At 68.4% G+C, this 56,828-nt stretch carries 50 protein-coding genes and 1 pseudogene (1 of these 51 running past the window's edge); 22 read left to right on the top strand and 29 right to left on the bottom strand.

Annotated features, from left to right (window positions below):
• On the bottom strand, positions 1-484 hold the 5' portion of the coding sequence (locus tag ABGA98_RS12465) for a fumarylacetoacetate hydrolase family protein (protein ID WP_347618396.1). The gene continues 362 nt to the left of window position 1, outside the view; only the first 484 of its 846 coding nucleotides appear in the window; the start codon lies at positions 482-484; its stop codon lies beyond the left edge, outside the window.
• A gap of 364 nt (positions 485-848) precedes the next feature.
• Between ABGA98_RS12465 and ABGA98_RS12460 the strand changes: the two genes are divergently transcribed.
• A complete protein-coding gene (locus ABGA98_RS12460; protein ID WP_347618395.1) occupies positions 849-2,033 on the top strand; it encodes a cytochrome P450 in 1,185 nt (394 codons plus the stop codon).
• A 66-nt stretch (positions 2,034-2,099) separates the two neighbouring features.
• Here the strand turns inward: ABGA98_RS12460 and ABGA98_RS12455 are convergent, their stop codons facing one another.
• The 4 genes from ABGA98_RS12455 to ABGA98_RS12440 all read right to left on the bottom strand — a co-directional run bounded on the left by ABGA98_RS12455 (position 2,100) and on the right by ABGA98_RS12440 (position 5,317).
• On the bottom strand, positions 2,100-2,981 hold the full coding sequence (locus tag ABGA98_RS12455; protein WP_347618394.1) for a hypothetical protein: 882 nt from the start codon (positions 2,979-2,981) through the stop codon (positions 2,100-2,102).
• Positions 2,982-3,448: 467 nt separating this feature from the next.
• Positions 3,449-3,859: a DUF2000 family protein gene (locus ABGA98_RS12450; protein ID WP_347618393.1), complete on the bottom strand. Its 411-nt coding sequence runs from the start codon at positions 3,857-3,859 to the stop codon at positions 3,449-3,451.
• 53 nt (positions 3,860-3,912) lie between these two features.
• Positions 3,913-4,746, bottom strand: a complete 834-nt coding sequence (locus ABGA98_RS12445; RefSeq protein ID WP_347618392.1) for an SRPBCC domain-containing protein — start codon at positions 4,744-4,746, stop codon at positions 3,913-3,915.
• Complete coding sequence (locus ABGA98_RS12440; protein ID WP_347618391.1) at positions 4,739-5,317, bottom strand: helix-turn-helix domain-containing protein; 579 nt, start codon at positions 5,315-5,317, stop codon at positions 4,739-4,741. The genes ABGA98_RS12445 and ABGA98_RS12440 overlap by 8 nt, the downstream gene beginning before the upstream one ends.
• 60 nt (positions 5,318-5,377) lie before the next feature.
• Between ABGA98_RS12440 and ABGA98_RS12435 the strand changes: the two genes are divergently transcribed.
• Complete coding sequence (locus tag ABGA98_RS12435) at positions 5,378-6,268, top strand: AraC family transcriptional regulator (RefSeq protein ID WP_347618390.1); 891 nt, start codon at positions 5,378-5,380, stop codon at positions 6,266-6,268.
• Between the two features lie 203 nt (positions 6,269-6,471).
• On the opposite strand, the gene ABGA98_RS12430 is transcribed toward ABGA98_RS12435, so the two are convergent.
• A complete protein-coding gene (locus ABGA98_RS12430) occupies positions 6,472-7,503 on the bottom strand; it encodes a GDP-mannose 4,6-dehydratase (RefSeq protein WP_347618389.1) in 1,032 nt (343 codons plus the stop codon).
• A 247-nt stretch (positions 7,504-7,750) separates the two neighbouring features.
• Between ABGA98_RS12430 and ABGA98_RS12425 the strand changes: the two genes are divergently transcribed.
• From ABGA98_RS12425 to ABGA98_RS12405, 5 genes are all read left to right on the top strand, one after another.
• Complete coding sequence (locus tag ABGA98_RS12425; RefSeq protein ID WP_347618388.1) at positions 7,751-8,995, top strand: glycosyltransferase family 4 protein; 1,245 nt, start codon at positions 7,751-7,753, stop codon at positions 8,993-8,995.
• Positions 8,996-9,025: 30 nt separating this feature from the next.
• Positions 9,026-9,736: a methyltransferase domain-containing protein gene (locus ABGA98_RS12420; RefSeq protein ID WP_347618387.1), complete on the top strand. Its 711-nt coding sequence runs from the start codon at positions 9,026-9,028 to the stop codon at positions 9,734-9,736.
• The gene (locus tag ABGA98_RS12415; RefSeq protein WP_347618386.1) at positions 9,733-10,815 is read left to right on the top strand and encodes a prenyltransferase; all 1,083 of its coding nucleotides are present in this window, start codon (positions 9,733-9,735) and stop codon (positions 10,813-10,815) included. The genes ABGA98_RS12420 and ABGA98_RS12415 overlap by 4 nt, the downstream gene beginning before the upstream one ends.
• A 131-nt stretch (positions 10,816-10,946) precedes the next feature.
• On the top strand, positions 10,947-11,942 hold the full coding sequence (locus ABGA98_RS12410) for a DUF1702 family protein (protein ID WP_347618385.1): 996 nt from the start codon (positions 10,947-10,949) through the stop codon (positions 11,940-11,942).
• A 111-nt stretch (positions 11,943-12,053) separates the two neighbouring features.
• On the top strand, positions 12,054-13,373 hold the full coding sequence (locus tag ABGA98_RS12405) for an MFS transporter (RefSeq protein ID WP_347618384.1): 1,320 nt from the start codon (positions 12,054-12,056) through the stop codon (positions 13,371-13,373).
• On the opposite strand, the gene ABGA98_RS12400 is transcribed toward ABGA98_RS12405, so the two are convergent.
• Positions 13,370-13,999: a class I SAM-dependent methyltransferase gene (locus ABGA98_RS12400; protein ID WP_347618858.1), complete on the bottom strand. Its 630-nt coding sequence runs from the start codon at positions 13,997-13,999 to the stop codon at positions 13,370-13,372. The genes ABGA98_RS12405 and ABGA98_RS12400 overlap by 4 nt on opposite strands.
• An 86-nt stretch (positions 14,000-14,085) precedes the next feature.
• Here ABGA98_RS12400 and ABGA98_RS12395 point away from each other — a divergent pair, with 86 nt between their 5' ends.
• Genes ABGA98_RS12395 through ABGA98_RS12385 form a run of 3 tightly spaced genes read left to right on the top strand, consistent with a single transcriptional unit; the run spans position 14,086 to position 15,875 of the window.
• Positions 14,086-14,538: a pyridoxamine 5'-phosphate oxidase family protein gene (locus ABGA98_RS12395; RefSeq protein ID WP_347618383.1), complete on the top strand. Its 453-nt coding sequence runs from the start codon at positions 14,086-14,088 to the stop codon at positions 14,536-14,538.
• A complete protein-coding gene (locus ABGA98_RS12390) occupies positions 14,535-14,726 on the top strand; it encodes a ferredoxin (RefSeq protein ID WP_347618382.1) in 192 nt (63 codons plus the stop codon). The genes ABGA98_RS12395 and ABGA98_RS12390 overlap by 4 nt, the downstream gene beginning before the upstream one ends.
• Positions 14,727-14,786: 60 nt before the next feature.
• Positions 14,787-15,875 (top strand): Zn-dependent alcohol dehydrogenase, encoded by a 1,089-nt coding sequence (locus ABGA98_RS12385; protein ID WP_347618381.1) that lies wholly within the window; start codon positions 14,787-14,789, stop codon positions 15,873-15,875.
• A 98-nt stretch (positions 15,876-15,973) separates the two neighbouring features.
• Here the strand turns inward: ABGA98_RS12385 and ABGA98_RS12380 are convergent, their stop codons facing one another.
• From ABGA98_RS12380 to ABGA98_RS12345, 8 genes are all read right to left on the bottom strand, one after another.
• Positions 15,974-16,975, bottom strand: coding sequence for a sugar phosphate isomerase/epimerase family protein (locus ABGA98_RS12380; RefSeq protein WP_347618380.1), 1,002 nt, complete (start codon positions 16,973-16,975; stop codon positions 15,974-15,976).
• 3 nt (positions 16,976-16,978) lie between these two features.
• Positions 16,979-18,130, bottom strand: coding sequence for a Gfo/Idh/MocA family oxidoreductase (locus tag ABGA98_RS12375; RefSeq protein ID WP_347618379.1), 1,152 nt, complete (start codon positions 18,128-18,130; stop codon positions 16,979-16,981).
• 11 nt (positions 18,131-18,141) lie between these two features.
• The gene (locus tag ABGA98_RS12370; protein ID WP_347618378.1) at positions 18,142-19,188 is read right to left on the bottom strand and encodes an ABC transporter substrate-binding protein; all 1,047 of its coding nucleotides are present in this window, start codon (positions 19,186-19,188) and stop codon (positions 18,142-18,144) included.
• Positions 19,185-20,216 carry an ABC transporter permease gene (locus ABGA98_RS12365; protein WP_347618377.1) on the bottom strand — a complete coding sequence of 344 codons (1,032 nt, stop codon included), beginning with the start codon at positions 20,214-20,216 and terminating at the stop codon, positions 19,185-19,187. The genes ABGA98_RS12370 and ABGA98_RS12365 overlap by 4 nt, the downstream gene beginning before the upstream one ends.
• Positions 20,216-21,700, bottom strand: a complete 1,485-nt coding sequence (locus ABGA98_RS12360) for a sugar ABC transporter ATP-binding protein (RefSeq protein WP_347618376.1) — start codon at positions 21,698-21,700, stop codon at positions 20,216-20,218. Before ABGA98_RS12360 ends, ABGA98_RS12365 begins: the two co-directional genes overlap by 1 nt.
• A gap of 36 nt (positions 21,701-21,736) precedes the next feature.
• Positions 21,737-22,894, bottom strand: coding sequence for an ROK family transcriptional regulator (locus ABGA98_RS12355; RefSeq protein WP_347618375.1), 1,158 nt, complete (start codon positions 22,892-22,894; stop codon positions 21,737-21,739).
• A gap of 201 nt (positions 22,895-23,095) precedes the next feature.
• Positions 23,096-23,968, bottom strand: coding sequence for an SDR family NAD(P)-dependent oxidoreductase (locus tag ABGA98_RS12350; protein ID WP_347618374.1), 873 nt, complete (start codon positions 23,966-23,968; stop codon positions 23,096-23,098).
• 137 nt (positions 23,969-24,105) lie between these two features.
• Positions 24,106-25,164: an MBL fold metallo-hydrolase gene (locus tag ABGA98_RS12345; RefSeq protein ID WP_347618373.1), complete on the bottom strand. Its 1,059-nt coding sequence runs from the start codon at positions 25,162-25,164 to the stop codon at positions 24,106-24,108.
• 55 nt (positions 25,165-25,219) lie between these two features.
• On the opposite strand from ABGA98_RS12345, the gene ABGA98_RS12340 reads away from it, so the two are divergent.
• Positions 25,220-26,065 (top strand): glutathione S-transferase C-terminal domain-containing protein, encoded by an 846-nt coding sequence (locus tag ABGA98_RS12340; RefSeq protein ID WP_347618372.1) that lies wholly within the window; start codon positions 25,220-25,222, stop codon positions 26,063-26,065.
• On the opposite strand, the gene ABGA98_RS12335 is transcribed toward ABGA98_RS12340, so the two are convergent.
• The 3 genes from ABGA98_RS12335 to ABGA98_RS12325 are packed head-to-tail and all read right to left on the bottom strand — an operon-like array spanning position 26,013 to position 27,867.
• Complete coding sequence (locus tag ABGA98_RS12335; protein WP_347618371.1) at positions 26,013-27,086, bottom strand: hypothetical protein; 1,074 nt, start codon at positions 27,084-27,086, stop codon at positions 26,013-26,015. The genes ABGA98_RS12340 and ABGA98_RS12335 overlap by 53 nt on opposite strands.
• Positions 27,038-27,295 carry a hypothetical protein gene (locus tag ABGA98_RS12330; RefSeq protein ID WP_347618370.1) on the bottom strand — a complete coding sequence of 86 codons (258 nt, stop codon included), beginning with the start codon at positions 27,293-27,295 and terminating at the stop codon, positions 27,038-27,040. Before ABGA98_RS12330 ends, ABGA98_RS12335 begins: the two co-directional genes overlap by 49 nt.
• Positions 27,292-27,867, bottom strand: a complete 576-nt coding sequence (locus tag ABGA98_RS12325; protein WP_347618369.1) for a helix-turn-helix domain-containing protein — start codon at positions 27,865-27,867, stop codon at positions 27,292-27,294. The genes ABGA98_RS12330 and ABGA98_RS12325 overlap by 4 nt, the downstream gene beginning before the upstream one ends.
• A 74-nt stretch (positions 27,868-27,941) precedes the next feature.
• Between ABGA98_RS12325 and ABGA98_RS12320 the strand changes: the two genes are divergently transcribed.
• The 5 genes from ABGA98_RS12320 to ABGA98_RS12300 all read left to right on the top strand — a co-directional run bounded on the left by ABGA98_RS12320 (position 27,942) and on the right by ABGA98_RS12300 (position 34,345).
• The gene (locus ABGA98_RS12320; protein WP_347618368.1) at positions 27,942-28,586 is read left to right on the top strand and encodes a phenylalanine--tRNA ligase beta subunit-related protein; all 645 of its coding nucleotides are present in this window, start codon (positions 27,942-27,944) and stop codon (positions 28,584-28,586) included.
• Between the two features lie 204 nt (positions 28,587-28,790).
• Positions 28,791-32,429 (top strand): multifunctional oxoglutarate decarboxylase/oxoglutarate dehydrogenase thiamine pyrophosphate-binding subunit/dihydrolipoyllysine-residue succinyltransferase subunit, encoded by a 3,639-nt coding sequence (locus tag ABGA98_RS12315; RefSeq protein ID WP_347618367.1) that lies wholly within the window; start codon positions 28,791-28,793, stop codon positions 32,427-32,429.
• A gap of 101 nt (positions 32,430-32,530) precedes the next feature.
• Entirely contained in the window at positions 32,531-32,707 is a 177-nt protein-coding gene (locus tag ABGA98_RS12310) for a DUF6104 family protein (RefSeq protein WP_091104129.1), read from the top strand.
• A gap of 97 nt (positions 32,708-32,804) precedes the next feature.
• Entirely contained in the window at positions 32,805-33,608 is an 804-nt protein-coding gene (locus tag ABGA98_RS12305; RefSeq protein ID WP_347618366.1) for a DUF4097 family beta strand repeat-containing protein, read from the top strand.
• Positions 33,605-34,345 (top strand): PadR family transcriptional regulator, encoded by a 741-nt coding sequence (locus ABGA98_RS12300; protein ID WP_347618365.1) that lies wholly within the window; start codon positions 33,605-33,607, stop codon positions 34,343-34,345. Before ABGA98_RS12305 ends, ABGA98_RS12300 begins: the two co-directional genes overlap by 4 nt.
• Before the next feature lie 124 nt (positions 34,346-34,469).
• Here the strand turns inward: ABGA98_RS12300 and ABGA98_RS12295 are convergent, their stop codons facing one another.
• From ABGA98_RS12295 to ABGA98_RS12270, 6 genes are all read right to left on the bottom strand, one after another.
• Positions 34,470-35,327, bottom strand: coding sequence for an oxygenase MpaB family protein (locus ABGA98_RS12295; protein ID WP_347618364.1), 858 nt, complete (start codon positions 35,325-35,327; stop codon positions 34,470-34,472).
• A 75-nt stretch (positions 35,328-35,402) separates the two neighbouring features.
• A complete protein-coding gene (locus ABGA98_RS12290; RefSeq protein ID WP_347618363.1) occupies positions 35,403-36,359 on the bottom strand; it encodes a zinc-binding dehydrogenase in 957 nt (318 codons plus the stop codon).
• 38 nt (positions 36,360-36,397) lie between these two features.
• On the bottom strand, positions 36,398-37,318 hold the full coding sequence (locus ABGA98_RS12285; RefSeq protein ID WP_347618362.1) for a hypothetical protein: 921 nt from the start codon (positions 37,316-37,318) through the stop codon (positions 36,398-36,400).
• Between the two features lie 45 nt (positions 37,319-37,363).
• Positions 37,364-37,792 carry a type II toxin-antitoxin system VapC family toxin gene (locus ABGA98_RS12280; protein ID WP_347618361.1) on the bottom strand — a complete coding sequence of 143 codons (429 nt, stop codon included), beginning with the start codon at positions 37,790-37,792 and terminating at the stop codon, positions 37,364-37,366.
• On the bottom strand, positions 37,779-38,057 hold the full coding sequence (locus tag ABGA98_RS12275) for a hypothetical protein (RefSeq protein ID WP_132513837.1): 279 nt from the start codon (positions 38,055-38,057) through the stop codon (positions 37,779-37,781). The genes ABGA98_RS12280 and ABGA98_RS12275 overlap by 14 nt, the downstream gene beginning before the upstream one ends.
• 99 nt (positions 38,058-38,156) lie before the next feature.
• Complete coding sequence (locus tag ABGA98_RS12270; protein ID WP_347618360.1) at positions 38,157-39,608, bottom strand: acetyl-CoA synthetase; 1,452 nt, start codon at positions 39,606-39,608, stop codon at positions 38,157-38,159.
• A gap of 284 nt (positions 39,609-39,892) precedes the next feature.
• On the opposite strand from ABGA98_RS12270, the gene ABGA98_RS12265 reads away from it, so the two are divergent.
• From ABGA98_RS12265 to ABGA98_RS12255, 3 genes are all read left to right on the top strand, one after another.
• Positions 39,893-41,017 (top strand): serine protease, encoded by a 1,125-nt coding sequence (locus ABGA98_RS12265; RefSeq protein WP_347618359.1) that lies wholly within the window; start codon positions 39,893-39,895, stop codon positions 41,015-41,017.
• Positions 41,018-41,358: 341 nt separating this feature from the next.
• Positions 41,359-42,456, top strand: coding sequence for a trypsin-like serine protease (locus ABGA98_RS12260; protein WP_347618358.1), 1,098 nt, complete (start codon positions 41,359-41,361; stop codon positions 42,454-42,456).
• A gap of 285 nt (positions 42,457-42,741) precedes the next feature.
• Positions 42,742-43,515 carry a hypothetical protein gene (locus ABGA98_RS12255; RefSeq protein ID WP_347618357.1) on the top strand — a complete coding sequence of 258 codons (774 nt, stop codon included), beginning with the start codon at positions 42,742-42,744 and terminating at the stop codon, positions 43,513-43,515.
• 125 nt (positions 43,516-43,640) lie between these two features.
• Here ABGA98_RS12255 and ABGA98_RS12250 read toward each other — a convergent pair whose 3' ends face one another.
• The gene (locus ABGA98_RS12250; protein WP_347618356.1) at positions 43,641-45,431 is read right to left on the bottom strand and encodes a sugar transferase; all 1,791 of its coding nucleotides are present in this window, start codon (positions 45,429-45,431) and stop codon (positions 43,641-43,643) included.
• A 608-nt stretch (positions 45,432-46,039) separates the two neighbouring features.
• Positions 46,040-46,258, bottom strand: coding sequence for a hypothetical protein (locus ABGA98_RS12245; RefSeq protein WP_347618355.1), 219 nt, complete (start codon positions 46,256-46,258; stop codon positions 46,040-46,042).
• Between the two features lie 98 nt (positions 46,259-46,356).
• Here ABGA98_RS12245 and ABGA98_RS12240 point away from each other — a divergent pair, with 98 nt between their 5' ends.
• Positions 46,357-46,593, top strand: coding sequence for a GntR family transcriptional regulator (locus ABGA98_RS12240; RefSeq protein WP_347618857.1), 237 nt, complete (start codon positions 46,357-46,359; stop codon positions 46,591-46,593).
• Positions 46,594-46,618: 25 nt separating this feature from the next.
• Here the strand turns inward: ABGA98_RS12240 and ABGA98_RS12235 are convergent, their stop codons facing one another.
• On the bottom strand, positions 46,619-47,695 hold the full coding sequence (locus ABGA98_RS12235) for a DUF418 domain-containing protein (protein ID WP_347618354.1): 1,077 nt from the start codon (positions 47,693-47,695) through the stop codon (positions 46,619-46,621).
• A 148-nt stretch (positions 47,696-47,843) separates the two neighbouring features.
• On the opposite strand from ABGA98_RS12235, the gene ABGA98_RS12230 reads away from it, so the two are divergent.
• Together ABGA98_RS12230 and ABGA98_RS12225 are read left to right on the top strand one after the other, a co-directional pair.
• Positions 47,844-48,323: a hypothetical protein gene (locus ABGA98_RS12230; protein ID WP_347618353.1), complete on the top strand. Its 480-nt coding sequence runs from the start codon at positions 47,844-47,846 to the stop codon at positions 48,321-48,323.
• Between the two features lie 58 nt (positions 48,324-48,381).
• Positions 48,382-48,544 (top strand): annotated as a pseudogene (locus tag ABGA98_RS12225) (IS5/IS1182 family transposase); the annotation flags it as partial.
• Positions 48,545-48,625: 81 nt separating this feature from the next.
• Here the strand turns inward: ABGA98_RS12225 and ABGA98_RS12220 are convergent.
• Both ABGA98_RS12220 and ABGA98_RS12215 read right to left on the bottom strand, forming a co-directional pair.
• Positions 48,626-49,114 (bottom strand): hypothetical protein, encoded by a 489-nt coding sequence (locus ABGA98_RS12220; RefSeq protein ID WP_347618352.1) that lies wholly within the window; start codon positions 49,112-49,114, stop codon positions 48,626-48,628.
• Entirely contained in the window at positions 49,111-56,091 is a 6,981-nt protein-coding gene (locus tag ABGA98_RS12215; protein ID WP_347618351.1) for an RHS repeat-associated core domain-containing protein, read from the bottom strand. Before ABGA98_RS12215 ends, ABGA98_RS12220 begins: the two co-directional genes overlap by 4 nt.
• Between the last annotated feature and the right edge of the window lie 737 nt (positions 56,092-56,828).

Raw genomic sequence — 56,828 nt, 5'->3', positions numbered from 1 at the left:
ACTCGCGCTCGGAGACGTCGTTGGAGATCGCGTAGCCGGCGATCACCCCCCGGGCCTCCTCCGCGCTGCCCAGATAGCGGGCCTCCCGGCCGATGACGATGGCCAGCTCCACCTCCCAGTCGGTCTTCACGCTCCCCCGCGGGATCAGCACCTCGTCATCAGGTCCGATCATGGTGCTGGAGGCCTTCATGAACACGACGGGCTCCGCCGGCACCTCGGCGCCGGACTCGGCGGCGTGGTCGCTGTAGTTCAGGCCGATGCAGACGATCTTGCCGGGGCGCGCGAGAGGGGCGCCGATCCGCAGCCCTTCGGCGTCGACGACGGGCAGATCGCCGCGTTCGAGGGCCTCGCGGACGCGCGCCACTCCCCCGGAGGCGAGGAAGGCGCCGTCGATCTCGGGCTCCCCGATGTCGCGCAACTTCCCGGCGTCATCCAGCACCACCGGCCGCTCCTGGCCGGCAGGTCCTACTCGCAGCAGCTTCACACCGCATCCTTCATCTATACATCGGATGTCTCAACCCCTGATGCTCGTGCGAGCGTCTGAGCATGTCAAGGGGCACCGACCCGGATACATCCGATACGTGACTTGTGGAAGATTCCTAGGGCAGGGTCATGGGCTATGAAACGTGATACCGCTCCGATGGCTACGTTCACATAGCCAGAATTTCACCACCCCAAACATCGGAGGTAAAACGTGCACCATGGAGAGAGACGGCGCGAGCACCCATCGAGCCTGCCAGGAACGATCTAAGCTTCGGCGGACAGGCCTCCTTGACGGCCGTACAGTGACGTAATAGAACACGTTTCAGTACCGCGTAACCAAGCGCTTGATCAAGAGGGTGATCCGGGTGCACATCGACCTCGTCGACAGGGACGTTTACGCGACCGCCGGACCTCCGCACGACCAGCTGGCCTGGCTGCGCGCGAACTCGCCGATCCACTGGCACGACGGTGATCCCGGCTTCTGGGCCGTCACCACGTACGACGAGGTCGTCCACGTCTCACGGCACTCCGATCTCTTCTCCTCCTATCGGAGGCTGGCCCTGTTCGACGAGATGGCCGACGACCAGATCGCCCTCCAGCGGCACATGATGCTCAACCAGGACCCGCCCGAGCACACGAGACGGCGTTCCCTGGTCAACCGGGGCTTCACCCCGCGGACGATAGGAGCCCTCGAACAGCACATCCGCGACATCTGCGACGACCTGCTCGACAAGTGCTCAGGCGAGGTCGACTTCGTCACCGAGATCGCCGCGCCCCTCCCCCTCTACGTGATCTGCGAGCTGCTCGGCGCGCCCGTGGCCGACCGTGACAAGCTCTTCAACTGGTCGAACCGCATGATCGGCGCCCAGGACCCCGACTACGCCGACTCCCCCGAAGAGGGCTCCGCCGCCGCCATGGAGGTCTACGCCTACGCCAACCAGCTCGGGGCGCAACGCCGGGCCAACCCCAAGAACGACATCGTCACCAAGCTCATCCAGCCCGACGAGCAGGGCGAGACGCTCGACGAGAACGAGTTCGACCTGTTCGTCCTCCTCCTGGTCGTGGCGGGCAACGAGACCACCCGCAACGCCGCCTCGGGTGGCATGCTCGCCCTCTTCGAGCACCCCGACCAGTGGGAGCGCCTGGTCGCCGACCCCGCCCTCGCCAGGACGGCCGCCGACGAGATCGTCCGCTGGGTCTCCCCGGTCAACCTCTTCCGCCGCACCTCGACGACCGACCAGATGCTGGGCGGGCAGCAGATCAAGGCCGACGACAAGGTCGTGGTCTTCTACTCCTCCGCCAACCGCGACACCACGGTCTTCCCCGACGCCGAGGTCTTCGACATCGGCCGCGACCCGAACCCGCACATCGGCTTCGGCGGCGGTGGCGCCCACTTCTGCCTCGGCAACCACCTGGCCAAGCTGGAACTCCGCATCCTCTTCGAACAACTCGCCCGCCGCCGCCCCCGCCTCCGCCAGACCGGCCCGGCCCGCCGGCTGCGCTCGAACTTCATCAACGGCATCAAGGAACTCCCGGTCACCGTCGGCTGACACGGTCACGGACGGAGCAACGGACACGGTCGCGGGCGGAACAACCAGACATCCACCAGCCCTACATCAGCCCGGTTCGCCGAACAGGTCGTGGAGAGTCTGGGTGGTGGCAGCACGGACGGCCCAGTCCTCGAGCTGAGCCAAGTCAGTGCAGGCCACGATCCGGGCGCGGGTGTCGTCAGGGACGTCGAACCCGCGAGCGGTCAGCACCAGCAGCACCATCCTGGCCGCCTCTTCCGCCTTGCCTTCCGCCTTGCCTTCCGCCTTGCCTTCCGCCTTGCCTTGGGCTTGGCCCTCTTGGAGGCCACGGCCGAAATGCTCGCGAGCGAAAGGACTGTAGACCGGCCAGGTGGTGGACGTCATGATCTCCTCCATGAGGCAGCGGATCTCGGGCGCGGCAATGCTGTAGGCGTATTCATAGTACTGCGGAGCGTGTTCGTCATGGGTGTCGGCGAGTGCCGCGGCGAACGCCTCGACGACTTTGCGGTCGTTGCCGTGGATCATGACGGACATGGCGGCGAGGTCGAGGTTGGCGGCGGCCTGCTGGGGATCGGTGATGGCCGGTATGCCGTCCGGCCCGAGCACCACGGGGAGCAGGCAGTAGCCGGTCAGCCCTGACTCGATGGGTCGCGCGTAGTGTGCGGCGGTCTTGTGGTCGGGACAGACGATCAGCACGGTGACGTCGCACCCCAGGAGCAGCCAGGTGGCGGCGGCGTAGCGGGCGAGCTGCCGGGGATCTTTGGATGTGCCCTGCTGGATTTCGACGATGATGGCGTGTGCGGGTTCGTTCGGTGGCCCCAGAGTGAAGATCAGATCGACTTCGATGTCGTCGGAGTTGCGCGTGTTGAAGGTCCGCTCCTCCTGCCGGATCAGCGGGGTGTCGGGCAGTTTCACACCCATGAGGTCGCGCAGGATCTCCACGGCGAGTTGCGGACGGTCGCCGAACATCTTGACCAGAGTGTCATGTCGGGGGGACGGCATGGCACCAAGTGTTACATCACATGCACAATAAGTGATGTCGATTCACGTGATCTCGTCGCCTCCGCAGCCCGTACGGCCGCCCGCTTGCCGACGTCGCGCCCCGTCTCGAACATGACCTCCATGGGGAGGGGTCAGGTCCACCCCCGCCCCATCTTCGTTTGCGCGCACGGCTGAGGCCTGGACGTCTCATCGACCTGAGCGGTAACGGGACTTGTGGCGGGCGGCTCGGAGGTAGGCGAGCCGGCCGTCGCCCAATCCGACCTGATCTGGGCAGCAGGCCGGGGCAGGCCGCCGTCGACCGGGATGGCCCGCAGCCAGCTCTCCCCGACCCGGGCGCGCGCCCGGTCGGCGAGGGTCAGGAGGAGATCGGTGGCCTCTCTGACGAGCGACTCGTCACCGCCATTCTCCAGATCCGTACGGCGTCGTACGGAAGGTCAGGGGTGCAGGGAGAGGCCCTTGAGGACCTTGTCGACGCCGTTCTTCGGCCCGTGCACCGCCACCCCCACCAACGCCAGCTCCGCCGCCTCCACCGCCCGTACGGCCGCCCGGTTGTCGGCGTCGTGTCCCGTCTTGAACATCTCCTCGATGTACACGGCCACGTCCATCCCCCGCCCCACCGCCTTCTCGCGGACGGCGCGCAGCTCCGCCAGGTCGGCCGCGTAGACGAGCACGGGCTGCCGGATCATCGGCAGGTACGCGTTCCCCGACCCGTCCTCGTACGGCTCCCCCATGGTCTCCGGCACCCCGCCCGCGACCGCGCCGGACAGGAAGGCGGTGACGTTGAGCTTCTGCCATGCGGCCAGATCCGCGCGCACCACAATGCCGATCTTGGTATCGAATCGCATGGCTGAAGTCTCGACGTCACCGCCCGGCCAGGTCTTGAACGCTCGTGCGCGACCTACGGCAGGAACATCGGCTGCCAGTCCGGCACCTCGTGGTAGCGCCGCAGCTCCGCGAGCCCGGACAGGAAGCCGCCCCACGCCGCGTACGGAGGCCGCCCCTCGTCGAACCCGCTCTGCACCATCGTCAGCCGCGTCTTGCCGCCGGACCCCTCCAGCTCCCACGTGCCGATGCCCGCGGCACCCCAGTCGACGGAGAGCCTGCGTCCGGGCTCGAGTTCGACGACCTTGGCCGGGTCGGGGTTGTTGTCGAGCCCGCCCATGGCGAAGCGCCCGCCGACGTACGGCTCGATCTCGATGGGGTAGCCGAACCACCGCGTCACCGCCTCCGAGTCGGTCAGCGAGTCGAACACGTCGGCCGGCGAGGCGTCGATCGTGAGCTGGGCCCGCAGCTCCGGGGTGGTGAAGTCGACCCTGGGCGTGAGCTCGCGCCCTTCGAGGTGCTCGGCCAGGTTGGCGAGCGCGCAGCACCAGAACGTCTGCAGCACGCCCCTGATGCTCTTGCCGGTGATCACGTCCTGGAAGTCGAAGTGCGTCTGGGACACCGACACGATGGTCGCGTCGCCGTCCTCCTCCAGCGTGAACTCGGTGGTCGTCTCCTCGCCGTCGAGCAACCACGCGAACCGCAGGGTGCGCTCGTCGGCGTGCAGCGGCCGCTGGTGCGGCGCGTCCCCTTCGGGGATGGTGCGCCCCCAGAACCCGAAGGTGGCGGGCAGCGCCACCTCGGCGTGCTCGCCCAGCCAGACGCGCAGCGCGGCCGGGTCGGTGAGCGCGTGCCTGACCGTCTTGAGCGGCGCCTGGACGCGGACACGGATGATCATGGGCTCAGTCATCGTCTCGCTCTTCCTCTTGGTGGTCCGTGGTCTTGGGGTAGCAGGCGAGGGCGATCTTGAAGGCGTCACCTTCCGCGCCGCCGTACCGGGTGAACAGGTCCTGCAGCATGGCCTGCAGCTCGGTCATGAACTGGTGCCGGTTCTCCTGGCGCACGTGGATCTCTCCGGACAAGCCGAGTGACGGCAGCTCGGGCGCGGTCCTGTCGAGCGCCGCGATGTCCGCCTGCACCTCCTCCATGAGGTCGAGCAGGTAGCCGAGGCTCAGCTCGTCGCGCGCCTTGCGCAGCCCGATCCGGCCGACCAGGCGCGGCGACAGCCAGTACGACCGCGCGCCCGCCTGATAGATGCCCTCGCTGATCCCGCGGACCTTGCGCTCGGACACCAGATCGACGAGACCGGCATCGACCAGCCGCTTGACGTGGTAGTAGACCCGCTGCGGCGTCTGGCCCAGCCGTTCGGCGACCTGCGAGCAGGTGCGCGGCTCGGCCAGCTGCCGCAGCACCTCCACGCGCTGCGGTTTGAGCAGTGCCTCGGCCTGCTCGATCTCTTCCAGATACAGGATGTCTCTCATCGCAAAAACAATCCTTTACGTAAAAATCCTTCTTGTCAATAGGGCGGGGAAGATGGAGACATGGCGCAGGACTGGTCCCGCTACTGGCGCTCACCCGACCGCCCGCTCGAAGCCATGCACGCCCACTTCGAACGGCACGTCTACCATCGGCACAGCCACGAGACCTACTCGTTCGGGGTCACGGAGACCGGCGCGCAGTCGTTCACCTGCCGGGGTTCCTCACACACCAGCGCGGCGGGCATGATCATGGCCTTCAACCCCGAGGATCCGCACGACGGCCACGCCACCGACGCCCTCGGGTTCACCTACCGGATCGTGCACATCGGACCCGAGCTCGTCTCCGACACCCTGACGGACGCGACGGGCCGCCTGACGGGCCTGCCGCTCTTCACCGAGCCCGTGGTCGACGACCCCGCCCTGGCGGGCACGCTGCGCGTCCTGCACGGCGCCCTGCTGGGCGAGGCCCCGTCGCTGCGCCGCGACGAGCTGCTCACGACGACGATCGCCCGGATCGTACGCCGCGCCGCCACCCGCCCGATCCACCCGGCGGGCCTGGCGGGACGATCGGCGCGGGTGGCGCGACAGGCCAGGCAGCTCCTGCACGACCGCCTGATGGACGATCTGACCATCGACGACCTGGCCCGCGCCACCGGCGCCAGCCGGTACACGGTCTACCGTGCCTTCCACGCCGAATACGGCCTGCCGCCGAGCGACTACCAGCGCCAGCTACGGCTCAGGACGGCCCGCGCGCTGATCGCCGGCGGCGTCCCCATCAGCGAGGCCGCCACCACGACGGGTTTCGCCGACCAGAGCCACCTGACCCGCTGGTTCACCCGCTACTTCGGCCTGACCCCAGGCACCTACCGCCGGGCCACCCACCCCGCAGGGCCCGGCGAGAACGGTGAACCAGGCGAGAGCAAGCCGGGTCAGGGACGACCACGCCGGCGGTGACCGCGCGAACCGGGACGACCACGCCGACCGCGGCAACCGTGCCACGGGCAGCGGACGGTGCCGCACCAACCACGTCCCCGGTGAACGTGCGCGCCGTAACGGTGGCGCGCCACTGACCGGTCAGCGGCCGTTCCCCTGGACAGACGCCAGCCGACGACGGCGTCTGGCGGACCTTGGCGGTGCCGTAACGAACGAAAAACCCATCACGGCCAGGAAGAGTCCTGATCGGGGTCGCCGCCGTCGGTGAGGAGGCGCAGGTCGGAGTCGACCATCATGGCGACGAGCTCGTCGAAGGACACCTTCGGCTCCCATCCCAGCTGCGTGCGCGCCTTCTTAGGGTCGGCGCAGAGCAGGTCGACCTCGGCCGGCCGGTGCAGCGCCTGGTCGGTCACGACGTGCCGCTCCCAGTCGAGACCCGCGGCCGCGAACGCCGCCTCCGCCAGCTCCCTGACCGACTTCATCCGCCCGGTCCCGATCACGTAGTCCTCGGGGCCGGCGGCCTGCAGCATCAGGTGCATCGCCTTGACGTAGTCGCCGGCGAAGCCCCAGTCGCGCCGGGCCTCCAGGTTGCCGAGGCGCAGCTGCGTGGCCAGCCCCAGTTTGATCCTGGCCACCCCGAGCGACACCTTCCTGGTGACGAACTCGGCCCCCCGCCGCGGCGACTCGTGGTTGAACAGGATTCCGGACACCGCGAACATCCCGTACGACTCGCGGTAGTTCTGGGTGAGGAAGTGCCCGTACGCCTTCGCCACCCCGTACGGCGAGCGCGGGTGGAAGGAGGTGCTCTCGGTCTGCGGGGTCTCGCTGACCTGGCCGAACATTTCGGAGGATGAAGCCTGATAAAAGCGGATCTGTCCGGAGGAGCCGGCACCCCCTCCGCCCCGCGACACGCCCGAGCACACGCGGATCGCCTCAAGCATCCGCAACACGCCCATCCCGGTCACCTCGGCAGTGAGCTCGGCCTGCTCCCACGACATGGGCACGAACGAGATCGCGCCCAGGTTGTAGACCTCGTCCGGCTGAACGCGTTCCACCGCGGAGATCAGCGAACCCTGGTCGAGCAGGTCGCCCCGCACCACGCGTACGTCGGCGAGCAGCTTGCGCATCCTGGACACCCGCGGGTTCGCCTGTCCCCGGGCCAGCCCCCAGACCTCGTAGCCCTGCTCCAGCAGGTGCTCCGCCAAGTAGGAACCATCCTGGCCGGTGATGCCGGTGATCAGAGCGCGCCTGGCCAAGGGTCCTCCAACGATCGCGTCCCGCGTCCCTTTGGGACGGAATGTACAGCTAAGCGCCCCGATAGGGCATCAAGCCACCTAGAACGCGTTCCACCGAACCACGCTCGGTTACTGCAACTTCGCAGTTCGCACGGCCTGTGAGAGCCACTGTGAACAATTCTCGGCAACCTACCGAATGGTAGCCTTCTCGCACTAAGGTCATCTTTACGGTACACGCCCGTCTCCGGGCCTTACCGGCGAGAAAGGGGTGTCCGTGCGGGAGCGAACGCTGCGGATCGCGCTGCTGTCCTACCGCAGCAAACCCACCTGCGGTGGCCAGGGCGTTTACCTCCGCCATCTGAGCCGTGAACTCGTCGCACTCGGGCACCACGTCGAGGTGTTCTCCGGCCAGCCCTACCCCGAGCTCGACGACGGCGTCGTCCTGCGCGAGGTGCCCAGCCTCGACCTCTACCGCGACGAAGACCCGTTCAGAACACCCAAGCTGCACGAATATCGCGACTGGATCGACTGGCTCGAGGTCGGCACCATGTGGACGGCCGGGTTCCCCGAGCCGCTGACGTTCACCATGCGGGCCTACCGCGAGCTGAAGAAGCGGGTCGGCGACTTCGACGTCGTGCAGGACAACCAGACCCTCGGCTACGGCCTGCTGGGCATCCAGAAGTTGTTCCCCGTCGTCGGCACCATCCACCACCCGATCAGCGTCGACCGCCGCATCGAGCTCGAAGCAGCCCGCGGCACGAAGAAGCTGACCATGCGCCGGTGGTACGCGTTCGTCAAGATGCAGGCCCGCGTCGCTCCCCGGCTGAGCCCGATCCTGACCGTCAGCGAGTCGTCGCTGGCCGACATCCACCGCGACTTCAACGTCCCCCAGGCCAACATGCGCCTGATCCCCCTCGGCGTCGACACCCGCTATTTCCACCCCCGTCCCGGCACACCCAAGCGCAAAGGGTCCATCGTGGCGGTCGCCAGCGCCGACTCGCCGATGAAAGGCGTCGCCACGCTGCTCAGAGCCGTGGCGAAGCTGGCCACCGAGCGCGACGTCAACCTCACCGTCGTCAGCCGGCCCACCCCCGGCGGCCCCACCGAGCAGCTCGTGCAGGAGCTGTCGCTGCAGGATCGCGTGCGCTTCGTGCACGGCATCTCCGACGACGAGCTGGGCGAGCTGATCGCCACCTCGGAGATCTCCGTCGTGCCCTCGCTCTATGAAGGCTTCTCGCTGCCCGCCGTCGAGCACATGGCCTGCGGCACGCCCCTGGTGGCCAGCCGTACGGGCGCGCTGCCCGAGGTCGTGGGCGACGCGGCCGTGCAGGTGCCGCCGGGCGACGCCGAGGAGCTGGCCGCGGTGCTGCGCCGCCTGCACGACTCCCCCGAGGAGCGCGAACGCGTCGGCAAAGCCGGATACGACCGCGTCATGGAGCGCTACACCTGGCACGTCGTGGCCAAGAGGACCGTCGAGGCCTACCGCGAGGCCATCGCGGCCCGCGCGAGCTGATCACCACTCGATCACGAGGAGAAGCGACAAGTGCTGACCGTGGACTTCGCCCGCTTTCCCGTCGGCCCCGGCGTACGCGTGCTCGACCTGGGTTGCGGCGGTGGCAGGCACGCCTTCGAGGTGCTCCGCCGGGGCGCGGACGTGACCGCGTTCGACATGGATCAGGCGGAGCTGGACAGCGTGGCGGCCATGTTCGCGGCCATGGACAAGGCGGGCGAGGTGCCCGAGGGCGGCACCGCGGGAACCGTCCAGGGCACGGCGCTCGACATGCCGTTCGAGGACGGCGCCTTCGACCGGGTCATCGCCGCCGAGGTGCTGGAGCACATCCCGGACGACATGGCGGCCATGCGTGAGATCTTCCGCGTGCTGCGGCCCGGCGGCACGGCCGCGGTGACCGTGCCGAGCTTCCTGCCCGAACGTATCTGCTGGGCGCTGGACGAGGACTATCACACGGCGCCGGGCGGCCACGTGCGCATCTACACGCTGGCGGAGCTGTCGGCCAAGCTGAAGTCCGTCGGCTTCGTGATCGGCCCGCACCACCACGCCCACGGCCTGCACGCGCCCTACTGGTGGATCAAGTGCGCGGTCGGCGTCAACAACGACGACCACCCGCTCGCCAAGGCCTACCACGAGCTGCTGGTCTGGGACATCATGAAACGCCCTGCCGCCACCAGGATCGCCGAGGCCGTGCTCAACCCGGTCATCGGCAAGAGCGTGGTCCTCTACGTCCGGAAGCCATGATCTCCCACGCGGAGGTCGTGCGTACGGCCGAGAGCATCGCGGCGATGCAGCAGGACGACGGCGGCGTGCCGTGGCCGGAGGGCCACGTCGACGCGTGGAACCACATCGAGTGCCTGATGGCGATGTCCGTCGCCGGGCTGGCCGAGCCGGTACGCCGCGGCTACGCCTGGCTGGCCCGCCACCAGCGCGCCGACGGCTCGTGGCCGATGAAGCTGGTCGACGGCGCGCCCACCGAGCTGGGCGGCGAGACCAACCACGCCGCCTACGTCGCCGCCGGCGTCTGGCACCACCATCTCGTCACCGCGGACCAGCGCTTCACCGAGGAGAACTGGCCCATGGTCAAGGCCGCGCTCGACTACGTGGCGGGGCTGCAGACCGAGCGGGGCGAGATCGCCTGGGAGCGCGACGCGCAGGGCAGGCCCTCGGCGTACGCGCTGCTCACCGGCTGCTCCTCCATCCACCAGGGGCTGCGCTGCGGCGTGCTGCTCGCCGACCATCTGGGCGACCCGCAACCCCACTGGGAGCTGGCCGCCGACCGGCTGGCGCACGTGCTGGTGGCGCATCCCGAGGCGTTCGCGGACAAGAGCCGCTTCTCCATGGACTGGTACTACCCGGTGCTGGGCGGCGCGGTGCGCGGGCGGCAGGCGTACGAACTGCTGGAGCGCGAGTGGGCGACGTTCGTGGTGCCGGGGCTCGGTATCAGGTGCGTGTCCGACCAGCCGTGGGTGACGGGGGCGGAGACGTGCGAGCTGGTGCTGGCGCTCGACGCGCTGGGCGATCGGGACCGGGCGGCCGCGCTGTTCGCCGACGTGCAACACCTGCGGCACGAGGACGGCTCGTACTGGACGGGGTGGCAGTACGCCAACCGCAAACACTTCCCGCACGAGCGGTCGGGCTACACCGCGGCGGCGGTCGTCCTGGCGGCCGACGCGCTGATGGAGATCTCGCCGGGGTCCGGGCTGTTCCGCGACATCGCGGGCACGTCCGTGTTCGACCCGGATGTCTGCGGTTGCGCCGCCGGGACTGGCCGGCGCCTGCCTCCCCCGGTGACCGAGGGGCGCCCCGGCGAAGGCGTCTGACCTGGTACTTCGGCGGTCCACAAGGCCTTTTGCGGGTTCTTTGCCGGGGAAATCCGGTGCGCCGCCGATGAAAGGCCCAATGAGGTAACTAGCTTCGTCAGTGGCCGGTACGAGACGTCTTCGGGGGAAGCGTGGGCGACACGGGCACAACAACGTTCTTGGACCAGGTCAGGACCGAGCCGACACTGTCTCCGGCGCGCGGATGGCGGAGGTTCCTGGCCAAAGACGCACGGGATTCCGATCTGGGCCGGCGCAGGTTCCGGCTCAGGGATGGAGCTTCTCCGACAGAATTCACCGATGCCGAAAAGTCGTACGTTCTCGGCTTTAACGCGGTGATGTCGCGAGAAGTCGAGAAGATCGAGGAAATGTCGGCTGAGCAGCGGCCCTTCGGCTACGAAGGGGCCGCTTCCGCCTGCACCGTCCTCGACCTTCTCATGCTGACCCGGGGCCGGCGCCTTCACGAGCTACTGGCCGGCCCCGCCCAGCACCACCGCCACGCCGCCTACCTCGGCGCCGGCCGCGGGTACGCGCTGCTGCGGCTGCGGCCCGTCAGGGGCGCCCGGCGCGCCCATCCGCTGCTGCGCTGGCTTGCCGTCGACGGGTTCGGGTTCCAGTGGAGCCTGGCCAGGGCGGACCGGATGGTGGGCGAGCGGATGATGCCCGACCTGCTCACCAGGGCTCACTGCGCCGTGTTCGACCAAGGGCTGGGGCGGCTGCTGTGGTACCACGACGGCGCCTCGACCGGCGACCTCGCCGCCAGGATCGCCGGGTTCCCCGCCGGGCGGCGGGCCGATCTGTGGAGCGGGATCGGGTTCGCCGCCACCTACACGGGCGGGGCCGAGACCGACGAGTTGTGGTGGCTGGCCGAGCACGCGGGCGCCGACGGGTTCCGGGCACACCTGGCACAGGGCTGCGCGTTCGCCGTGGCCGCGCGGCTGCGTTCTGGAGTGCTGCCCGGCCACGCGGCGCGGGCCGTGCCGATCCTGGCCGGCACCGACGCGGAGGAGGCGGCCTCGTGGACCGACCGGGCGCTCATCGCGCTCGGGCACGAGGCGCACACGCACGAGGACTTCCGCGGCTGGCAGGCACAGGTCCGCCGCTCGTGGACCCGCCGCCTGCGCAGCTGACCACCGGCACGCGCGCCGGCCTTCCCGGGGCTGACCAGCGCGAGCTCCGGGCGCGCACGCGCTAGCCTTCTCGGTCTGACCACCAGGCCGAAAGGGAACAGCCTGCTCTTGATGCGCGACCTCATCAGTCCCGGCGGCACGACCGCGGCGCAGCGCCGGGTGCTCCTCGGCGCCGGCACGGGCCAGTTCGCCGAGTTCTACGACTTCGCGATCTACGGCTTCTCGGCCGTGGCCGTCGCCGAGGCGTTCTTCCCGGGCGCGAGCCCGGTGGCGAGCCTCCTGTCGGTCTTCGCGGTGTACGGTGTCGCGTTCGTGGCCCGGCCGCTCGGCGGGGTGTTCTTCGGCGCGCTGGCCGACCGCGCCGGGCGACGGGCCGTCCTCTACGCGACGCTCATGTGCATGGGCGTCGCGACCGCGCTGATCGGGTTGCTGCCGACGTATGCGGCCGCCGGGACCGTCGCGCCCGTCCTGCTGGTCGTGTGCCGCCTGGCGCAGGGGTTCTCGGCGGGCGGTGAGGCGGTCGGCGCGCCCTCGTTCGTGCTCGAACACGCTCCGTTCGAGCGCCGCGGCACCTGGATCGCCGTCTCGGTCGCGGCCACGGGGGCGGCGTCCGTGCTCGCTCTGGTGTTCATCATGGCGGTCTCCGGAGTGTTGTCCGACGCGGCGTACGCCTCGTGGGGCTGGCGTGTCCCGTTCCTGGTCGCCCTGCCGCTCTCCCTGATCGGCAGCTACATCCGCCGGCGTACCGAGGAGAGCCCGGCGTTCCAGGAGCTCGAGCGGCACAACGCCGTCGAACGCCATCCGGTGCGCGGCAGCCTGCGCGGCAACGGGACCCGGCTGGGGCAGATCTTCGCCGTCATGGCCCTGTCCGGGCTCGGTTTCTATGTCCTCGTCGGCTATTTCGTCACCTCCCTGCAGACGGTCGCCGGGCTGAGCCTGCTGGAGTCGCTCGTGGCCAACGCCGTCGCGCTGCTCTCCTTCACGGTGCTGCTGCCGATCGGGGGCAGGCTCTCCGACGCGTTCGGCCGCAGGCCGATGCTGGTCGCCGGCGCCGCGGCGGTCGCGGCGGTCAGCATGCCCGCCTTCCTCCTGGTCACAAGCGGGTCGCTGGCCTCAGCGGTGGTCGGGCAACTACTGCTCGCCGCGGCGCTGTGCGCGTACGGAGGGGGCAGCTACACCTTCTTCGTCGAGCTGCTCCCGCCGGCGACCCGCGTCACGGGCGCCGCCATCAGCTACAACGCGGCCCTCGCGCTCTTCGGCGGTACGGCGCCGTTCGTCTCCACCTGGCTGGTCGACGTCACGGGCACGCCGGTGGCGCCGGGCTGCTACCTGCTCGTCGTCGCCCTCGGGGCGCTCGCTGTGGCGCTCACGACGCCCGAGACGCGGACCGGCCCGGAAGCCGCAGAGGAAAGCGTACGGTCACGCGTCTAGATGCCCGGGCCGACGCGCTCCAGCACGCGGAGCGAGCCGTGCACCGCCACCTCGGCGAACGCGCCCGACGCCAGCGCCCGCCGGTAGACGCGGTAGGGGCCCTGCCCGCCGTCGGCCGGGTCGGGATGGATGTCGTGGAAGGCCAGCGCGCCGCCCTCCATCACGTGCGGCGCCCAGCCCTCGTAGTCGAGGGTCACCGGCTCGTCGGAGTGGCCACCGTCGATGAACAACATGCCGAGCGGGGTGTTCCAGAGCCCCGCGACGCGCTCCGACCTCCCGACGACGGCGATCACCTCGTCCTCCAGGCCCGCCGCCGCGATCGTGGCCCGGAACGTCGGCAGTGAGTCCATCTTCCCGAACCGGAGGTCGACCAGCGTCGGGTCGTGGTGGGCCCAGCCCGGCTGGATCTCCTCGGAGCCGCGGTGGTGGTCGACGGTGACGACCACGGACCCGGCCTGCCTGGCCGCGGTGCCGAGGTAGATCGCGGACTTGCCGCAGTAGGTGCCGATCTCGCAGATGGGACCGAGCGGGCCGTAGCGCAGGGCCGTCTCGAAGAGGGCGATCCCCTCTGCCGGCGGCATGAATCCCTTGGCGTGCTCGGCCGCGCGGAGCAGCTCTGGCGGCATGGTCATGAGCATGCACCCTAGCCGAACCGAACAACATTCCGTCGGGCTCTTGCCCAGTACTTCTGCAACCTGTTCTACTTGGCAGCGTGAATCAGCGCGCTCGCATCGCGATGTCCGACGACGACGTCACCGCCTTCCTGGAGGCCGCACGCAAGCTGCAGCTGGCCACCATCAACAGGGACGGCACGCCGCACCTGGTGACCATGTTCTACGGGCTCTCCGAGGGACGGATCGCCTTCTGGACCTACGCCAAGTCGCAGAAGGCCCGCAACCTCGCCCGCGACCCCCGGGTGACCTGCCTCGTCGAGACCGGCGACGCCTACGACGAGCTGCGCGGCGTCCTGGTCTACGGCAAGGCCGAACGCCTCGACGACCGCGACCGCGTCATGGACGTCGGCATGATGGTCGCCCGCGGGACGACGCCCGGCGTGCCGGACGAGCTGCTGCGCCCGTACGTCGAGAAAACCGGGCTCAAACGGGTTGCGTACGTCGTCGAGCGCACCAAAGTGGTCTCATGGGATCACAGGAGGCTCGCTTGAAAATCACCGTGGATGAGCTGGTCTGCGAGGCCAACGCCGTGTGCATGGGCCTCGCGCCCGAGGTGTTCGAGGTGGACGACGACGACCAGCTGCACGTCCTGCTGCCCGAACCACCGCCCGAGATGCAGGACCGCGTCCGCCACGCGGTGCGGTCCTGCCCCAAGGCCGCCCTTTCGCTGGAGGAATAGCCCGATGGGGGTTCACCGCCCCCGGCACCCCCGCACACGTCCCACCGAGGAGGACTCCACATGCGCGCCGCGATCCTGCACGCCGTAGGCAACGACAAGCTCGACATCCGCGACGACGTCACCCTGGCCCCCGTCGGGCCGTCGGACGTGCGCGTGCGCGTCAGGGCCACGGGCGTCTGCCACTCGGACCTGTCGGCCATGAGCGGCGTGCTCCCGCAGCCCGTGCCGCTCGTCCCCGGCCACGAGGGTGCGGGCGAGGTCGTCGAGGTGGGCGAGCACGTCACCTCCGTCAAGCCGGGCGACCACGTCGTCATCAGCTGGCGCCCGGCCTGCCAGGAGTGCGACCTGTGCGTGGGCGGCCAGCCGTACCTGTGCATGAAGTACGTGATCGAGTCCTTCAGCAAGGGCAACTTCCGGCTCGGCGGCGACGAGGCGACGGTGTTCGGGATGGCGGGGTGCGGCACCTGGGCGGAGGAGATCATCGTGCCGTGGCAGGGCGCCATCAAGATCGACGACGACGTGTCGTGGGAGGCGGCGGCCCTGATCGGCTGCGGCATCACGACCGGCGTGGGCGCCGCGATCAACACCGCCAGGGTCCGCCCCGGCTCCACGGTCGCGGTGATCGGCTGCGGCGGCGTCGGCCTGTCGGTCATCCAGGGCGCCCGGCTCTCCGGCGCGCGCACGATCCTCGCGGTCGACCCGCTGGAGTCCAAGCACGAACTGGCCAGGAAGGTCGGGGCCACGCACGCGGTGACGCCCGAGCAGGTCCCCGAGGCGCTAGGCGAGCTCACCGGCGGCGCAGGCTTCGACTACGGGTTCGAGGTCGTCGGCAAGTCGGCCACCATCCAGAGCGCCTGGCAGGTCACGCGGGCGGGCGGCGACGTCGTCGTGGTCGGCGCGGGCGCGACGGACGACATGGTGTCGATCTCGGCGTTCAGCCTGCTGTTCGAGGGCAAGAACCTGCTGTCCAGCCTGTACGGCGAGGCGGATGTACGCCACGACTTCCCCTATTTCGCCAAGCTCCACAAGGCCGGCAAGCTCGACCTGGAGTCCATGATCAGCTCGCGCATTCGCCTGGCCGACCTGAACGACGCGGTCGCGGCCCTGCGCGGCGGCGAGGTCCTGCGCCAGATCGTCATCATGGACTGATTTGCCCGCTCGGTGGTCCCAGCCCTCAGGTTGCCGCCACGGCGATTATCCTTTCATCGCGGCAGTCCCAGTGAAAGGATAATCGCCGCCTCGAAGGGCTACTCGGTGGAGAAGGCGGCGTCGAAGGCCGTGGCGGGCGGGGTGATGGAGTTGAGCGTGCGGATATAGCCCAGCGCCTCCCGGGCCCCGTCCAGCCGGTCCATGCCGGCGTCCTCCCATTCGATGGAGATCGGGCCGTCGTACCCGATGGAGTTCAGGGCGCGGAAGCAGTCCTCCCACGGCACGTCGCCCCGGCCCGTGGAGACGAAGTCCCAGCCGCGCCGCATGTCGGCCCACGGCAGGTGCGAGGACATGCGGCCCTTGCGGCCGTCGCCGACGCGCATGCGCGTGTCCTTGCAGTCGACGTGGTAGATGCGGTCCTTGAAGTCGAGGATGAACGCCACCGGGTCGAGGTCCTGCCAGACCATGTGCGACGGGTCCCAGTTGAGCCCGAACGCCGGCCGGTGGCCGATGGCCTCCAGCGTGCGCTGGGTGGTGTAGTAGTCGTAGGCGATCTCGCTCGGGTGGATCTCGTGCGCGAAACGCACGCCGACCTCGTCGAAGACGTCGAGGATCGGGTTCCAGCGGTCGGCGAAGTCCTGGTAGCCGGCCTCCACCATCGAGGCCGGCGTCGGCGGGAACATGGCGACGGTGTGCCAGATCGACGAGCCGGTGAAGCCGACCACCGTGTTGACGCCCAGCAGCGCGGCGGCCCGCGCGGTGTCCTTCATCTCCTCGGCGGCGGCCTGGCGCACCGACTCGGGGTCGCCCTCGCCCCAGATGCGGGCGGGCAGGATGGCCTTGTGACGCTCGTCGATGAGGTCGCAGACGGCCTGGCCGACGAGGTGGTTGGAGATGGTCCACACCCTGAGGCCGTGCTTGTCCAGCTGGGCGCGCTTCTGCTCGACGTACGACGGGTCGGCCACGGCCTGGGCGACGTCGAAGTGGTCACCGGAGCAGGCGATCTCCAGGCCGTCGTAGCCCCACTCCGCCGCCAGCCGGCACACCTCCTCGAACGGCAGGTCGGCCCACTGTCCGGTGAACAGCGTGACGGGTCGCATGAATCAGTCCTCCACGTTCGTGTAGCGGCTGCCCTCAGCCGCGCTCTGCTCGACCGCCGCCAGCACCCGCTGCACCCGCAGCCCGTCGGCGAACGACGGTGTGGGGTCGGCTCCGGTGGCGATCGCCTCCAGGAAGTCCTTGACCTCGTGGGTGAAGGTGTGCTCGTAGCCGAGCCCGTGCCCGGGCGGCCACCAGGCGCCCACGTAGGGGTGGTCGGGCTCGGTGACGAGGATGCGCTCGAAACCGCCTCCGCCCGCGCTGAACCACAGCTCGTTCATGGCCTCGAAGTCGAACGCGAGGCTGCCGAGCGAGCCGTTGATCTCGATGCGCATGGCGTTCTTGCGCCCTGTGGCGAAGCGGGTCGCCTCGAACGAGGCCACCGCCCCGCCCGAGAGCCGGCCGATGAACAGGGCGGCGTCGTCGACGGTGACCTGGCCCGTGGCGGAGGTGCCGGTCGCGCCGAGCCCGGCCGACTCGGCCGCCAGCGGGCGCTCCTTGATGAACGTCTCCGTCAGCGCGGACACGCCCACCACGTTCTGTCCGGTGATGAACTGGGCGGCGTCGACGATGTGGGAGCCGATGTCGCCGAGCGCGCCGGCCCCCGCCTTATCCTTCTGCAGCCGCCAGACCAGCGGGAACTCCGGGTCGACGATCCAGTCCTGCAGGTATTGCGCCCGCACGTGCCTGATCTCGCCGAGCCTGCCCTCCTCGACGTACCGGCGGGCGAGCGCGACCGCGGGCACCCGCCGGTAGTTGAAGGCCACCATGTTCTTGCCCGGCGCGGCCGCGGCGGCCCGCACCATGGTTTCGGCCTCGGCGACGGTGTTGGCCAGCGGCTTCTCGCAGAGGACGTGCTTGCCGGCCTCCAGCGCGGCCACGGCGATCTCGGCGTGCGAGTCGCCCGGCGTGCAGATGTCGACGATCTGCACGTCGTCGCGCTTGACCAGCTCTCTCCAGTCCGTCTCGACGGCGTCCCAGCCGAGCTGCGCGGCCGCCGCTTCGGTGCGCTCCTTCGACCTGCCCGCGAGCACCGCCATGCGCGGTGCCAGCGGGAGGTCGAAGAAGGCCCCCACGCTCCGCCAGGCCTGCGAGTGGACGCGGCCCATGAAGGCGTAGCCGACCATGCCCACGCCGATGGTGGTTCTGTCTGACATGCAACCCCCGATCAGGATTCGAAGCCGAGCGACAGGTACTTCTCGACGTTCTCCTTGGTGATGGTCTCGGACGCGAGTGTGATGGACTGCGGAACCTGGTTCTCCACCAGATCACTCATGCCCTTACCCTGTGCTATCAGACGCGCGAGTTTGATCGCCGAGGAGGCCATCGTCGGGCTGTAGGTGACGGTGGCCTGCAACACCGAGGTGCCCGACTGGATCTCCTTCATCGCGTTCAGCGAGCCGGCCCCGCCGACCATGATGAACTCGTCCCTGTTGGCCTCCTTGATGGCGGCGAGCACGCCGACGCCCTGGTCGTCGTCGTGGTTCCACAGCGCGTCGATCTTCTTGTGCGCCTGCAGCAGCGACGTGGCCACTTCGTTGCCGGTCTCCACCGTGAACTGCGCGTCCTGCTTGGCGGTGACGCTGAACCCGTACGTCTTGAGCGCGTCGGCGAAGCCCTTGGTGCGGTCCTGGGTCAGCGGCAGCGTGGCGATGCCCTGGATCTCGATGATCACCGGGTTCGACACGCCCTTGTCCTTGAGCTGCTTGCCGATGAAGTGCCCGGCCGCCACGCCCATGCCGTAGTTGTCGCCGCCGACCCACGTCCGGTAGGCCAGCTTGTCGGGGAAGACGCGGTCGAGGTTGACGACGGGGATGCCCGCCTCGGTGGCCTGCAGCGCGACCTGGTTGAGCTGCTGGCCGTCGTTCGGCAGGATCACCAGCGCGTTCACCTTGGCCGCGATGAGCGACTCGACGGCGGAGATCTGCTGGTTGATGTCGTTCGTCGGCTCGACCGGCTTGAACTCGACGTCGGAATACTGCTTCGCGGTGGCCTCGGCGTTCTTGGCGATGGCCGCGATCCACCCGTGGTCGGCCGCCGGCGCCGAGAAGCCGATCACCACCTTCTGGCCCGGCTCGTCGTTGCCGCTGGCCGCGGGGGCGGGAACGGCGGCCGCGCTGGTCGGCGCCGCCTCGGGCTCGTTGCTGGTGCAGCCGGCCGCTAAGAGTACGGCTCCGCCGACGAGGAATCCCCTGCGCGCGACGTTCTCACTCATGGTGCTCTCTCCTTCAGGTTCCGCCGCTGGAGAAGGACGGCGGCGACGATGATCAGGCCCTTCGCGATCAGCTGGTCGCTGGTGTTGAGCCCGTTGAGAATGAACAGGTTCGTGATGAGCGTGAAGATCAGCAGGCCCAGGATCGAGCCCATGATCGTGCCCCGGCCCCCGGTGAGCAGCGTGCCGCCGATGATCACGGCGGCGATGGCGTCGAGTTCGTACAGGTCTCCGTGGGTGGACGAGCCCGTCGTCGTACGGGCCATGATGAGGATGGCGGCGATGCCGCAGCACATCCCCGACAGGGCGTAGAGCAGCATCGTGTGCCTGCGCACGTCGATCCCGGCGAGCCTGGCCGCCTCGGGGTTGCCTCCGACCGCGTACGTCCGCCGCCCGAACGTCGTGCGGTTGAGCACCACCCAGCCGAGCACCACGACCAGCGCGAAGATGTAGACCAGCAGCGGGATGCCCAGCACGCGGGTGGTCGACAACTCCACGAGGGCGGCGTTGTCGGCGTCGATGAGCTGGGTCTTGCGGTCGGACATGCGCTGCGCCAGCCCGCGGGCGGCGACGAGCATGGCGAGCGTGGCGATGAACGGCACGAGCCGCCCGTAGGCGATGAGCAGCCCGTTGACCAGTCCCGCCCCGGTGCCGACGAGGATCGCGCAGATCGCCATCACCACCGGCCCGTACGACTGCGTGGCCACCGTCGTCGCCCAGACCGACGCCAGCGCCATGACCGCGCCCACCGACAGGTCGATGCCGCCACCGATGATCACGAACGTGGCCCCGACCGTGATCACGCCGATCGTGGCGGCCAGGGACAGGATGCTGACCAGGTTGGAGGCGGTGGCGAAGTTGTCCGGCCGGGTGACCAGGCCGACGACGACCAGCAGCGCCAGCGCGCCGAGCAGGCCGAGATGCCGCATCTCGCCGAGGCCGCCCAGCGATCCCAGCCCGGGTATGCCTCCGCGCGACGGCCCGCCGCCTCCCGCGGCCGAGGGCGCCTCCGCTTTCGTGGGCTCGCTCATCACGCCGCCCTCCCATTCATGATCATGTCGAGTACGCCGTGCTCGTCCAGGCCGGCGGCGTCGCCCTCGTGGATGACGCTCCCCTCGCGCAGCACCAGCACGCGGTCGGCCAGGCCGAGCACCTCGGGCACCTCGCTGGAGACCAGCAGCACGCCGATGCCCTGCTCGGCCAGGTTGCGGATCACCGCGTACAGCTCGGCTCTGGCGCCCACGTCCACGCCTCTCGTGGGCTCGTCCAGCAGGAGGAGTTTGCGGCTGCCGAGCAGCCAGCGGGCGAGCACGGCCTTCTGCTGGTTGCCGCCCGACAGCGTCCTGATCGGGCGTTCGGGGTCGGGCGGCCTGATGTCCAGCATCTCCGCCAACCGCTTGGCCTCCTCCCGCTCGCGTTTACGGTCGAGCCAGCCGAACCGGGCGAACCCCGTCAGGCTGCCCAGCGTGATGTTCGCGGTGACGCTCTGGTCGAGGAGCAGCGCCTGGGCCTTGCGCTCCTCGGGTGCCAGGCCCATGCCGCGGCGCACCGTGCCGACGACGCTGCGGCGTACCGGCCGGCCGGCGAGCAGCACGCGGCCGGTGGCCGGGCGCGCGCCGTACACCGCTTCGAGGATCTCCGAACGCCCGGAGCCGACGAGGCCGGCCAGCCCGACGATCTCGCCCGCGCGCACGGAGAACGAGACGTCGGAGAAGACGCCCGGCGAGCTCAGCCCTTCGACCTCCAGCACCTCCTCGCCCGGCGACCGGCCCGCCTTGGCGGGGAAGACGTATTCGACGTTCCTGCCGGTCATGAGGGAGACGATCTGCGTGGTGGGAGTGTCGCGGGCGGACAGGCCGACGGCGACCGTACGGCCGTCCTTCAGCACGGTGACCCGGTCGCCGATCTCGCGGATCTCCTCCAGGCGGTGGGAGATGTAGACCACGGCCACGCCCTGGGCGGTGAGCTCGCGGATGATGCGGAAGAGGTTGGCGACCTCGTCGTGGGCGAGCGCCGCCGACGGCTCGTCCATGATGATCAGGCGGGCGTCGTGGGAGAGCGCGCGGGCCATCGAGACGACCTGCTTGGCCGCCGGCGACAGCCGGCCGACCTCGGCCGACGGGCGGATCTCGCCGTGGCCGAGCCGTTCGAGCACCTCGCGGGCGGCGCGCCGGGCGGCCGGCCTGTTCACGAAGCCGAAGCGGGCGTGCTCGTGGCCGAGGAAGATGTTCTCGGCCACGCTGAGCCCGTCGACCAGGTCGAGCTCCTGGTAGATGGTGGCGAAGCCGAGCCTGATGGCGTCGATCGGGCTGCTCGGGCGCACCTCGGCGCCGTTGAAGACGATCGTGCCCTCGTCGGGCTGGTGCACTCCGGCCAGCACCTTGATCAGCGTGGACTTGCCGGCGCCGTTCTGGCCGAGCAGGCAGTGCACCTCGCCCGCCCGCACGTCCAGGTCGACGCCGTCCAGCGCGCGCACGCCGGGGAACTGCTTGACGATGCCCTTCATGACCAGCATCGGAGATCCCTTCAGCGTTGTTGCCGGGCGTTCTGCTCAGGCGTTGACGATGCGGTTGATGTTGTCGGGGGACAGGTAGTGCTCGATGGCGAGCATCCCGGCGCCGAGCACGGCGGCGTTGATGCCCGTACGGCTGGGCGTGATCGACAGGTGGTGCGTGGCCAGCGGGAGGGATCTGCGGTAGACCGTCTCCCTGATTCCGGCGAGCAGGTGCTCGTGCACGCGCGACAGCGCCCCGCCGATGACGATGACCTCGGGGTTGAAGAAGTTGACCAGGCCGGCCAGCACCTCGCCGATGAGCCGGCCCGCCTCTCTGACCAGCCGCAGCGCCTGCGTGTTGCCGGCCTGCACCAGCGCGACGACGTCGGCCCCGGTCTCGGCGGGCAGGCCCAGCTCGGTCAGCCGCCTGGCGATCGCGGCGCCGCCGGCCACGGCCTCCAGGCAGGCGCTGTTGCCGCACCGGCAGCCGGCGTCCTCGTGGCCGCTGACCCTGATGTGGCCGATGTCGCCCGCCGAGCCCTGCGCGCCCCTGTGCAGCCTGCCCTGGGCCACGATGCCGCAGCCGATGCCGGTGCCGACCTTGACGAACAGCAGGTGGCCGGCGTCGGCGAAGGAGGTGCGGTGCTCGCCGAGCGCCATCACGTTGACGTCGTTGTCGACCAGCACCTCCACCCCGTCGAAGTAGTCGGGAATGGGGTAGTCGTTCCAGCCGGGCATGATCGGCGGGTTGTTCGGCCGCCCGGTCGCGAACTCGACGGGTCCCGGAACCCCGATGCCGACGGCGCGCAGAGCGGACCTGGGCCGTCCTGCCGTGCCGAGCAGCCGGTCGAGCCGCTGGTCGACGTGGGCGAGCACCTTCTCGGGGCCGTCGCTGATCAGCATCGAGTCCTCGCACTCGGCGAGCACGTTGCCGGAGATGTCCATCAGCGCGACGCGGCAGTGCGTGGCGCCCAGGTCGACGCCGGCGAAGGCGTGGTCCTCGGTGTGCAGGCGCAGTTGCCGCGGCGGCCGCCCTCCGGTGGACTCGCCGCTCTCGGTCTCCTCCACCAGGCCGCGCTCGATCAGCGCGTCGACCCGCTGCGAGATCGTCGATCTGGCCAGGCCGGTGAGCCGCGCGAGATCGGAACGGGTCGTCGCCGATCCGGCGCTGATCAGCGTCAGCACGTCGCCGGCGGAGCCCGGCTGGGGGGTCATGTGGCGACAATAAGATCACCGATACGGCAAATCAAGAGTATGGATCGCCCAAACTCCCCCAACTTCCGCCGAAGATCGAACAAAGCCTATCTGATTTCCGACATTCCCCCCATTGCTTGACATTTGGCCAGTCGTCAGATAACTCCGGAACGACGAAACCGGCCCCCGGACAGGCGAGGACCGGCTCGGGAGGCCACCGCTCTACAACATGGCCTTCATCGAGTCACCCGCCGTGAGCACGTACGGCTGCTCGGCCATGATCGCCTCCCAGTTGCCGGCGATCGTCTCGGGCGTGAGGTCGTCGGTCTTCCAGCCGGGCCCCTCGGCCACGAACACCCGCGCCACCCGGCCGCCGCCGACGCTGAACACCTCGCCGCTGGCCTCGCACGAGTCGTGCACGAGATAGGCCACCAGCGCGCTCACCCGCTCGGGCGTGAACTTGGCCTCGAACTCGGCCGGCAGCAGCGCCTCGGTCATCCGGGTCCACGCGATGGGGGCGATGGCGTTGGCCTTGACGCCGTTGCGCGCGCCCTCGATGCCCAGGGTCTTGGTCAGGCCGACCAGGCCCATCTTCGCGGTCGAGTAGTTGGCCTGGCCGAAGTTGCCGAACAGGCCCGCCGGGCTGGAGGTGTTGACGATGCGGCCGTAGCCCGCCGCCTTCATCAGCGGGTAGGCGGCCTGGGTGACCAGGTAGGAGCCGCGTACGTGCACGGCGAGCACGCCGTCGAAGTCCTCGACCGTCATCTTGCCGAACGACTTGTCGCGCAGGATGCCCGCGTTGTTGACGACGATGTCGACCTTGCCGAACGCGTCGACGGCGGTGCTCACGATGGCCCTGGCGCCCTCGGGCGTGGCGACGTTGTCGGTGCTGGCGACGGCCTGGCCGCCGTTCTTCGTGATGAGCTCGGCCACCTCGGCGGCGGGCCCCGCGGAGGCCCCGGTGCCGTCGAGCGCGCCCCCGAGGTCGTTGACCACGACCTTGGCCCCGCGCTCGGCCAGCAGCAGCGCGTGCGACCTGCCGAGGCCGTGCCCCGCCCCCGTGATGATCGCGACCCTGTCATCGAACCGAAGCATCGAACCTCCCAGGCAGGAGAACAACATTCTAGTACGAGTACGATAACCCGCCCCCGGCTCCAGCGCCCGCCCGGCGCTCGGGCGCCCCCGTCCCGGCGGCCCCGATCACACCGGGAACCACGGAGCCGGCGCCGCGGTCAGGCCGGGAACCACAGGTCCGGCTCGCCCGCCACCCGGCGCACCCGCCCTCTGGCCTCCAGCCAGGCCAGGTGCGCGAGCGTCTCGTTGTTGGCCGCGCGCCGCATGAACGGCGGGATCGTCTCCCACGGCCGCGACCAGGTCAGCCGGGTGGCCAGGTCCCAGCAGGCGGCGCCGTCGAGCGAGCCCACCACGCGCTCGATCTCGGCCAGCCGCTCGTCGTGGTGCGCCATCACCGTGTCGACCCGCTCGGCCAGCTCCAGGAAACGGTATTCGTGCGCGGGCAGCACCTCCTCGACGTCCAGCTTGCGCACGGCGGCCAGCGAGTCGAGGTAGTCGGCCAGCGGATTGGGGCCTGACTGCGGGTGCACGGCCACGATCGGCGTGATCTTGGCCAGCACGTGGTCGCCGGAGAACAGCACCCTGCGCGCGGGCGAGACGAAGCACAGGTGCCCGGGCGAGTGGCCGGGCGTCCAGACGGCCCGCAGGTCCCAGCCGGGCAGCCCGAGCTCGTCGCCGTCCTCCACCAGCCGGTCGGGCTTGGCCATGGTGACCACGTGCCGGATCATCATCGAGGCCCCGGCCAGCTCGTCCAGCGTCAGCTCGGGCACCCCGCAGCGGCGCAGCAGCTCGCGCTCCCGTGCCACCAGGGAGTCGATGGCCGCGTCGTCGTAACGCTCGCGGACCAGCCGCGCGTCGGCCGGGTGCAGCGCGATCCACGCGCCCGACATCTCACGGACGCGCCCGGCCAGCCCGTAGTGGTCGGGGTGGATGTGGGTGACGAGCACGCCCTTGACGTCGGTGATCGCGTAGCCGGCCACGGCCAGGCCGGCGACGAGCGCGTCGTACGCCTCGTCGGTGTTCCACCCGGCGTCGACGATCGCCACCCCGTCGGGCAGCTCCAGGACGTAGACCAGCACGTACCGCAGGGGATTGACCGGGATCGGCACCGGCACGGACCACAACCCCGGGCGCACCCGTTCGACCTCGGGGATCGCCCCGCCTGCCCACGCGTCCCGCTGTGCCACATTGGCAGGGGTCACCACGATTTTCGTCATGGACTCGATTGTGCCCGAACGAGGTTCGGCATCCGAATCATGTTCTACTAGGACCATGAAGCCGAGCCGCGAGCATTCCGACACTGGCCGCTTCGTCCGGCAGCCCAACCGGTTCACGGACCGGCTCGGCCCGCCCGAGCCGGGAAGGTACCGGCTCTACGCCTCCTACGCCTGCCCGTGGGCGCAGCGCGTGCTGATCGTGCGATCACTCCTCGGGCTACAGGACCTGCTGGACGTCACGATCGTCGATCCCGTCCGCGACGAGAAAGGCTGGCGCGTTCCCGGCGGCGACCCGGAATATCTCTCGGAGCTCTACCACGCGACGGACCCCGGCTACACGGGCCGTTACACCGTCCCCTGCGTCTGGGACACGAAGGACCAGCGCATCGTCACCAACGACTTCCCCCAGATCACCCTCGATCTGGAGACGTCATGGGGCACCTCGCCGAACCTCTACCCGGAGCGCCTGCGGCCGGACATCGCCATCATGAACGACCGCCTCTACCACGGCCTCAACAACGCGGTGTACGAGGCCGGCTTCGCCCGCGACCAGCAGGTGTACGAGGAGGCGGTCACCCGCGTCTTCACCACCCTCGACTTCCTGGAGGTGCGCCTGGCGGAGTCGGAGTTCCTCTTCGACACGCTCACTGACAGTGACGTGCGCCTCTACACGACCCTCGCCAGGTTCGACACCGTCTACCACGCGCACTTCAAGTGCTCCATCAGGCGGCTGACCGACTATCCGGCGCTGTGGGCGTACGCGCGCAGGCTGTACGCTCTCCCGGCCTTCCGCGAAACCACCGACTTCGACGAGATCAAGCGTCATTACTACCTCACCCAGACCGACATCAACCCGAGCCGGATCGTGCCGGTAGGTCCCGAGCTGGACTGGAGCCTGTAGGCGCGGGCATCCGGACGAACAACAGCGCCGAGGCCAGCGTCACCACGGCCACCACCCCCCAGGCGGCGGCGAGGCCCGACTGGGCGGCCAGGGCGCCGAGGGTGAGGTTGGCCAGGGTCCCGCCGGACTGCAGGGCGATGGAGTTCGTCGAGGTGACCGTGGTGCGCTCGGAGGCGGAGACGGCCTTGTGGGTCAGCTCCAGGCAGAGCACGCCCGTCAGCGAGAGGCCGGCGAACAGCACGACGTAGGCCAGCCCCGCGCTCAGCGTTCCCGGCAGGCCGTCCAGGCCCGCCGTCGCGGCGAGCGCGCCCACGGAGAGCGCGGCCAGCACCGTCCCCGCGACCGCTCCCCCGGCCGAGCCGCCGGCCAGCCGGGCCACGCGCGGCGCGAGCGCGCTGCCCATCGCGCTGCCCGCGAAGCCGAGCGCCGCGACCACGGCGTAGGCCAGGCTGCCCTCCTCGGCCGTGCCCGCCAGCTCGGCCAGCCGTCCGGGGGTGAGCAGCTCGATGGCCATCAGCACCACGCCCGTCGCCGCCGCGACCATCATGAGCCTGCGCAGCAGCGCGCGGCCCGCGGCCAGCCGGATGCCGCCCGCCACCGTCACGGGCACCTCGCGCAGGACGCTCGACAGCGTGCGGCGCCGGTGAGCCGGCTCGGGCAGCGCGAACATGACCACGAACAGCAGCACCGCGGCCGCGACCGCGCCCAGCAACGACGGCGCGGCCAGGGGGAGGATCAGCGAGGGCGGCACCAGGAGCGGCAGGCCGCCGCCCGCCAGGACGCCGACGCACAGGGCCACGGACTCCATCGCGCCGCCTCTGGCCAGGCCGGGCTTGAGGTCGGCGTCGTGGCCCTCGACGCCGTGCAGCGTGTCGACGTACCAGGAGGTGGCGGGGCCGCTGGACAGGGCCCTGGCCACGCCTTTCAGCACGCCGGCCACCATGAACATCGCGAGCGTCGTGGACACGCTTATCAGCGCCAGGCCCGCGACGGTGAACGCGGCCGAGGCCGCCAGCACCACGCGCCGCCCCAGGACGTCGGCCAGCCGCCGGTGGGCAGTTCCAGGCTCACGGTCACGATCGAGAACACCGTCGTCACCAGCCCGATCTGCGCCAGGCTGAGACCTCGCTCGGTCATCAGCAGCACCTGGGCGGCCATCGCGAGCCCGAGCGGCAACCAGGTCAGGAAGCTGACGAGCATGTAGCGGCGTAAGGCCGATCGCGCGGTCATCGGTCGTCCCGCCCCTCTTCACGGTTGCGCGGGATCGCGCCGAACCAGACGGTGACCTGCCGGGCGGCCGGATCGGCGGCGTAGCGGGTGGAGAGCTCGCCCATCAGCTCCTCGATCCCGTTCTTCAACTCCTGGATCGCCGCGGGCGGCAGCGTGAGGAGGTGGTCGCTCATCCCGGCGGCCTCCACCCAGTCGTCGGCCCAGTCGCCGGGGTCGAACGCCTCCATCAGCCGCCCGACCATCTCGGCCTGCCGCAGGTGCACGACCTTGACGGCCTCGCGGCCCTCCTCTGTGCCGGACAGCTCGACGGAGTCCCACGAGGTGTAGCGGTGGCGGGCCCGCCATCGGCGCTCGCGTCCGTCGCGCCGGTCGGGGTCCTCCTCGATGAAGCCGTACTTGAACAGCTCGCGCAGGTGGTAGCTGGTCGAGCCGGAACTCTCGCCGACCTTGCGGCCCAGCTCGCTCGCGGTGGCGGGCCCGTCGCTGCGCAGCAGGCCGAGCAGGCGCACCCGCAGCGGGTGGGCGACGACCTTGAGCACCTGCGCGTCACTGATTCTGTACTGCTCCTCCATGTCCTCCACCGTAGACCGCAAAGACAATTTTGCAAAGTGTATTTGGCGATTTCTCCGGCTCATAAACTGTGGGGATGCTTGACGACATCCAGGTGGACGACGCGGTCTTCGCCCTGCGCCCCGACTTCGCGGTCCTCGTCATGACCGCCCGCGACCTGCGCAACGGACCCACCGACGAGCGCTCACGCGCCTGGCTCGCCGAGGCCTCGGCCGTTTCCGTCCAGACCGACAAGATCGACGCCTGGAAGGACGCCTACCGCGCGTTCGGGGCCAAGCCGCAGCGCACCAGGCCCTCGGTCGACGCGCTCACCCGCCGGATGCCGCTTCCGGAGATCAACCAGGTCGTCGACGCCTACAACTCGATCAGCGTGAAGCACGCGCTGCCCATCGGCGGGGAAGACCTCGACCGCTATTCCGGCCCGGCACGGCTGGTCAGGGCGAGCGGCGACGAGGCGTCCGAGGAGGCGCTCGGCACGCCCGATCCCGGCGAGGTGATCTGGCGCGACGACCTCGGGGTGACCTGCCGCAGGTGGAACTGGCGCCAGGTGGTGCGCACCCGGCTCACCGAGGAGACCACCAACGCGATCTTCCTGCTCGAGCGCCTGGAGCCGATGTCGCTGGACGAGCTCAAGCAGGCGGGCGAGGAACTCGCCGACCTGCTGTCCGAGTTGTCCCCTCAGGTGCAAATCGCCAGCAGATTGGTGTCTGGAGGGAAGTAAACCTCCAGACAGGGTGTTGATACCAAATAGTGATAATCGCGCAACCCCCTGGGTTGACTAGGGGGTCGTGACCTCATCGCGCCGTCCTGAGAGGATCGTGCGTGGCGGCACGCCCACCTAGGCGCGCGCTGCCAGTCCGGGCGAGTAGCCTTGGAAAGGTTCTCTAACATCAACGCCGATCTGCGGAAGAGGGCGATTTCCGCCGTGTCGTCTGAGTCGTCGCGGACAAACCCGCTGGCAAGCTTTGGTCAGAACGAGTGGCTTGTCGACGAGCTGTACCAGAAATACCTCCAAGACCCCGAGTCGGTCGACAAGGCTTGGTGGAATTTCTTCGCTGACTACAACCCTGACTACGGACCGGGCCGGTCCCCGGCCAAGGAGGCGGGGAACGGCACTGTGACCGCCCCCGCGCCTCCCAAGGCGGCGCCGAAGGCGCCACCTGCGGCCGAGAAGCCGAAGCAACCGGCCACCCCGGTGCCCAAGGGCGCCGAGGAGGTGAAGTTGCGCGGGGCCGCGGCCCGCACGGCCGCCAACATGGAGCAGTCGCTGTCGGTGCCGACCGCGACCAGCGTGCGTGCCATCCCGGCCAAGCTGCTGGTCGACAACCGCATTGTGATCAACAATCACCTCAAGCGCGGCCGCGGCGGCAAGGTGTCCTTCACCCACCTGATCGGCTTCGCGATCGTCAAGGCGCTGCGCGCCATGCCGGAGATGAACTACTCCTACACGGAGATCGACGGCAAGCCCACGCTCGTCAAGCCCGAGCACGTGGGCTTCGGCCTGGCCATCGACGTGCAGAAGAGCAACGGCGAGCGCCAGCTCCTCGTGCCCTCGATCAAGGGCGCGGAGGAGATGGACTTCCGGCAGTTCTGGATGGCCTACGAAGAGGTCGTCCGCAAGGCGCGAGGCGGCAAGCTCGGCGTCGACGACTTCGCCGGCACCACGATCTCGCTGACCAACCCCGGCACCATCGGCACCGTGCACTCCGTGCCGCGCCTGATGCCCGGCCAGGGCACGATCATCGGCGTCGGCGCGATGGAATACCCCGCCGAATACCAGGGCGCCTCGCCCGACACGCTCTCGCGCCTGGCCGTCTCCAAGGTCATGACGCTGACCAGCACCTACGACCACCGGATCATCCAGGGCGCCCAGTCGGGCGACTTCCTGCGCCAGATCCACCGGCTGCTGCTGGGCGAGGACGGCTTCTACGACGAGGTCTTCGAGTCGCTGCGGATCCCGTACGAACCGGTCCGCTGGGTCCAGGACGTGTCGACGTCGCACGACGACGACGTGTCCAAGTCGGCGCGGGTGCTGGAGCTGATCCACGCCTACCGTGTGCGCGGCCACCTGATGGCCGAGACCGACCCGCTGGAATACAAGCAGCGCAAGCACCCCGACCTCGACATCCAGTCGCACGGCCTGACGCTGTGGGACCTCGAGCGGGAGTTCGCCACCGGCGGGTTCGGCGGCCGGCCGCTGATGAAGCTGCGCGAGATCCTGGGCGTGCTGCGCGACTCCTACTGCCGCACGGTCGGCATCGAGTACATGCACATCCAGAACCCCGAAGAGCGGGCCTGGATCCAGGAGCGGGTGGAGAAGCCGCACAAGTCGCCCGAGCGCGACGAGCAGCTCAACATCCTGTCGCGGCTCAACACCGCCGAGGCGTTCGAGACGTTCCTGCAGACGAAGTTCGTCGGCCAGAAGCGCTTCTCGCTGGAGGGCGGCGAGTCCCTGATCCCGCTGCTCGACTCGGTGATCAGCGACGCCGCCGACGAAGACCTCGACGAGGTCGTCATCGGCATGGCCCACCGCGGCCGGCTCAACGTGCTGGCCAACATCGTCGGCAAGTCCTACGCGCAGATCTTCGGCGAGTTCGAGGGCAACATCGACCCGCGCACCGCGCACGGCTCCGGCGACGTGAAATACCACCTGGGCGCGACGGGCGAGTTCACCGCGCCGAGCGGCAAGACGATCACCGCGTCGGTGGTCGCCAACCCCTCCCACCTGGAGGCGGTCGACCCGGTCCTGGAGGGCGTCGTCCGCGCCAAGCAGGACCTTCTGGAGCGCGGCGAGGAGGGCTTCACCGTCCTGCCCGTCCTCGTCCACGGCGACGCGGCCTTCGCCGGCCAGGGTGTCGTGGCCGAGACGCTCAACCTGTCGCAGCTGCGCGGCTACCGCACCGGCGGCACCGTGCACGTGGTGGTCAACAACCAGGTGGGCTTCACCACCTCGCCCGCCTCGTCCCGCTCGTCGGTCTACGCGACCGACGTGGCGCGGATGATCCAGGCGCCGATCTTCCACGTGAACGGCGACGACCCCGAGGCCGTGGTGCGCGTGGGCGAGCTGGCCTACGAATACCGCCAGGCGTTCCGCAAGGACGTCGTCATCGACCTCATCTGCTACCGACGCCGCGGCCACAACGAGGGCGACAACCCGGCCTTCACCCAGCCGCTGATGTACGACCTGATCGACGCCAAGCGCTCGACCCGCAAGCTCTACACCGAGGCGCTGATCGGCCGGGGCGACATCACGGTCGAGGAGGCCGAGCAGGCGCTGCGCGACTACCAGGCCAAGCTGGAGCAGGCGTTCACCGAGACCCGCGAGGCGGCCAAGAAGCCGCTGGAGGCGGGCGCCATGCGGGTGCCGCCGGCCGAGGTGGTCAAGTGGTCGCACGACGACACGCCGACGGCGATCAGCGACGAGACGCTCAAGCGCATCGTCGACACCCAGCTGAGCCTGCCCGAGGGCTTCACGCCGCACCCGCGCCTGGCGCCGGTGTTGCAGCGCCGCGGCCAGATGGTCGAGCAGGACGCGATCGACTGGGCGATGGGCGAGACGCTGGCGTTCGGCTCGCTGCTGATCGACGGCCACCCGGTGCGCCTGGTCGGCCAGGACTCCCGGCGCGGCACGTTCACCCAGCGCCACGCCGTCCTGGTGGACCGCATGACCGGCGCCGACCACACGCCGCTCAAGACGTTCAACCACGGCACGACGAAGTTCTACGTCTACGACTCGCTGCTCAGCGAGTTCGCGGCGCTCGGCTTCGAATACGGCTACAGCGTCGTGCGGCCCGACGCGCTGGTCGCCTGGGAGGCGCAGTTCGGCGACTTCGTCAACGGCGCCCAGACGATCATCGACGAGTTCATCTCGTCGGGCGAGCAGAAGTGGGGCCAGAAGTCCTCGGTCGTGCTGCTGTTGCCGCACGGCTACGAGGGCCAGGGCCCCGACCACTCCTCGGCCCGCATCGAGCGGTTCCTGCAGGTCTGCGCGCTCGACAACATGACGGTGGCGCAGCCGACCACGCCGGCCAACTACTTCCACCTGCTGCGCTGGCAGGTCGAGTCCAAGCGCCACAAGCCGATGGTGGTCTTCACGCCCAAGTGGCTGCTGCGGCACAAGGCGGCCACGTCCAAGGCGGCCGACTTCACCTCGGGCACCTTCCAGCCGGTGCTCGGCGACACGACGGTCGACCCTGGCAAGGTCACCAAGGTCGTGCTCTGCTCCGGCAAGCTCTACTACGAGCTGGCCGCGCAGCGCGACAAGACGGGCCGTGACGACGTCGCCCTGGTCCGGTTGGAGCGCCTCTACCCGTTCCCGTCCGACGAGCTGGCCGCCGAGCTGGCGCGCTACGGCGAGCAGGTGGAGCTGGTCTGGGCCCAGGACGAGCCGGTCAACATGGGGCCGTGGCCCTACCTGACGCTCAAGCTGGCCGAGGACCCGCAGGTCCTGGGCGGGCGGCGGCTGCAGCGGGTGTCGCGCACCCCCAACAGTTCGCCGGCCACGGGCTCGCACAACACGCACGACCATGAGCTCGAGGCCATTGTCGAGCAGCTCTTCAGCTGAAGCAGGCCCGCACGGTGAGCCCCCGGCCCGTCCGGGGGCTCACTGGCGTTCTGACAGGTTGATGCCGGGCAGGTTGCCCGGCGGAGGGAATGGACGACGCGATGTACTTCACCGATCGGGGGATCGAGGAACTGGTCGAGCGCCGGGGCGAGGAGGAGGTCAGCCTCCTGTGGCTCGGCGAGCGGCTGCGCGAGTTCGTCGACCTCAACCCCGAGTTCGAGACGCCCGTCGAGCGGCTGGCGACGTGGCTGGCGCGGCTGGACGACGAGGACGAATGACCCGTTCCTGACGCCCATGAACGCGATACATCTTGAGATCTCGCCAGACGCGACATATCGTGTCTCTAGGAGACGTGTCGCAGAGAAGGGCAGGGACATGCAACAGTGGGCGATCGAGGCACCCGAGCAGCTCACCTTCGGCCAGGTGGAGACGCTGGACGTACGCATCGTGGCCGGACGGCTGGCCGTGCTCGCCAGTGAGGGCCCACCCACGCTGGAGGTGGCCGAGGTCGACTCGGCGGCGCCGCTCATCGTGACCTACGACGAGCACACCCGGTCGCTCACCGTCGCCTACAAGGACCTGACGTGGGACGGCATGCTCGGCTGGCTGCGCCGCGACCGCCGCAGGACGGTGTTGTCGATCGCCGTGCCGAAAACGTGCAGGGTCAACGCCGGCGTGGTCACCGCGCCCGCCGTGGTGGCCGGGTTCGAGACGAGGACCCACGTCAAGAGCGTGTCGGGCGAGATCGTGCTCGACGCCGTGAGTGGCGACGTGCTGGCCAACACCGTCTCGGGCCCTGTCGAGAGCCGTGCGATGTCCGGCGACCTGGCGTTCAAGAGCGTCTCCGGCGACCTGACGGTGGCCGACGGCTCTCCACGCAGGCTGAAGGCCACCACGATCTCCGGCCGGTTCACGGCCGACCTGGCATTGCGCCCCACGGGTCACGTGACGCTCAACAGCGTCTCCGGTGACATCCTGGTCAGACTGCCGGAGAACGTCGAGGCGGACGTGAGCCTCAGATCCACCTCGGGCAGGCTCGTCAGCACGTTCGACGAACTGTCCAACACGGGAGGCCCCGGCTCCAAAGCGCTGTCGGGGCGGCTGGGTGGCGGCATGGCCTCGCTGTCGGCGATCACGGTCTCCGGCGAGATCACGCTGCTCAAGGGGGAGAAGGAATGAGTCCTGTCTTCGGTCACGGCCGGCTCCGGCTGTACCTGCTCAAGCTGCTGGACGAGAGCCCGCGCCACGGCTACGAGGTCATCAGGCTGCTCCAGGACCGGTTCCTCGGCGTCTACTCGCCCTCCCCCGGCACGATCTACCCGCGCCTGGCCCGCCTGGAGGAGGAGGGCCTGGTGACGCACGAGGTGGTCGAGGGCAAGAAGGTGTTCTCGATCACCGACCGGGGCCGTGAGGAGCTGAACGACCGGCTCGATGAGCTCGACGACCTGGAGGAGGAGATCTCCGCCTCCGTGCGCGACATCGCCCGCGAGGTCAAGGAGGACGTCCGCGACACCGTCAAGTCGCTGCGCGACGAGCTGACCCGGATGGCCAAGGACGTGCGCACCAGCAGCCACGACGACGCCAGGGACCTGCTCGACAAACAGAGGGAGGGCATCAGGCGGCTCAAGGAGCAGCAGAAACGCCAGTGGATGGAGCACGCCGACCACTGGCAGGGCGAAGGCGAACGGCTCAGCAAGGAATGGCGCAGGATCTGGTCGGAGGTCTGGGCCACGCTCGGGGGCGCGCCGCCCAACCGGGCCGACCTCGACGCCGAGCTGGGCGAGCTGCTGGCCGACTTCATCGCCCAGACGCGCGAGGAGGCGTCGGGCACGCGCCTGACGCCGGAGAAGGTGGCGGCGCTGCGCGTGACGCTCGACGACGCCGCCCGCAACGTCCGCGACATCCTCGAACGCTGACGCGACCCGCGCCACGCCGCGTTCGCGACATCCTCGGACGTGGGACACAGGGCACGCCTCCTGGCCTCACCCGGGATCTCAGCACCCTGCGGCCGCCGTCCCGCACGGGATGGGCTCGTCGGCGTCAGGCTGGAGTCGGGAGACGCTCGGCGCCACGTGCCCTCCGTGCGGCGCGCCGGGCACGGAAGGCGATGGGCATGTAGCGCAGGCGTTCGGGCAGGCGCGGCGTGAGCGTCGCCACCGCGTGCCCGACCCGCCGCAGCCGCCGCTCGTCCCGGGCCGCCCATCGCAGCCCCAGCTTCCCGCGTACGGCCGGCGGCAGCGTGCCGACGGCCACGAAGTGGTTGAACTCCCCCGACCCCACCCCGACCGGCGTCCACAACCCGCGCAACGGCCGGGGCAGGCCGGGCGGCGCCGGGGTGCCGCGCATGACGGCCAGCACCTCCAGCGCGGTCGGGTGCGGCTCCAGCCGGTCGGCCACCATGTCGTCGAAATACCGCCAGTACGCCGCCAGGTCGCCCGGCATCTCCCGCTCGGGCACCCGCAGGATCGCGCCGAGTTGCCGCGACTCGGCGTAGAACCGCTCCTCCTGCTCATGGGTGAACGGGGTGCCGAACCACCGGTTGAGCGCGATGAAGCGTTCGAACAGGGAGAGGTGCACCCAGGCCCACGCCTCGCCGTTCAGCGCGTGGTAGTGCCTGCCGTGCTCGTCCACCCCGCTGATGTCCCGGTGCAGCCTCCTGAGCCGCTCGCCCTCCGCCGGGCCGCCGGCGCCGCCGTACACCCAGGTCTGGACGGAGGCGAGCGTGCGGGTGAGCCGCCCCCACGGGTCGGACCTGTACGTGGAGTGCTCGGCGACGGCCGCGCCCACGGCCGGGTGCATGGTCTGGAGGACCAGCGCGCTGCCGGCCACGAGCAGGTTGCGATATTCGCCGGCCGTGTCCCAGTGCAGCGAACCTGGGCCGAAGGGTTCGACGTCCATGCTGACGGCCTCCCGGGTGATACGGCTTTCTCTGCTTGTATCACCCAGGAGCGCCAGAAGTAACCATTTACTTATTCACCCGGAAAAGACGATCTTCCCGAAGATCTCCCCCTCCGCCATGGCCGCGAACCCGTCCCGCGCCTCGGCCAGCGGCACCGTGCGGTCGACGACCGGACGCACGCCGGTCTGCTCCAGGAACACCGCCAGCCGCTGCAACTGGTCGCGCGTCCCCATCGTCGAGCCGACCACGGACAGCTGCAGGAAGAACACCCTGTTGAGATCGGCGGGCGGGACCGCGCCGCTGGTGGCGCCGGACACGACGATGCGGCCGCCGGGCTTGAGCGACTTGAGCGAGTGGTCCCAGGTCGCCTGCCCGACGGTCTCCATGACGGCGTCGACCCGCTCGGGCAGCCGCGCGCCCGTCTCGAAGACCTGGTCGGCGCCGAGCTCGCGGGCACGCTCGCGCTTGGCCTCCGTACGGCTGGTCGCCCAGACCCGGTAGCCGCCCGCCCGGCCGAGCGCGATCAGCGCGGTGGCGACGCCGCCGCCCGCGCCCTGCACCAGCACGGTGGAGCCGGGCTGGAGCCCGGCCTTGTCGAACAACATGCGGTACGCGGTCAGCCAGGCCGTCGGCAGGCAGGCGGCGTGCTCGAAGCTGAGCGCGGCCGGCTTGGGCACGAGGTTGCGGCGCGGCACGGCGACCCGCTCGGCGAACGTGCCGTCGTACGTCTCCGACAACAGGCTGCGCCTGGGGTCCAGCGTCTCGTCGGGGCCCGAGCCGATCACCGCGTGCACGATGACCTCGTTGCCGTCCTCGTCCACGCCGGCGGCGTCGCAGCCCAGCACGATCGGCAGCCGGTCCTGCCGGATGCCGACGCCCTTGAGCGTCCACAGGTCGTGGTGGTTGAGTGCGGCGGCCCGCACGGAGACGGTCGTCCAGCCGTCCGGCGTCTTGGGCTCGGGGTGCTCGCCGAGCGTCAGCCCGGCGAGCGGATTGTCGGGATCGGTCTGTGTGGCGGTTACGGCGAACATGGCCGCACCCTACTAACAAGATTTCGTTCGACGGCCCGTCACCCTGCCGCCGCGCGTCGAACGTCCTCATCGAAGGCGATCCGGATGCCCTTGATGGCCTGGTCGCGGAACGCCTGAGGGCCGGTGACGGTGACCTGCACCCCGCTGCGGCACACCGAGTCGACGGGCCGCCCGCGCCCGTCGATGACGTAGGGAATCGCGGTGGTGCGCTTGCAACCGGGCGCCGGCGCCAGCACCACCATCGTCCCCGCCCCGTCGCCGAACCACAGTTGCGGCCCCACCGGCTCGCCCCGCACGGTGTCTCCCGGTTCGGCGAGCCGCACGCCGTCCGCCGACAACACCAGGTAGCCGTCCTTCGTCACCTTGCCCTTGAGCCCTTCGGCGAGCGCCGTGCGCTGTTCGAACGACAGCCCCCTCCCCCGGTCGTACATCGCCAGCCGCCACGGCCCGAACGAGAACATCAGCACCTGCCCGTAGCCGCCGCTGCCCGCCGGGCGCGGCCAGAGCGTGACGTTGGGGGCGTAGTTCCTGATCGGCTCGCCGCCTTGGGTGATCCCCGTCTCCCCGCTGTACGGGGCGACCAACTGTCGGTAGTGTCCCTCCACCCAGACGCCCTGGAACGGTCGCACGCCCATCTCGGCGAGGCCGAGCGTGGCCGGGTAGCGCACCTCGGCGCGCACGCCGTGCGGGAACACCACGTCGATGACCTCGTCGCCGCCCTTCTCCGTGGCCTGGGCGTGCAGGACGTTGGGCGGGTTGTCGATCGTGCGTAAGGACCTGATGGGCTCGGGGACCGGCTGCGGCAGCACGGCCTCGGGCTCGGGATCGCGCTCGGGCTCCCGGCTGACGAGCAGGCTGACGGCAGGGACCAGCAGGAGCGCCAGCACCACCACCAGCCCGATCCAGCGGCGGCGTCCGCGCTCGCCGCCTGACTCGATGACGTCGAACCGGTCAGCCACGACGTTCCTCGCCGAGTAGCCTGGCTTGCGCCCTTTCCCTCCAGTTCAGTTGAGGGGGGACCGCCAGCGCAAGCCCTCGAACCTGGCGAAATCCTTGTCGCAGGTCACGAATTCACAACCGTGCTCGATGGCGAGCGCCGCGAGGTAGGCGTCGGGGATCAAGTTGCCCGACGCCCCGGCCTGCCGGCACAGCCTGACGAAGATCTCCCAGTGCCTGTCCGCACCGCTGATCACCAGCGCATGCGGCTGGTTGCGGTAGGACGAGGCGAAGGTCAGGGCACGATCGAGGTCGTCGGGATTCTTGTAGATGCGCCGGTTGGTGACCGTGCGGACGAAGCCGTTGACGACGAAGTCGCTCACGGCGTAGCTGGAGTCACCGTTCACCATCTGTTCCACGATCACATGGCATCGATCGTGATCGGGAGACTCGTGGCGGAAGGCGTTGACCAGGATGTTGATGTCAGCGAGGAGCATGGAACAGCTCCGGGTAGCGCTCCTCGTCATCGAGGTCGTAGACGATGTGCTCCAGCTTCTCGCCGGCGTCCAGCCGCCTCTGGACCCAGGTCTGGTAGCCGGGCTCGGCGGTTGATGTGATCAGCTCCACGCGGGGTCGCTCCGCCACTTCCGTGGAGCGGTTGATGAGTTGCCGCAAGGCGTCCTCCATCACTGAGTTGAGACTGCGTCCGTTTCTCGCCGCGTATGCCTTCGCCTCGTTGAGGAGCGTCTCGTCGATGCGCACCGTGGTCCTCCGCATGACTCCAGCATGGGCGAGTGACATAAAAATGTCAACACCAGATAGTAGTCGCGTGGTCACAGGTTTTGCATCCACTTTAGAGGATCACCAGATCGCCACGTTCACCTCGCCGTCGTGGGCCACCCGCACCACCTGCCCGACCAGCTCGCGCGACTCGGCGTCGGCCAGCAGTTCGTCACGCGTCACGACGGCGTATGCCCGCCCGCCGGAGGGCACGTCCACCACGAGCACCCCTCGTTCGGGCGCGCCGTCCCGCTCGTGCGCCACCGTGTACCCGGCGACGACCGCCTCCCCCGAGAAGGCCGGCACGATCGGCTCCTCCTCTGCCACGAACACCGGCGCGGCCGCGTCGAGCAGCCCGCCCGGCAGCCCGCCGGGCTCGCTGGACCAGACGGCGTAGGCGTGCTTGGTCAGGTGCATGCCCACCCCGGTCACCAGCCCGTGCCCGGGCTGCGCGCGCAGCAAGCCCGCCATCGTGGCCGTCGAGTGCAGCACGTAGCCGCTGGCCGGCCCGCCCGCGTACGGCAGCCCGCCGGTCACCGTGAGCCCGCGCCGGTCCAGCGGGTCGAACCCGATGGCGTCACACGCCTGCCGCAGCGCGATCGCGAAGCAGCTGTAGAGGTCGAGGGCGTGCACATCGTCCGGCCCGAGCCCCGCGCGCTTGAAGGCGGCCTCGGCGGCCCTGCCGATGGCCTCCGAGCGGCCGAGCGCGGGCCGTGCCGCCACCTCCCAGGTGTCCTCCGCGTACGCCCACCCGCGCAGGTAGATCCGCTGATCCGCGGGCACCCCGAGCCGGTCGGCCAGCCGCGAGCCGGCCAGGACGACGGCCGCCGCCTGGTCCACCTCCATGACGGCGACCGTGTTCCTGGTGTAGGGCCAGCCGACGAAGCGGTTGCCGTGCACCAGCTCGCCGGGGGTGCGCGCGGTCCTGCGCCAGGCGTACGGGTTGGCGGCGGCCACCTCGGTCATCGGCGCCATCATGCGCCCCCGCTCGCGCATCTCCTCCTCGATCGTGAGGCCGAGCGCCGCCCGCCGCGCCGTCTCCATGATCGCGTACGTGTGCACCGGCATGAACAGCCCGTGGGCCAGCGCCGCCGGATGCGGCGGCCGTTCCCATCCGTAAGGGGGTTTGGGCACGGCCGGATGGCTCCAGGGCACGCTCTCGCCCGCCTGCCGGTACGCCCGGCGTGTCGCCAGCGCCTCCGCCCCCGCGACCAGCGCCGAGTCGATCTCCCCTGCCGCGATCCTCGCGGCGGCCTCGCCGATGAGCAGGTGCGGAGCCGTACCGCTGACCTTGGAGTAGGCGCGGTGGCGCGGCGCGGCGCCGAGGCGCTCGGCGAGGCGGCCCACCGGGGAGTCGTACTGCCAGGAGTCGGTGTAGACGAGCTGGATCGAGTCGAGCCGCCCGGCGGGGAGTCGGGCGTCGGCGGTGGCCGCGCGCGCCACCTCCTCCCACAGGTCGAGCGGCTCCGGGCCGGGCTGCTCGCGAATGGTGCGTTGTGCGATGCCTATGAGGCAGGGCGTGCGAGGATCCATGAAACCATCTAACCAGAACAACATTCGGTTGATAAGCAGTGGCGTCTGATAAAGCGAGTTACCACTGTTGCCGGAGAAGAAATACCAGCACCCCCCACCTGCGGAAATGCCGATCAGGAATACATGCGATCTCGCTATTTAGATAACGGAACGGAACCAGGCCATGCTTTTTCACGTCGTTTCCTGGCCGCCGGTCCGGCCATTCATTAACGTTCCGAGCGTTTTCCTGGCCCACCCGGGGCGCAGCACCCCGCTCTGGGCCGCCGAAAGCCGAAAGGAGCTCCATGAATTCCCGAGCAAGGCGCGTCGCGATCCCGCTGGCCGGCCTGGTGGCCGTCGGACTGGCCACGGGAACGGTCAGCGGCGCCGCGGCCGGCGCGACGGCACCCTCAGACGTCGTGTCCAAGAACGCGGCCACTCCCGCGGAGCAGGCGATCCAGTTCTGGACGCCGGACCGCGTGAAGCGGGCGACCGACCACGACGACACCATCGACCTGACCACCAAGGGCCTCAGGGGCGGCAACAGCACCCCCGACGGCCCCGCCGGATCCGTTCCGCCGATCGGCGGAGAGAAGAAGACGACGACCAAGAAGAGCAAGCAGGTCAACCTGCCGAACACCGTCGGCCGCGTGTTCTTCACGCTGCCCAAGGCCGACCCGCGCAACCCGAAGAACTGGCGTTACTGCTCGGCCAGTTCGGTGCAGGGCAAGTACCGCAACCTCGTGGCGACCTCCGCCCACTGCGTGTACGACACGAAGAAGAACACCTTCTACGACAACTGGGTCTTCATTCCGTCGTACTGGGACGGCAAGAGCGTCTGGGACGGCAAGGCGCCCTACGGCATCTACGCCGCCAAGACGTTCAACGCGCACGACGATTTCCTGGTGAAGGAGGACTTCGACTACGACTACGCGTTCGTCAACGTCTACAACGGCATCAAGGTCGACTGGGCGAAGGACAGGGGCCGCTGGAGGTGGACGGTCAAGAACGTCGGCCGACTCGGTGACAACGTCGGCGGGCAGGGCTTCACCTGGAACCGGAGCACGAAGGCGACCGTGTTCTCCTTCGGTTACCCGGCCGGCGAGCACCCCGACGGCGACAAGCCGTTCAGCGGGCGCACGATGAAGTGGTGCTACGGCAAGACCAAGCCGATGCCCGAGGCCACGAAGTACAACCTGCAGGAGCACGTCGGCCTCAAGTGCTCCTTCACCGCCGGAGCGAGCGGCGGGCCGCTCCTCTACTCCTACAAGAGCGCGTCGCGCACCGGCTACCTGATCGGTGTCAACAGCGTCGCGTGGGACACCGACGGCAACGACCGCTACGACCACATCTCGTCGCCGTACTTCAACACCGACACCTACAAGGTCTACAAGGCCGCCGCCAACCGCTGGACCGGCAACATGCCGTGATCAAGCCGGGCACCCCAGGCCCCGGTTCCCGGATGGGATCCGGGGCCTTCCCCTGGCGGCGGAATGGGGGTGGGCGGCGACGTGGTGTGCGCCACTCGATCGACACCGAAACACACCTGAATGACGACATTTCACGACGCATCATCAAGCCCGCCACACCCGCGCTGACCTGCGAAGATACCGTTGATTAATGATCATTTAGAGGTATCCAGAGTGGATGTCTGACAGGTTCCTTATAGTGCGAAGTGCACCCTTGATCAGGTAACGAATCTCTATCCTCGCTGCAATACCGTCTGTACATCTGGAAAAATCCCACCTTACGACCCCAAGAAAGGCAAAAGATGATCCCCCGGGCCAGGCACGTCGCGCTCGCTGCACTGAGCAGCGCGCTGCTCGTGCTGTCCGCCCTCACGGGGATCGCCGACGCCGCAGCCAACAGCACAGCCAACAGCAAGGTGTACGCCGTCCCCCTGGCCACGACCCAGGCGGACGTGAAGAGGGTCGCCGAGCACTGGAAGCCCGACCGGCTCAAGGTGGCCGACAACTACAGCCCGGCCACGCCCGGCGCCAAGGCCGCCCCGACCTCCGAGCCCCAGACCGCCACAGATCAGGGCAACCCCGTCGCCGCCATCAGACGCACCCTCGCCGCGCAGAGCGTGGCGTCCGCGATGCCCCGCAAGGGCAAGATGGCCACGACCATGGGCAAGGTCTATTTCCGCTTCGGCGACAAGGAATACTGGTGCTCGGCCAGCGCCGTCGCCGCCCGCAACCGCAGCGTCGTCGCCACGGCCGCCCACTGCGCGTACGACTCACGCCAGGCCAGGGCCGCCGACTCCTGGATCTTCGTCCCCAACGGCGAAGCATCCCAAGGCATCTACGTCGGCGCCGCCATCAGCATGCACGAAGACTGGTCGGGCAAGGGCGACTACGACTACGACTACGCCTTCGTGACCGTGCACCGCGGCTTTACCTGGACGAAGAAGAACGGCTCCTACGTCATGAAGGACATCGGCCGGCTCCAGGACAACGTCGGCGGTCAGGGACTCGACCTCAACAAGAAGCCGTCCACGTACTCGGCGTTCTCGTTCGGCTACCCGGCGGGCCCCCAACCCGACAGAAGCCACCCGTTCAACGGCAAGAAGCTGCGCGGCTGCGAGAGAGGCACCACCCTGTGGGCAGCCGTGGCCCCCGCCTTCGACCTGCAGAAGGGCGTACAACTGCAGCCGTGCGACTTCAGCCACGGCGCGAGCGGCGGGCCCTGGCTGATCGGCTGGAACGAGAACCGCGGGCTCGGCACCCTGGTGGGGGTCAACAGCCTCACCTGGAACCGGGACGCCCAGGGCTGGTACGACGCCGTGTCGTCACCGTACTTCGACACCACCACGGGCGAGGTCTACCGGCACGCCGCCTCCGTACGAACGATCTCCAAAGTCACCTGACCCCGGGCGCCACCCGCGAAGAAACGCTATAGCGGGCCGTGCTCGGACTGTCTTATGTTGCGGCCATGACACCTTTGGAACCGTCGGCCAACGCGCCCGGCGGGTGCCTGAAGGGTCACGTCCAAGCGATGTGATGCATCCACCAGCTGAGAAGCTGCCTGCTTCGAGGCGTCCGGGCTGCTGCCAAAATAGGCACGCCGATACCCGGCCGGACAGATACCGACCAGTGCCGGGGCGGAGCAAGCGCTTCTGCTACGCATGACGAGTTTGACCACGGGAGATGTGATGACCGAGCAGCTGGCGGATGCACTGGGGTTCCGCTGGGACAGAGACTCGATCAGGCAAGACGTGGGTGTGCACTCGGTTGAGCGAGCCGTCTGGCGCTATCAGCGCGCGCTCCCGGAGTTCGTGTGGGATGCCGCCGCACTGGAGGGAAATCCCTTCACCTACCCAGAAGTACAGACGATTATGGACGGCATCACGGTGGGAGGTCGCAAAATCAGCGACGAACGGCAGGTGGTCAACCTCGCCGAGTCGGCCAAGGAGCTGGTCAGGGTCGTAAAATCCGAGAGATTCATGCTGGACAAGCCGACGTCGGATCACTTCCAGCAGCTGATCACACAGGGCGAGGCTCTCGAAGTGGGGCATTTCAGAGGAGAAGGCCCGCTTACTCTCACGCCCGGAGTAAGCCTGGGAGAACACGGCAGGTATATGCCACCTCCGACCGAGCCCGGAGGAGACAACCTTCGCCGAATATTCACTGCCGGCGTGGCAGCCATCCGGACCGACATCGAGTCGCCGTTCGAGCAGGCATTGGCATACTTCCTGTTCGCCGCTCTCCAGCAGTTCTACTTCGGTGGCGACAAACGCACCGGCCGTACGATGATGAACGGGCACCTGATGTCGCACGGAATCGACGCCATCAGCGTGCCGGCCGCGCGGCGCGCCGACTTCAACACCACCATGGTCGGCTTCTACCGGACCAGGGACGCCACCACCGCGTTCGCTTTTCTGACCTCATGCCACCCGGATTTCGAGAACCCTCCAGGCATCCTGTAACGCCCTCCGCTCTGCCCTGTCGGGGTCTGCTGGTGAAGTGCGAAGACAAGTCGGGTGACTGTCCCGCCCTCTCCTGACACCCGCCACGAGCGGTTCCGCTTCGAATATGGGCACCCGAGATGGGCTCAGCCCTTCCCTCCCCCCGTCACCGCGGAACCCCAGGCTTTCATCATCTTCCCGAATTCCTTACGGAAATGCTCTCGGTCGATCGTCTCGCTGGCGTGCTGGAAATACCAGTTGTCCAGCCTTCCCCGTAGCCCGTTGAACTGCGGGGAAGCCGCCTCATAGCCGAAGTATTCCTTGTAGTACCCGAAGTGGCTCCACATCCCCGGAGTGGCCGCCTTCTTGCCGGTCGTCCACGTGTGGTTGACCTGCGGGCTCAGGTCGCGTGCCATTTCGTCATGCGTCGCCTGCACCAGGGAACGGGGTCCGATGAACGCCATCTTCCCGGTGGCGACCTGTGGCAGCTGCAGGAGTTCGTCCCATCCGGCGGTTCGCATGACGTTGCCGAATCGTGTGACCCGGGTATCAGCGGATCCCAGGCTGGAATCCATGCCGTCGGAGCTCTTCATCGAGCGGAGTTTCCACATGTTGAAGAGTTCGCCGTCCTTCCCGAGTCGCGGCTGCGACATGAAGGGGTTCTTGCCGTCCTCGGCGAACTTCACCAGCGCCGTCAAGCCGGCCACGGGCGCGGCGATCGGCATGAACGCCATGGACCATTTGAACTCCATCCACCTCTTCTCGGGGCTGCGCAGCCACTGCAGCCCCTTCTTGGGGAAGGATTCCCACGGCAGGCGAAGGCCCAGTTCGGGAGACACACGCTGCCGGCCGGCCGCGAACGTCTTGCCGGCGAGTTCCGCGCCGGTGCCGAGAAGGGCCATGCCGAAGCCGGCCTGTGCGGCATGTTTCCAGTCCCAGCCGTACCCGCTCGCCCATCCGGCCGTCGCCAGGGCGCCGGTGCTCACCGTTCCCCCGACGAGGAGGCGGGAGAGGACCCGTTCCCAGCCCGGTTTCTCCATCGCCGAGGCCAGACCGGTCAGCAGCGGGCCGCCCTTGCGCAGAAGCGAAGGCAGGGCGCCGTGCGCGCCGCCCATGAGACCGCCGGCGACCGCCCCGTGCCATGTCGTCTGGAGCAGCTGCTTCAGGTCGACGTCACCAGTGGCGAACAGCTGGCCGATCACGTTCAGCCCACCGGCGAAGGCCATGCCCAGCACCGCCTCGCGAATGATCCGCAAGGTGATCTGCAGGGCCATCCCCTCCAGCCGGATGGCCCTCGCCGCCGCGGCATTCAGGTAGGGGTTGATGACGGTCGCCACATACACCAAGGCCACCACGTAGGCGGCGGCCACCCAGTAGTGCCACTGCGCCTTGGAGATCGCGTCCATCCCCGTCCGGCAGTAGTCGGCGAGCTCATCCGACTGCCGTTTCAGCTCCTCCAGCAGCCCTTTCTCGCCGGTGAGCATCTTCACGGCCTTCTTGAACTCGTCCGTGTTCGGCCCGTCCCCGGACGCGATCACCCGACCCGCGTGCTGATCGACCGCCTCCGCCACCCGGTCGACGACGCGGCCGATCCTCAGCACGGCCTCGCGCAGCACGTTCACCTTGCCGATGTCGCCGTCAGGGTAGGCGCACCCGAAACCCATGGCCTGCAAGAACCATGCCGCCTGCTGTACGAAACCGGGCGGCTCGACCGTCGAGGGCAACCTGCCGCCCTCGATCGCCGGCCGATACTCCTCGATCTCCTCCAACGCCGCGGATGGCGGGGACTGCGAGGGCCCCTGCCCGTCCAGGACATCCATGGTCGCGCTGTTCGCGCCGCGATAGACGGTGCCGGCGTTGACCATTCCGGCTCCCATGCCCTGGAGCAGGTTCACCGTACCGACCAGGTTCTCCAGCAGGGCGTCGCGCAGCCCCACGAAACCCGGCGCCTTCCGCGCCCGGTCGCCCTCGTACAGGGCCCGGCCCAGATCGTCACTCCCGAACGGCCGCTCGCTCATCGCGTCGCAGAACTCGTCCACACCGATCCGCAGGTCGCGCACCGCGTCCTGGACGCCACCCCCGGCTCCCATCCAGAGTTTGGCGGAGAATGCGGTTTCCAGCATGGTTGCGACCCCAGCGAGCGTTACCGACGATCGGGTTGATCTTGTCGCGAAGACTGTCAAGAGTGTACAAGGATCACCGAACGGTGCAATTCGGATACAGAACTCCTCGCATGGGGCACCGTGTCACCACGCTCGACCGCTCACAATACGCAGCCACAGCACCTGCGCCTCGCGGACCGACGTCCAAGGACTCTCGACGATCACAGGCACGTCGTTATCTCCGGACGCTCGGCGAATGAACGACAGGCCCCCTGCCGCACACAGTTCATACGAGGGCCGCCGGCAGTCGCAGGTGTAGTCATTGACCCGGATCCGGCAACCGCGTGGATGGCCTTGTCGCCAGTCCACCCGTTCAGCTCCAGGCTGAGGAGCCGGCACGTGTACGCCATGGTAGTCGCCCCAGGCGAACGGCTCCGGGACCGTCATAGCGTCGTACGCCTACCGGTCTGGTCGCGCAGACGCTCCACGAAAGTCGCTACGTCATCGGCGCTCACAGTCTGCTGGAGCCCTCGTTCGATTGCCGTGTTGCTGAGCCTGATGCCGCGCCGCGTCGCGTAGAAGATGCCCGCGTCGCTGCGGAAGCACGACCAGTCAGGGAACGTTTTCCGGATGAGGTCGAGCTCGTGGGGAGGTTGTGTCATGCCGATAGGGTAGAAGTGCAGTGCGCGGTTGTCTATAGGGCACCATAGAGCCATCCGGAGATCGATGGAAATGCACAGGTTTCTACAGTGGCCTGGTGATGGAGTTCCGCGAAGACCAGCCCCGATGGCAGCAGGTTGCCCAGGTGATTCGCGAGCGCATCGCCGAAGGGACATACCGTCCCGGCTCCCGGGTGCCGAGCGAGAACGACCTCATGCAGGAGTTCGGCATCGCTCGCATGACGGCGCACAAGACCATGAGAGCCCTCCGCGAGGAGGGCTCCATCTACACCGTGCGAGGCATGGGCAGCTTCGTCAGCATTCCCGAGGGCACATGACTGTCGGCCCGCTGACCCGAGCTCGTCACGTACCGACCCGATTGAAGGGCGGGCGGCGGGCCCAGGTGGCCCAGCGCCAGAGCCATTCGAGCGGGCCCTGGCGGTAGCGGCGCAGCCACAGGGCGGACAGCAGCCACTGGGCCGCGAGGATGGCCCCCGCGGTCAGGAACGCCACCTGCAAGGACTGGCCGACCGGCAGGCCGAGGATGCGACTGGCCGCCAGGACGAGCAGCGTGGCGGTCAGGTAGTTGGTCAGGGCCATCCGGCCCAGCGGCGCGAAGACGACCCGAAGCACCGGCCGCAGCGGCGTTCTGAGCAGGACCAGCAGGGCGCACACCACCACGCCGGCGATCAGCAGGTCGGCCAGGCTGGACGGGAACGACGGCTGCATCAGCTCAGTCCCGGTCTCCACTTGGGCGTGCACCCACAGGGCAGCGGCCGCCCCAGCCGCGAAGACCATCCCCAGCAGGAGCGGCCCTCGGGTGGATCGCTCGATCCGCTCGATCACCCCGTACCGGACCAGTGCCGAGCCGAGGAGGAACAGCCCGGCGATCAGCAGAGGCCCGCCCCCGCCGAACAACGCCACCGGAACGAGTACGGCGGCGAGGCCGGCCACGGCCCATCGCGGCAGCCAGGACGAGGGCAGCAGCACCAGCACGCCGACCACCGCGTACTTGGTCAGGATCTCCCCCGGCCACAACACCATGTGCACGAGCCCGATCGCGAGCAGCGCCACCAGCCGTCGCAGCAGGACCAGCCACGGGCGGGAGACGCGGTCGGCGGCGGAGTTCAGCAGCAGCGTGAACCCGATGCCGAACAGCAGGGAGAAGATCGGTAACCCGAGCCACGGATCCCAGTCGCCCATGGGCTGTGTCACGACGGCGGTGCCGTGATTGGCGATCAGCTGGATGTTGGCGAACAGGATCTCGCACAACGTGAACCCGCGCAGCACGTCGAGCGCGATGATCCGCGGCCGGCCGGAGGAGAGCGCGCCTGTCTGCGGCCGGCCGGACGCGGGCGTAGCGGTAGAGGCGGTGGCGTCGTGCGGGAGACGGCGACCGGGATGGCTGGTCGGTTCTCGGGGGAACTCTTCGCGAGGCATAGGGCCGAATCCTGCAGGGCCGCCCGCGGGGACGGTATCGGCCGAAAGCAGGGTCAGCAGCATCCATGATCGTACTTTCGGGCAAAGTCACAGGCGGTTGCGACGTCCATGGTCGGCCGGTTGCTGATCGTGCCCGATGCTGGATGTCATGTTCCGCATTCCGCCGCGCACGGCCACCGACGCCTACCTCTCCAAGATGGGCGGATCGGTACGCCTCGACATCGTCTTCGACGTCGATCTCGGAGAGCTGGTGGAAGGCCACCACGTGGTCGCCCGCGGGCTGGAGTTGACGGACGCCGGCGGCGTGCTGCACTACGAGTTCGTGCCCGGACTGCGGGAACAGGAGGAGGAAATCAAGGGCCCCTTCTTCTGGTACTGGATGTTGTCCACGGAGGACGACCTCGGTACCCCCTACAACGACTACAACGACGGTGCATTCGACCCGGACGGCGAGACGGCCGCGCATGGAACTCGCCACCTGGGCGGGCCGGTTCCCAACACAGCCCGCCTGCTGCATCTGAACTTCACGCCGGCCGAGGGATGGACACCACCCCGATCCTGGTGTCGGCAACTGGACATTTCCTTGCCCGACGGGCACGTAACAAAGTCGCGGACTTCCCCACACTAAGACGCCGAATGACAACGGCACGGAGCACTCGTCGGCTGATCCTGCATGATGGCGCTACAGGCATCGGGTGAACGTGCAGGTGATCGCCTCCCCGGACAGAACGATCGTGTGGACCTCCGGAGCGCTGCCGGGCGAACACCGCAAACTGAGCGCCGCCCGGGTCTGGGGCATCCTGCGCGCCGGAGCGGGCCGGGATCATTGCCCTGGCCGACAAGGAATACTCGCTGCGAGGCCCCCAACCAGCCTTAATGAGCACTTCGCTCAATTGCACACGTGACTTGCGCCACTGCCCCTCATCCTAGCTAGTCGTCAAATACAACCACTAGGTCGCGATCAGCCGGGAAATTCTCAACAGTTACCAGAATACGCCGACCCTGCACGATCTTGGTCACTCCTGCAACACAACGATCGCCACACGGCTCGATTGGCAGTGACACATTAACCCATCCCGCGGAATAAAATTTGCGCAATAATTCCGCAGAAGTCTTGCCAGTGTCAGCATCATAGGTAATCCAAACACCACCCTCCACGTCAGAGTCGCAATCATTGTATGTCTGCAGTGTCGTTTGCATCTCCGGCGTCAATAAAGGCGCAGTTGCCTTTTCCAGTAGTTCCGCTTCGCCCTCAGCTTTGGCATAACAGGACTCCAGACCTTCTGAAGTATTCGCATTGCCCTGTTCCGTACACCCCGCGCCAAGGAATGCCACAAGAACGAGTAGCCAGGACGCCTTTTTTCCCATACGATTTCCCATCTCCACCCAGAGGCATGAAACTTCAACAGATCGCATCATGACCTACATTTTCTGCTTCCTCCATACGCAACACACATGCGATCTTCACTTGTCAGTTCGTTATTGTCGTAGAGGTCTCGACCCACCTTGAACAGTCGATCCAGCAATGGCTTCATACTTTCATTCCAAGGAGCGCCATTCCGCGCCACTTGATAGCTCGGATACCACTCGGTTCGATGATCCAATGCCCATTGGCGCGCCACATTATTATTATACTGGTCGACCCGAGTGTCACATGAAAGGCGAGGCTTGCAAGGCTTACCGCCACCTTCGTGCGCGTCGCCGATCTCCTTGGCGGCATCGGCACCATACTCCCACGTCAAAAGAGCTTGCCAGATGAAGTGGCGAATGGCATTTCTCGAAGGAGTATTTTTTCTATTTCCGTACTTTTCGTCGAGATATTCGGATACCAACTCGGCATATCCATAGGACTGGAAACATAAAACCGGATTGTTTTTACACCAGTTCTTTTCGGCCTCCGAGATGCGATCGGAAGGACTGGAAGCCTTGAGGACGACGCTCACACCGCCGCCGCCATTCTTCTCTACTGCAGACCGCTCCCCCAATTCACGCAACACTTTCTGGCGATACTTCCACGCGAAGTCAAGTACGGCAGGGTCAATGCCGTTATATGCTTCTTTGATAAATCCATCTATTATCCACTCACTCGACTGCCAAAATCCCTTTGCAGTGATCCATCCATTCGGGAGAAGGTTCATTCGCTTCATTTCTTCGACAGTCATCACGTTGACCAGATTGGTGACAACCGCGCCGCACCCACCGTAGGTGTCGCAGCCGATGGGTCCGCCACCTCTCGATATACCACAGCTACCAATGCAATAGCCGCCTGCGCCTCCCTCGTCGCCACCGTAGACAATGCCGTGCTGGGCATAAATATCGGTGGCTGATTGGTAGCCGATGCCTGGTGTGTAGTGCCCACTTCCTGTGCTGACGGTGTTGTGGCCGGTGGGGTCGGTGCCGGTGAGGGGGGAGGCGTTGGCGTAGGTGTAGCGGTTGGCCTGGATCGAGGGGTTCGGGTCCAGGGTCATGGTGTCGCGGCTGGTGAAGGTGCCGGTGTCGGGCTGGTACCAGCGGGCGTGCATGTTGACCTTGCCGGTGTCCGGGTCGGTGTATTCGCCCTGGTAGCCGAGGTTGGTATTGGTTCCGGTCTGGGCGGTGACGGCGCCGAAGGGGTCGTAGGCGGTGGAGGTCTGCAGGGTGGTGGTGTAGGTGGCCACCAGGTCGCCGTGCAGGTCGGTGAACGCGGCCACCGCCGCGCCGCTGCCTTCCTTGAGGCCGAGCAGGCCGCCGCCGACGTCGCGGGCGTAGCGTGCCTGGACGGCGCCGCTGCTGTCGGTGATGGCGGCCAGGTCGTTGCCGAGCCCTGCGTAGGCGAAGGTCTGCTTGGTGGTGCCGTGGATGCGGCTGGTGACGCGGTCGAGGGCGTCGTAGGCGTAGACGCTGTCGCCGTCTGCGATGAGCCGGTCGAAGGCGTCGAAGGTGTAGTCGGTGGTCGTGCCGGCCTTGGTCTCGGTGGCCAGGGTGCCGCGCGGGGTGTAGGTGTAGGTGCTGCCGTCGCCGGTCAGCAGCCGGTTGCGTTCGTCGTAGGTGAAGGTCTTGTCGCCGGCCTTGGTGCGGTTGCCGGCGGCGTCCCACTCATAAGCGGTGGTGGCGCCGTCAGGGGCGGTCCACGAGGTGAGGCGTCCGGCGTGGTCGTAGGCGTAGGTGCTGGTGCCTGCCCCTGCCGTGCCCGTGGTGGTCTTGGTGGTGAGGTTGTCGTCCTTGTCCCAGCCGTAGGTGATTTTCGCGAGCTGGGTGCCGGAGCCGTTCTCGAGCGTCTGTCCGGTGAGGCGGTCCATGGGGTCGTAGTCGAAGGTCTGGGTGCTGGCCTGGCCGCTGGTGGCGGTGACGGTCTTCAGGCGGCTGGCCGGGTCGTAGCCGTAGGTGAGGGTGCGGCCGGTCACCGGGTCGGTGGCGGTCTTCAGGCGGCTGGCGTTGTCCCAGGTGAAGGTGGCGGTGCCGGCGGCGTCCACACGCTGGGTGGGGTTGCCGAGCGCGTCGTAGCTGTAGGCGGTTTCCTGGGTGCTGCCGCGCGTCACCGTCAGGGGCAGGTTGCGGTCGTTGTAGTCGACGGTCAGGTTCCCGGCGGTGGTCATGCGGTTGGCCAGGTCGTAGCCGAAGGTGCGTTCGGCGGTGGCCGCGTCGCCGCCCGCGCCGGTCTCCTTGGTGAGGCGGCCGAGGTGGTCGAAGACGCGGTCGATGCGTACGCCACCGGGCTGGAGGGTGGCGACCGGGTTGCCCGCCGCGTCGTAGACGTGGGTCCAGGTGCGGTCGGCCGCATCCGGATGCGCGGCAGTGGGGGGTTCGGTCACCGATTCGGCCAGGCCCAGGCTGTTGTAGGTGGTCCAGGTGGCGTTGCCCCGGCCGTCGGTGAGCCGGGTGCGGGCGCCGCTCGCGTCGTAGCCGAGGCTCGTGGTGATCGACTCCTCGTCCGAGACCGGCTCGACGAGCTCGGTGGGGCGGCCCAGGGCGTCAAAGGTCTGCTGGGTGAGGTGTCCCTCGGGGGAGGTGACGCTGGTCTTGTTGCCTGCGGCGTCGTAGCCGAAGCCGTAGGTGCGCAGCACGTCGCCGGTGCCGTCGAGGTCTTTGGCGGCGATCTGCCGGCCGGCCAGGTCATAGGCGGCGGTGGTCGCGTTGCCGTTGGGGTCGGTGGTCTTGATCAGCCGTCCGGCCAGGTCGTAGGCCATGCCGGTCGTGTTGTTGTTCGGGTCGGTCACGGAGGTGACCTCACCGGCCGCGTTCACGCCGTAAGAGGTGACCTTGCCGCCCGGGGCGGTCTGCTTGACCAGCCGGCCCGCGTCGTCGTACTCCATGGTGGTGGTGTAGGACGCCGTGGACGGCTTGCGCTCGATCTGCGTGGCGGTGATCTGCCGGCCGAGGTCGTCGTAGGTCGCCCCGGTACGCGCGCCGGTCGGGTCGACCGTGGCGAGCTTCTCCCCGGCCATGTCGTACTCCGTCACCCACGTTCCGCCCTGCTGCCCTTCCGGGGCGGGGTCGGTGACGCGCACCTGGCGGCCGAGCCTGTCGTACTCGAAAGTGGTCGTGTGGCCGCGCGGGTCGGAGGTGGAGGTGAGCTGGCCGGCGGCGTCGTAGGTGTGCGAGGTGGTCGGCGTGAGCGCGGTGCCGCCGGGCGGGGTGTAACTGGGCGCCTTCTGACTGGTCAGGCGGCCGGCCTTGTCGAAGACCGAGACCACGGTACGGCCCTCGGCGTCCGTCTCGTGCGTCTTGGCGCCGAGCGTGTCGTAGCCGAAGCGCACGGTGGGGTGAGCGTCGCCGGCCGTGCCGGCCTTCTCGACCTTGACCTGGGGTCCGGTGGTCTCTATGAGGCGGCCGAGCGCGTCGTAGCGCATCTCGGTCGTGTACGCGTCCTTGTTCGCGCCCGCCGCATTGCCGCGCGGGTCGGTCGTGGCGACGGCCAGACCGCGATCGTCATAGTCGACAGTGGTGACGAGGTCCTCCTCGCCGTTCTCGACGGTCGTCCTGGTGGGCAGGTTCGTCGTGGTGTAGGCCTGTTCGGTGACCTCGGCGCGGTCGCTGTCGGCGCTGGTACGGGTGGTCTTGATGATGTTGCCGTTGGCGTCGTAGGTGAACGCGGTCCTGCGGTCCAGCCCGCCGGGGTCGAACCTCTGCGAGGTCAGGAAACCGGCCGCGTCGTAGACGTACTCGGTCGTCGACTTCCCGCCACCGGTGACGAGCTTGATCTGGTTGCCCGCCGCATCGTAGGTGTGGTTCTCCAGCACCACGTCCCGTGCGGTCGCGGAGCCGTTCAGCTTCACGTCGTCGGCGATCTTCTTGGCGAGCAGGTTGTCGCCGAAGTAGTCGAAGGAGGTCCTGCGGCCCATCGCGTCCGACTGGGTAGCCAGGCGGCCCGCCGCGTCATAGCCGAACGACGCCAGCACCTTGTCCGTGGCGGGTTGCGGGTCGACCGGGCTGCCGGTCCAGCCCTTCAGCGTCTGGGTGATCAGCTCGCCGCGCTTGCTGTAGGCGTGCTCGACCACCGCGCCTCTGGCGTCCGTCACCGTCGCCGGTTTGCCGATGGTGTTCCAGCTCTGGCGCACCACACCGCCCTCAGGGTCGGTGATCGTCTCGACCCTGCCGTGTTCGTCGTAGGTGTAGACGGTCGCGCGCTCGGCGTCGCCGCCGGTCAGGTCGCTGACGGTCTCGCGCAGCTTCGCGCCGTCCGGATCATAGGCGTACGTGGTGCGCTTGGTGTGCGTGACTCCGGACACCTCGTTCTTCACACCCGGCTCGGTCCGCGTCGCCAGGCGGCCGAGCACGTCATAGGTGAGGACGGTCTTCACCCCGTCGGGGTGCGCTTCGGACACTTCCGAGCTCTCGCGGAGCCGGCCCAATGCGTCATAGTCCAGCTCGACCAGTAACCCCTCGGGGTCCCGTTGTTCGGCCAGGTCACCGGCCGCGGTGTAGCGGTAGGTCCACGTGTTGCCCCTGGGATCGGTCTGGGACGCGACCAGGCCGGCCGGGGTGGTGCCGCCGCCGACAGCCGCCTCCGTGCCGTCGGTGTAGGAGGTCGTGACCGAGCGGCCGTCGGGAAAGCCGGAGGTGGCGGGGGTGGTCTGCTTGGTCTGCTCGCCGTACTGGTTGTACTCCCACGTGGTCGCGTAGGTGTCGCTCTCCAGGTCGGACGAGCGGGCATCCCGATGGACGACCATCTTGTCGTTGCGCGGGTCGAACTCGTCATCCTCGTTGACGTAATAGTCGGCGTAGCCGAATTGGCAACTGGAGTCCGTACGACATGACCTGCCGCGGATCGGGTTCCCGCGCTCGTCGTTCCACCAGCGGACAACGTTTCCGTTGCGGTCGATCCTCTTGGCCGGGAAGCCACCGGTGTCGTACTCGTAGCTCGACCTGAACTGGAGCTGGTCGATCTCGTACACCAGTCGATCGGCACGTCCCCGGTCGTAGCCGTAGGTCTGCTTGCCGTCGCGCGGATCGATCACCTCGACCGTGTTGACCTTCTCGACCCAGTCGACATCGGGCTTCCCGACCTTCCACGTGCCCCCGTGCCTGTCGACATGTGTCAGGAGGCGGTCTGTCGCGGTGTCGTAGGTGTTCTTGGCCCAGATCCGGCCGGACGGCAGCGTGACCTGCGTCAGCTTGTTGCTGACCTTAGCCCGGGCAGCCCAGTGCGCCCGGATCGTGGCCTCCGACAACGGCTTGCCGTAGACCGCGAACTCGTCGATCGAGCCCTTGAACGCGAAGGCACCGGAAGCCGTCTGGCCTCCCGGAATATCCGACCAGGAGGTGGCACGGTCACCGCTGCCCACGAACGCATATGCGCGGTAATCCGACATGATCGTTCCGGTCAGCTCACCGACGAGTTCACCGTCGAGATACAGCTTCTGCTGCTCGCCCCCCACCGTGAGCACCACATGATGCCACTGACCATCATTCACCGGATCGGCCGACGTGATCGGGGTGAACCCCGAACCCGACAACTCGCCCAGCTGACCTCGCAGCCGGCCATCAGTGCCGACGTACAGGACGGGTCTTGTTGCGCCGAACTGGTAGCCGAACTGACCAGCGGAGAACACGACACCGTTCTGAGTAGTCTTGATCCAGCCTTCGATCGAGACTTCGTTCCGCAGGCGATCCAACATGTCGAACGGAAGTTGCATGGTGGACTTCGTGAAACCCGCGGCGGTGTCGCTGCTTCCCTCCAGCGCACCCGGCTCGCCCACGGTAACGCCGGAATAGATGCCCGTGCCGCCCTCACTACCGAGATTGGCCGCGGGCTCGTCCTCCGCGTCGCCCAAGCGCCAATAGCCCACCGGCTCGGCGTCGAGAACGACGCCCTGGTACCGGGAGCCTTCCCCATAGCTGTAGGTCGTGCAGTTCGGCGCGACCGCCGGCGAGCACACCGACGTCAGGTTGTCACCCGTATAGCTATAGGTCCACGTCCGTGCCTTGCCGTCCACCGCGTCAGTCGACACGGTGGCCACGCGAGGCCCGTTCCAGGTGAAATGCAGCGCCCGGCCGCCGACTCCCGTCACCGAGCTGAACGTGCCATCGTCTCCGTAAGAGAGGGTCTGCGTCCGGCCCCGCTTGTCCTCGATCTTGAGCAGCCGTCCCGACGCGTCGAAGTAATAGGAGGTGGAGGAGGTGTCCATCAGGCGCCAGCCGCCGCCCTCCACGTCCGCCAGCACATCCTTCATCCCCGGCGGCGGCTGGTACGTGCCATCGCCCTTGGCGGCGAACCGCACCCGCCGACCACTCGGATAGCTCACCAACAGGCTCGTCGTCGACGTTCCGGACAGCTCCGCTACGACCTTCATGTCCCACGGCGTCGACCAGCCGGCGCCGAACATGCCGTCCGTGCGCGGATCCTGGCTGTTGTACGTCCGTATCACCGACAAGGGCGGACCCGCCGTCGCCACCTGTGCGTCCACAGCGCTCGTGGTGTAGTTCCCCGCAACGGGCGAGAACTCCTGGCCCTCGCTCGCGCGCTCTCCCAGATGAAGACTGTTCAACGGCTGACGCGCACCTGTAACGACCAGTTGCCTGTCGCTGACGGCAGACTCGCTGGTCTCCGGGTCCACGACACGAACCCACCACTCGTACTGCTGGCCCCATTCCAGCGTGTCCTCAGGCACCCGCCAACTGCTCACACCAAGCTGAGCGGCGGACTGCCAGCACTGCGGCGTCGGGAACGGCTCTCCCGGGTCAGGAAACTGACCCTCGTCCTCCTCCGGTTTCTCGCAGATGTTGAACCTGAAGCGCAGATCCGCCTCCGTCCCGCCGCCCAGACGGGTCGCGCGCACGGTCAGCAGCGGAGTCGCGCTGACCAACGACCCCGTGTCGGGGTACACGTGGTTGATCATCGGGATCGCCGCCGGCAGAGCCTGCCGATCCCTCCGCTCCGCGCGCTCGACACCAGGCGGTAAATCGGACTTCTCCACCTCCAACGCCTCGCCACGCCTATCCAAAGGAAGGGCTCCCGGCACTCGGGAATCCCGTACAGGCTTCCGCTCCCCCGTAACCGAGGTGGAGGTCACGAGACTGGGCACGACCCCCGCAGAACCCAACTGCTGCTTGGGAAAAACAAGATCCCCCTGGTCGGCGGCAACCAGGCTGGCCATCTCCATTTGTGCCGGGAGTGGGGTGGCTGTTAAGGAAAGTAAGCCGGGTAGCACGGCAACAATGATGGCCAGTGCTGATTTAGACAGAAGGGCATGCGAAAACAAGCGGCGCATACGCCGTCACACTCCGAACCACGCAGGGCGCCCTTGACGCCGGACGAAGCTCCATCCCACCCGGCAGAGGTCGAGAACCCTGACAGTGCAGCTCGGAGCGTGTTACCAAACGGGCAAAGCATAAAATGCCCATAAACTAACAACAAGATCATATCTGTGATATTTGCGTAGCATTCTGTGACGCTCCGGTCGGATTGCAGCTCGAAGGCTGAAATAACACATCACCGGAGCAGGATCCCAGCGGGTCAAACTTGGCCTTGGTCTGGGGCCGATGCAGGGCGGGCTCTATGGCGAGGCTTGTGTCCAGCACACACAACCTCGATGACTCAGGCCGGGGTCGCGTCTGCTGAACGGTTCGGCGTGGCGGAGGTTTCCGCCTGATCATCCGTTTTGGTTCGACCGGTGGGGTGGCATCACCGTCCGAGGCGCTCGGGTGGGCGACG

The organism is Nonomuraea sp. B1E8, assembly GCF_039871515.1.
Classification (GTDB): domain Bacteria; phylum Actinomycetota; class Actinomycetes; order Streptosporangiales; family Streptosporangiaceae; genus Nonomuraea.
Note: the sequence above shows the minus strand (reverse complement) of the source record. Positions and strands in the feature narration are given on the sequence as shown.

Bases quoted from the DNA above. Each gene is read 5' to 3' on its own strand.
- ABGA98_RS12240 (WP_347618857.1), top strand. From the start codon at position 46,357: ATGGAGTTCCGCGAAGACCAGCCCCGATGGCAGCAGGTTGCCCAGGTG.
- ABGA98_RS12340 (WP_347618372.1), top strand. From the start codon at position 25,220: ATGAAGCCGAGCCGCGAGCATTCCGACACTGGCCGCTTCGTCCGGCAG.
- ABGA98_RS12450 (WP_347618393.1), bottom strand. From the start codon at position 3,859: ATGCGATTCGATACCAAGATCGGCATTGTGGTGCGCGCGGATCTGGCC.
- ABGA98_RS12260 (WP_347618358.1), top strand. From the start codon at position 41,359: ATGATCCCCCGGGCCAGGCACGTCGCGCTCGCTGCACTGAGCAGCGCG.
- ABGA98_RS12455 (WP_347618394.1), bottom strand. From the start codon at position 2,981: ATGTTCGGCGACCGTCCGCAACTCGCCGTGGAGATCCTGCGCGACCTC.
- ABGA98_RS12350 (WP_347618374.1), bottom strand. From the start codon at position 23,968: ATGCTTCGGTTCGATGACAGGGTCGCGATCATCACGGGGGCGGGGCAC.
- ABGA98_RS12400 (WP_347618858.1), bottom strand. From the start codon at position 13,999: ATGCCGCCAGAGCTGCTCCGCGCGGCCGAGCACGCCAAGGGATTCATG.
- ABGA98_RS12345 (WP_347618373.1), bottom strand. From the start codon at position 25,164: ATGACGAAAATCGTGGTGACCCCTGCCAATGTGGCACAGCGGGACGCG.
- ABGA98_RS12245 (WP_347618355.1), bottom strand. From the start codon at position 46,258: ATGACACAACCTCCCCACGAGCTCGACCTCATCCGGAAAACGTTCCCT.
- ABGA98_RS12365 (WP_347618377.1), bottom strand. From the start codon at position 20,216: ATGAGCGAGCCCACGAAAGCGGAGGCGCCCTCGGCCGCGGGAGGCGGC.
- ABGA98_RS12280 (WP_347618361.1), bottom strand. From the start codon at position 37,792: ATGCTCCTCGCTGACATCAACATCCTGGTCAACGCCTTCCGCCACGAG.
- ABGA98_RS12415 (WP_347618386.1), top strand. From the start codon at position 9,733: ATGATCTCCCACGCGGAGGTCGTGCGTACGGCCGAGAGCATCGCGGCG.
- ABGA98_RS12310 (WP_091104129.1), top strand. From the start codon at position 32,531: ATGTACTTCACCGATCGGGGGATCGAGGAACTGGTCGAGCGCCGGGGC.
- ABGA98_RS12355 (WP_347618375.1), bottom strand. From the start codon at position 22,894: ATGACCCCCCAGCCGGGCTCCGCCGGCGACGTGCTGACGCTGATCAGC.
- ABGA98_RS12325 (WP_347618369.1), bottom strand. From the start codon at position 27,867: ATGGAGGAGCAGTACAGAATCAGTGACGCGCAGGTGCTCAAGGTCGTC.
- ABGA98_RS12295 (WP_347618364.1), bottom strand. From the start codon at position 35,327: ATGGACGTCGAACCCTTCGGCCCAGGTTCGCTGCACTGGGACACGGCC.
- ABGA98_RS12220 (WP_347618352.1), bottom strand. From the start codon at position 49,114: ATGATGCGATCTGTTGAAGTTTCATGCCTCTGGGTGGAGATGGGAAAT.
- ABGA98_RS12265 (WP_347618359.1), top strand. From the start codon at position 39,893: ATGAATTCCCGAGCAAGGCGCGTCGCGATCCCGCTGGCCGGCCTGGTG.
- ABGA98_RS12305 (WP_347618366.1), top strand. From the start codon at position 32,805: ATGCAACAGTGGGCGATCGAGGCACCCGAGCAGCTCACCTTCGGCCAG.
- ABGA98_RS12385 (WP_347618381.1), top strand. From the start codon at position 14,787: ATGCGCGCCGCGATCCTGCACGCCGTAGGCAACGACAAGCTCGACATC.
- ABGA98_RS12440 (WP_347618391.1), bottom strand. From the start codon at position 5,317: ATGAGAGACATCCTGTATCTGGAAGAGATCGAGCAGGCCGAGGCACTG.
- ABGA98_RS12435 (WP_347618390.1), top strand. From the start codon at position 5,378: ATGGCGCAGGACTGGTCCCGCTACTGGCGCTCACCCGACCGCCCGCTC.
- ABGA98_RS12330 (WP_347618370.1), bottom strand. From the start codon at position 27,295: ATGACCGCGCGATCGGCCTTACGCCGCTACATGCTCGTCAGCTTCCTG.
- ABGA98_RS12375 (WP_347618379.1), bottom strand. From the start codon at position 18,130: ATGTCAGACAGAACCACCATCGGCGTGGGCATGGTCGGCTACGCCTTC.
- ABGA98_RS12320 (WP_347618368.1), top strand. From the start codon at position 27,942: ATGCTTGACGACATCCAGGTGGACGACGCGGTCTTCGCCCTGCGCCCC.
- ABGA98_RS12235 (WP_347618354.1), bottom strand. From the start codon at position 47,695: ATGCCTCGCGAAGAGTTCCCCCGAGAACCGACCAGCCATCCCGGTCGC.
- ABGA98_RS12370 (WP_347618378.1), bottom strand. From the start codon at position 19,188: ATGAGTGAGAACGTCGCGCGCAGGGGATTCCTCGTCGGCGGAGCCGTA.
- ABGA98_RS12300 (WP_347618365.1), top strand. From the start codon at position 33,605: ATGAGTCCTGTCTTCGGTCACGGCCGGCTCCGGCTGTACCTGCTCAAG.
- ABGA98_RS12230 (WP_347618353.1), top strand. From the start codon at position 47,844: ATGTTCCGCATTCCGCCGCGCACGGCCACCGACGCCTACCTCTCCAAG.
- ABGA98_RS12445 (WP_347618392.1), bottom strand. From the start codon at position 4,746: ATGACTGAGCCCATGATCATCCGTGTCCGCGTCCAGGCGCCGCTCAAG.
- ABGA98_RS12255 (WP_347618357.1), top strand. From the start codon at position 42,742: ATGACCGAGCAGCTGGCGGATGCACTGGGGTTCCGCTGGGACAGAGAC.
- ABGA98_RS12290 (WP_347618363.1), bottom strand. From the start codon at position 36,359: ATGTTCGCCGTAACCGCCACACAGACCGATCCCGACAATCCGCTCGCC.
- ABGA98_RS12380 (WP_347618380.1), bottom strand. From the start codon at position 16,975: ATGCGACCCGTCACGCTGTTCACCGGACAGTGGGCCGACCTGCCGTTC.
- ABGA98_RS12270 (WP_347618360.1), bottom strand. From the start codon at position 39,608: ATGGATCCTCGCACGCCCTGCCTCATAGGCATCGCACAACGCACCATT.
- ABGA98_RS12360 (WP_347618376.1), bottom strand. From the start codon at position 21,700: ATGCTGGTCATGAAGGGCATCGTCAAGCAGTTCCCCGGCGTGCGCGCG.
- ABGA98_RS12405 (WP_347618384.1), top strand. From the start codon at position 12,054: ATGCGCGACCTCATCAGTCCCGGCGGCACGACCGCGGCGCAGCGCCGG.